Source organism: Streptomyces sp. MUM 203J, from assembly GCF_022414595.1.
In the GTDB taxonomy this organism is placed as follows: Bacteria; Actinomycetota; Actinomycetes; order Streptomycetales; family Streptomycetaceae; genus Streptomyces.
In genome coordinates, this window is record NZ_JADWYO010000019.1 from 1 (window position 1) to 56,588 (window position 56,588).

Consider the following 56,588-nt stretch of genomic DNA (forward strand, 5'->3'; position numbering starts at 1 on the left):
GCCCGGAGCCGGGCACCGCCGAGGCCGACGCGCCGGCGGGCAGCCGCACGGAGACGCCCGCCGCAGCCGGGACCGGCACCCGGACCGCACCCGCCGCGCAGGAGACCGAGACACCCGCCGAAGCCCCGGCGGCCCCCGCCCCGCAGGCAGCCGCTGACGGCGCCCAGGCGGAGCCCGCCCCGCCGGAGGCCGACGCCCCCGGGCCCGCGGCCACCCGGGCCACCGCCGCGGACGACGCCGCCGCCAAGCCCGCCCTCCCCCTCGCCCGTCTCAAGGCGCGGGTCCCCGAAGGCGCTCGGGACAACGTCACCGAGGCGTACAAGGCGGCGGGCGCCGCGCTGCGGAAGCGCGGGCTCACCGGGGCGCGGGCCGACGTGTATCTGGTGCTGGACCGGTCCGGGTCCATGCGGCCGTACTACAAGGACGGCAGCGCTCAGCACCTGGCCGAGCAGGCGCTCGGGCTCGCCGCCCACCTGGACGGGACGGCGACCGTGCGCGTCGTGTTCTTCTCGACCGACGTCGACGGCACCGGCGAGCTCACCCCCGAGGACGTCGAGGGGCGGATCGACGAGCTGCACGACTCCCTCGGCCGGATGGGGCGGACCTTCTACGACCGGGCCATCGCGGAGGTGCTGGCTCAGCACCAGAAGACCGGTCCCGAGCGTCCCGCCCTCGTGCTCTTCCAGACCGACGGCGCTCCCGAGGCCAGGACGGCCGCCACCCGCGCCCTCGCGGACGCCGCCGACCGGCCCGTCTTCTGGCAGTTCGTCGCCTTCGGGGAGGAGGACAACAAGGCGTTCGACTACCTGCGCAGGCTCCGCGCCGACAACGCCGGTTTCTTCCACGCCGGCCCCGCCCCGCGCGACATCCCGCACACCCGCTTCTACCGCGAGATCCTCGCGTCCTGGAACGCCTGAGGCACGCACGCGGGGGTCAGGTCCACCGTCACGACCAGGCCCCCGCCCGCCCCTCCCGGCACCGCCCGCGCCGTCCCGCCGTGCGCCTCCGCCACCGAGCGGACGATCGACAGGCCCAGGCCCGCGCCCTCACCCGTGCGGTCCCGGTCCCTCCCCCGGCGGAACGGCTCCCACAGCGCGGGGATCTCCGCCGCCGACACCCTCGGGCCCGTGTTCGCGACGGTCAGCACCGCGCCCTCCACCCGCACCACGACCGTCCCGTCCGGCACGTTGTACGTCACCGCGTTGACCAGCAGGTTGCGGGCCAGCTGGGCCAGCAGCGCCCGGTTGCCCCGTACGGTCGCGGCACCGTCCGCGCCGCCCGCCTCCACCCCGTACCGGGCACACTCCTCCCGCACGAGCTCCCCCAGCTCCACGTCCTCCCGCTCGTCCAGCCCCCGCTCTCCCCGCGCAAGCACCAGCAGGCCGTCGATCAGCCGCTCACTGCGCCGGTTGCCGTCCAGCAGCACCCGCTTCAGCGCCGCCAGCTGCTCGCCCCGCAGCGGCTCCTCCTCGTCCAGCCCGACCTGGATCGCCGTCCGCTGCGTCGCCAGCGGCGTCCGCAGTTCGTGCGACGCGTTCGCGATGAACCGCCGCTGGCTGTCGAACGCCTTCTCCAGACGGGACAGCAGCCCGTCGATGGTGTCGCCCAGCTCCTTCAGTTCGTCGTCCGGCCCCTGGACGGCGATCCGCTCCCGCAGGTTCCGCTCCGACAGCCGCCGCGCCCTCTCCGTCATCACATGCACCGGGCGCAGCACCCGCCCCGCCGTCCACCAGCCGACGAGGACCGCGCACACCGCCATGACCAGCAGCGCGAACAGCGACCACACCAGCATCTGCCGCGAGGCGATCCGGCTCACCTGGTCCACCAGCTCGGCGCCGCCCGGGTCCGGGGACTCCACCATCCGGAACTCCCACGAGCCGCCGCCCGCCGCGGACCGCAGCCGGACCGTCTCCGCCTCGCCCCGCGTCCCCGCCCCCGCCAGCAGGTTCACCACTGCGAGCAGCACCGCGCCCAGGACCAGGAAGGCCCCGCCGTACACGAGGGCGATCCGTGTCCGGATCGTGGAACCGTTCCCGATGCCGATGCCCGCGGCGGTGCTCACAGCGCGTACCCCACTCCCTGTACCGTCCTGATCAGCGGCGGCTCTCCCAACTTCGACCGCAGCTTGCTCATACACACCCGTACCGCCCCCGTGAACGGGTCCGCGTGCGCGTCCCACGCCCGGTCCAGCAGCGTCTCCGCCGACACCAGCGCCCCGTCCGCCTCCAGCAGGATCTGGAGCACCGCGAACTCCTTCGGGGACAGCCCCAGGTCCCGTCCCTCCCGCTCGGCGGTCCTGCGCACCGTGTCCAGCCGCAGCCCTCCCCGCCCCAGCACCGGCGGTGCGGCAGGCAGCGCGCCCCGCCGCCGCAGCGCCCGCACCCGCGACACCAGCTCGGGGAACTCGAACGGCTTGCCCAGGTAGTCGTCCGCGCCCAGGTCCAGCCCGGCCACCCGGTCGTCCAGCCCGGACGCCGCCGTCAGCATCAGGATCCGCGTCCGCGACCCCTCGGCCACCAGCCGCCGCGCGACGTCGTCGCCGTGCACCTCCGGCAGGTCCCGGTCCAGCACCAGCACCTCGTACGCGTACAGCCCCAGCAGCTCCAGGGCCGCGCCGCCGGTGTGGGCGACGTCCACGGCGAACCCGGCCCGCCGCAGCCCGGTGGCCACGAACGCGGCCAGTGTCTTCTCGTCCTCGACGACCAGTACACGCATGCGGCCTGTCTACCGCACCGGATGTTTCCCGGACCTTTCCGTGCCCCTTCTCGCCCCGCGAAACGCGGATGAGCGGGCCTCCGGCCGCCGGATAGGATTTCGCCCATGGCGGCCACTGGATCCGAGAAGCAGGGGACGAAGGCGTTCTACGCCACGACCCCCATTTACTACGTCAACGACGCTCCTCACCTGGGCCACGCCTATACGACCGTCGCAGGCGACGTGCTCACGCGCTGGCACCGTCAGCGCGGCGAGAAGGTGTGGTACCTCACCGGCACGGACGAGCACGGTCAGAAGATCATGCGCACGGCCGAGGCGAACGACGTCTCGCCCCAGGCCTGGTGCGACAAGCTCGTCGAGGAGGCCTGGAAGCCCCTCTGGGAGCACCTGGACATCGCGAACGACGACTTCATCCGCACCACCCAGAAGCGGCACACGGACCGCGTCCAGGAGTTCGTGCAGGACCTGTACGACAAGGGCGAGATCTACAAGGGCGGCTACGAGGGCCCGTACTGCGTGGGCTGTGAGGAGTACAAGCTCCCCGGGGACCTCGTCGAGGACGAGGACGGCACGAAACTGTGCCCCGTCCACAAGAAGCCGGTGGAGATCCTCAAGGAGGAGAACTACTTCTTCAAGCTGTCCGAGTACGGCCCGAAGCTGCTGGAGTTCTACCAGGCGAACCCGGGCTTCATCCAGCCCGAGTCGGCCCGCAACGAGGTCGTGAACTTCGTGAAGCAGGGCCTGGAGGACCTCTCCATCTCCCGCTCGACGTTCGACTGGGGCATCCCGATCCCGTGGGACGAGAAGCACGTCATCTACGTGTGGGTGGACGCGCTCCTGAACTACGCGACGGCCGTCGGCTACGGCGCCGACCAGGAGAAGTTCGACTCGACCTTCCCGGCGAACGTCCACCTCATCGGCAAGGACATCCTGCGCTTCCACGCGGTGATCTGGCCCGCGATGCTGATGGCGCAGGGCCTGCCCGTGCCCGGCAGGGTCGCGGCGAACGGCTGGCTGATGGTCGGCGGCGAGAAGATGTCCAAGTCCAACCTGACCGGCATCAAGCCGCAGGACCTGACCTCGCACTTCGGCGTGGACGCCTACCGCTGGTACTTCCTGCGGGCGATCGCCTTCGGCCAGGACGGCTCCTTCTCCTGGGAGGACTTCACCGCCCGCTACACCTCCGAGCTGGCCAACGACTACGGCAACCTCGCCTCGCGCGTGGCCGCGATGGTCGGCAAGTACTTCGGCGGCGCCCTGCCGGAGGCGACGGCCGCGGGTGAGGCCGAACAGGCGGTCCGGGACGGGCTGGCCAGGGCGGTCGCGGAGGCCGACCGGCGGATCGGCGAGGAGCTGGACTTCCAGGGCGGAATCCTGGCGGTCTTCGACTTCGTGAAGCAGGTCAACGGCTACATCACGGAGCAGGAGCCGTGGAAGGTCGCGAAGGACACCTCTGAGGAGGGACAGGCCCGGCTGGCCACCATCCTCTACACCGCCGCCGAGTCCCTGCGCGCCGTCGCCGTCCTGCTGAACCCGGTCATGCCCGAGACCTCCGGGAAGCTCTGGGACTCCCTGGGCGCCGAGGCCTCGCTGGGCGCCCTCGCGGACCAGCGCGTCCAGGACGCCGCCGACTGGGGCCGGCTCCCGGCCGGGTCCACGGTCACCAAGGGCGCGGTGCTGTTCCCCCGGCTGGAGGAGCCCAAGAAGGACTGACGGCACGGGTCCCCTACGGCTCCGGGAACCGCCGCTCCCGCGACGGGAGCGGCGGTTCCCGCATGCGGGCCCCTCACCGCGACGGGTCTTGTACGCCGCCCCTCACCGCGCCAGGCTCCGTGCGTCGCCCATCACCACCACCGGGTTCGCCTCCGGGTCCAGCCAGCGCAGGAGTTCGCGCATGCGTGGCCGCCGGAGCGAGACGCAGCCCTGGGTGGGGCCCTCGTGGTCGACGTGGATCCAGATGCCGCCGCCGCGCTCCGGGCCCAGGGGGCGGGTCCAGTCGAGCGGGGAGGTGCCGGGCTCGCGGTTGTAGTTGACGGCGACGACATAGTCGAAGGAGCCCTCCAGCGGCTCGCCCAGGCTGCCGGTGCCGGTGACGTGGAAGGCGGGGCCCCGGTCGTACGGGAGCCTCGTGCCCGGGTCCGGGAGCAGACCGCCCGCGTCCGTCAGGCCGTACACGCCGACGGGCGAGCGCAGGTCGTCCCGCATGTGGTGGTGGGTCCAGCCCCTGGTGCCGTTGTGCGAGGGCCACGGGCCGTGGACCCGCCGCCAGCCGTGCGCGGGGTGGCGGGCGTACAGGGTGGTCGTGGAGGTGTGGGAGTCCTCGTCACCGCCGCGGACGACGACCGCCTGGTGGGCGTCCCCGGGGACGGCGGCGCGGGTCTCGGGGCCGAGGCCGGGGATCTCGGCGGGGGCGGGCCCGGCCGACGGGGACGGCGGTGCCGCCGGGCGGTTGTCGGGGGCACCGGCGGCGGACGGGGCCGCGTCCCGGACGGGGGGTGCCTCGCCTACGGGGGCAGGGGCCGCGCAGGCCGTGAGCGGCAGGACCAGTGCCAGGGCGGCGACCAGCAGGGGGCGGCGGGGTGCGGGGTTGTGCGTCACGCCCTGTCAACGGGCGGGCGGCCGTCCGGGGTTGCGGGTGGCGGTTCTTTCCCCGCCGCGCCCGACGGCCGCTGCCCGGCGCCGCGCCCCTTCCCGGCCGCGCCGGTCCGCGGCTCCGCCGCCGTGGAGGGCGTTCCGCCTCCGCCCCCTCGTGCCTGGGAGGTGCCGCTTGCCCGAAGAGCCCGGGGACGCTCGTCCTCAGGCTCCGCACGTACGGGAAACGCGCCTGACGGCGCTCCTCCCTCGGGCTCCGGGGGGCTGGTCTCAGCCCGCCCGGGGCCTTCGGGGCGAGCGCCGTCAGGCGCGGCAGCGGGGTCCGGGGGCGCGGCCCCGGGAGAGCGGGGCCTACTTGTCGGCCACCGGCTTCCGCAGCGTGATGTTCAGCTCCCGCAGCCGCGTCTCCTCCAGCTCCGTCGGCGCGCCCATCATCAGGTCCTGGGCGTTGCCGTTCAGGGGGAAGGCGATGGTCTCGCGGATGTTGGGCTCGTCGGCCAGGAGCATGACGATGCGGTCGACGCCCGGGGCGATGCCGCCGTGCGGCGGGGCGCCGAAGCGGAACGCGCGGAGCATTCCGGCGAACTCGCGCTCGGTGGTCTCGGGGTCGTAGCCCGCGATCTCGAAGGCCTTCAGCATGATCTCGGGCTCGTGGTTCCGGATCGCGCCGGAGGACAGCTCGACGCCGTTGCAGACGATGTCGTACTGCCAGGCCAGGATGTCCAGCGGGTCCTTCTCCTCCAGGTCCTGCATGCCGCCCTGGGGCATGGAGAACGGGTTGTGGGAGAAGTCGATCCGCCCGGTCTCCTCGTCCTTCTCGTACATCGGGAAGTCGACGATCCAGCAGAAGCGGAAGACGTCCTCCTCGAAGTGGCCGGACCGGCGCGCGGCCTCCACCCGCACCGCGCCCATGATCTTCGAGACCTCGTCGAAGTCGCCCGCGCCGAAGAAGACGGCGTGGCCGGGCTGCAGGCCCAGGCGGTCGACCAGGGTCTTGACGTTCTCCTCGGTGAGGAACTTGGCGATCGGGCCGGTGAAGGCCATGTCCTCGCCCACGCGGATCCAGGCGAGGCCCTTCGCGCCGTGCTCGACGGCGTAGTCACCGAGCGAGTCGAAGAACTTGCGGGGCTGGCCGGAGACGTCCGGCACCGGGAGGGCCCGCACGTGCTTGCCGGCGAACGCCTTGAACCCGGAGTCCGCGAACACGTCCGTGATGTCGACGAGTTCCAGCTGGGCGCGCAGGTCGGGCTTGTCGGAGCCGTACTTCAGCATCGCCTCGCGGAAGGGGATCCGCGGGAACGGCGAGGTGACGTGCCGGCCGCCGCCGAACTCCTCGAACAGCTCGGTCATGAGCTTCTCGATCGGCTGGAAGACGTCCTCCTGCTCGGCGAAGCTCATCTCGACGTCGAGCTGGTAGAACTCGCCGGGTGAGCGGTCGGCGCGGGCGTCCTCGTCGCGGAAGCAGGGCGCGATCTGGAAGTAGCGGTCGAAGCCGGAGACCATCAGCAGCTGCTTGAACTGCTGCGGCGCCTGGGGGAGGGCGTAGAACTTGCCCGGGTTCAGGCGGGACGGGACGACGAAGTCGCGCGCGCCCTCGGGGGAGGTCGCGGTGAGGATCGGGGTCGCCATCTCGTTGAAGCCGAGGGCGGTCATCTTGTGCCGGATCGCGGAGATCACGGCGGTGCGCAGCATGATGTTGCGGTGCATGCGCTCACGGCGCAGGTCGAGGAAGCGGTACTCCAGGCGCCGCTCCTCGTTGACGCCGTCGTCCGTGTTGATGGTGAACGGCAGCGGGCCGGCCTGGCTGAGCACCTCGACCTCGGAGACCTCGACCTCGATCTCGCCGGTGGGCAGGTCCGGGTTGATGTTCTCGGCGCCGCGGGACACGACCCGGCCGTCGATCCGCAGGACCGACTCCTTGGTCTGCTTGTCCAGCGCCTCGTACGCAGCGGTGCCGGGGCGGGCGACGAGCTGCGTGACGCCGTGGTGGTCGCGCAGATCGATGAAGAGGATGCCGCCCAGGTCGCGACGGTTGTGCAGCCAGCCGCTCAGCCGGACGTCGGTGCCGACGTCAGAGGCGCGGAGCTGGCCGCAGGTGTGGGACCTGTACCGATGCATCGTCGTTCATCCAGTCTTCGGAAAGGGGGTGGGCATGGCTCGACCCGTCAAGGTTACCGTCCGCTCCAAGCCGACGGTCCTGGGTGACGAACCCGCAGTTCAGCCGGGCGGGGAGTGAGCCGCAGGTCACATCCTCCGCACAGTGGCGGTTCGTCGCCCCATCTTCTTAAAGTGGGGCAATGCACACCGAGGACGTCCTGGCCGCGATCCTGACCGGCCTGTGGCGCTGGGACGACGCCACACGGACCGTCTCGCTGGACGCGGAGGCCGCCCGGCTGCTGGGGCTGCCCGCCCGGCCGGCGGAGCTGACCGAGGGCGCGGCGCGGGCCCGTTTCCATCCGGTGGACTGGAACGAGATCGACGGCATCGTGAGCCTGGCCGTCGCGGAGGGCACCCTGGCCGAGGCCCGGCTGCGGGTGATGGACGGGCACGGGCGCGTGATCCGGACGGTACGCACCCGGGCCAAGCCGATCGTGGACGGCACCCCGCCCGCCCGCGACGACGGCCGCCGAGGCAGCGGTTTCCGGCTGGTCGGCACGTTCCAGGAGGTGCCCGAGCAGCGCCCGGGGACGGCCGCGCGGACGCCCGTGACGGGCGACTGGCGGCGCTCCCGCGAGGCGTTCCTGCTGGACGCGGGGCGGGCGCTGGCGGAGGCCCGGTCGACGGAGGAGGTGCTGCGGGTCGCGGCCTCGCTGTCGATGCCGGGCTTCTCGCCGGACGGTCTCGCCGTCTTCGGCGTCGCGGGCGACCGGCTGACGATCATCGGGCACCACGGGCACAGCCTGGGCGACGAGGGCCCGTTCGCGGACATGCCGCTGGACACCGACTACCCCGCGGCCGAGGTGGTCAGATCGGGCCGGGCGATCTATCTGCCGACCCCGGACGACTACCGGGACCGCTATCCGACGGCCTGGCCGCTGGCGAAGCGGTTCGGCCGGGAGTCCTGGGCGTTTCTGCCGCTGATCGTGGCGGGACGCACGATGGGCGCGTGGATGGCGGCGTTCACCCACCGGGTGGCGTTCACCCCGGACGAGCGGTCGGTGCTGACCACGGTGGCCAGGATGCTGGCGCAGGCGCTGGCCAGGGCGGGGGTCGCGGAGTCGGAGCGGGAGCTGTCGCTGGGGCTCCAGCGGTCGATGATGCCGGTGCTGGGGCCCGCGGTGCCGGGCATGGAGGTGGCCGCGCGGTATGTGCCGACGGGCGGCGGGCTCCAGGTGGGCGGCGACTGGTACGACATGATCCAGCTCCCCGGGGGCCGGGTGGCCTTCGTCATCGGGGACGTACAGGGGCATGACGTGCGGGCCGCCGGACTGATGGGGCAGCTGCGGATCGCGCTGCGGGCGTACGCGTCGGAGGGGCACCGGCCGGACGCGGTGCTGTCGCGGGCGTCGCGGTTCCTGTACGGGATGACGGAGGGCACCGGGCCCTGGGACGGGAGCCCGGACGGCGGGGGGCCGGGCGGGGACACCTCCGCGGACGGGCGGTTCGCGACCTGCCTGTATCTGGAGGTGGACCCGGCGAAGGGCACGGTCGACATCGCGCGGGCCGGGCACCCGGACCCGGCGATCCGCATGGCCGACGGCACGGTGCTGCTCAGGCCCACCGACGGCGGGCTGCCGCTGGGCATCGTCCCGGACACCGACTACCCGACGACCCGGTTCGTGCTGGAGCCCGGCGAGACCCTGATGATCTGCACGGACGGCCTGCTGGAGACCGGCGGGCACGACATGGAGACGGGCTGGCTGCGGGTCCGCAAGCTGCTGGAGGAGTACGACCCGGGCGCGGAGTCGCTGGACGTGCTGGCCGACGCGCTGGTGCAGGCGGTGCACGGGCCGGGCTCACACCACACGACGGGCCCGTTCGCGGACCGCCGGGAGGACGACATAGCGGTGCTGCTGCTGTCCCGGACCGGTGAGCCCGCCACGCGGCGCACGGCCCCGCGCCGTACGGTCCTGAGCGTCGCCCAGGCGGAGCCCGAGCGGATCGCGGCGGCCCGGCACCAGCTGCGGGAGCTGCTGCACGACTGGGCGGACGAGGACCAGGTCGACGCGGCGGTCCTGATGGTGTCCGAGATGGTCACGAACGTACTGGTGCACACCGACGGGGACGCCCTGCTGGTGGCGGAGGCGGCGGGGGAGCACGGGGCACGGCTGCTGCGCGTGGAGGTCGCGGACGGCAGTGACGAGCTGCCGCACCGGCGGCGCCCCGGCGAGATGGCGTCCTCGGGGCGCGGCCTGGTGCTGATGGAGATGCTGGCGCACGCGTGGGGCGTGGACCCGCGCGGCGAGGGCAAGTCGATCTGGTTCGAGCTCTACGAGTCGGGCGCGGAACCACCGGACGCGGAGACCTGCCTGGCGCCGCCCGAGCCGTAGTGGGCGCGCAGCTCGCCCAGGATCCCGAACGCCGCCGCGGTCAGCGGCACGGCCAGCAGCATGCCGAGGATCCCGGCGACGGACGCCCCGGCGGTGATGGCCAGCATGACGGCGGCGGGGTGCATCTGCACCGTACGGCTCTGGATCAGCGGCTGCAGGACGTGCCCCTCCACGACCTGCACCAGCAGGACGATGCCGAGCGCCCACAGCGCGATGGCGAAGCCCCGGTCGGCCAGGGTGACGAGGACGGCGACGGCGCCGGACAGGAAGGCCCCGAGGTACGGGATGTAGGCGCCGACGAAGACCAGCGCGCCCAGCCCGACCGCGCCCGGCACCCGCAGGATCAGCAGCCCGACGCCGATCAGGGTGGCGTCGATCAGGGCGATCAGGGTGGTGCCCCGCATGAAACCCTCGACGGCCCGGAAGGCGCGCCGGGCCATGGCCTCGGTCATGTCACCGGTGGAGGGGGGCGCGAAGGCCCGCAGGGCGGCGAGGGCCCGCCCGGAGTCGCGCAGGAAGAAGAACACCAGGAACAGCGCCAGAACCGCCATGGCGATGGCCTGCGCGACCACGCTCACCCCGCTGATCACCCCGGCGGCGGCCGTCCCGCCGAACCGCCCGAGCAGTGACCGCGCGTTGCCGGCGACATCGTCCAGGGAGGTCCCGGCCGCCCCCAGGTACTCCGCGAGGTCGCGCCCGGCCCGCCGCAGGGAGGCGACGATCTGGTCGCCGGTGTCGATGAGCGCGGCCACGATGACGTACGTGGCTCCGCCGACGACGGCGACCACGGCGGCGCAGGTCAGCCCCGCGGCGAGCGACCGCCGCACCCGCAGCCGGAGGAGCCGCCGGTAGAAGGGCCCGAGCAGGGCGGTGCCGAGCAGCGCGAGCAGCAGCGGGGTGACCGCCGTCTTGAAGGTGACGCACAGCCAGACGGCCACGGCCACCACACCCGTGACGAGCAGCACGACCACGCACCAGGCGGCGAGCCGCCGGACGGGCTCGGGCAGCGAGGAGAGGGGCACGCCTCCACCGCACCACGGCGAGCCGCGCCCCGCGCGCGGGGCGCCACCGTGAGGGTGACGCCCCATCAGGTCCCCGTGCTACGTCAGGGGCGTCCCGTCCATCCCGTGCACGGCGGGGATGGTTCCCAGTCTTCCGGCCTGGAAGTCCTCGAAGGCCTGGACGAGTTCCTCACGGGTGTTCATGACGAACGGCCCGTAGTGGGCCATGGGCTCCCGGATGGGCTGCCCGCCGAGGAGGACGACCTCCAGCTCGGGGGCGTTGCCGTCCTGGATGGCGGCGGCCTTCAGGGTGAGCGCGCCCCCGTCCCCGAACACGGCCGCCTGCCCCATGTGCACGGGCCGCTGCTCGGCACCCACGGAGCCGCGCCCGGCCAGCACGTAGGCGAGCCCGTTGAAGTCGGCGCGCCAGGGCAGGGTGACCTCGGCTCCTGGCTGGAGGGTGGCGTGGACCATGGTGATGGGCGTGTGGGTGATGCCCGGGCCCGCGTGGCCGTCCAGCTCCCCGGCGATGACCCGGATCAGCGCGCCGCCGTCGGCGGAGGTCAGCAGCTTCACGGACCCGCCGCGGATGTCCTGGTAGCGCGGGTCCTTCATCTTGTCCGCGGCCGGCAGGTTCACCCAGAGCTGGAGCCCGTGGAACAGCCCGCCCGAGGTGACCAGCGACTCCGGGGGCGCCTCGATGTGCAGCAGCCCGGACCCGGCGGTCATCCACTGGGTGTCGCCGTTGGTGATGGTGCCGCCGCCGTTGGAGTCCTGGTGGACGAAGGTCCCGTCGATCAGGTAGGTGACGGTCTCGAAGCCTCGGTGCGGGTGCCAGGGGGTCCCTTTGAGTTACATCAGTTGGGGGACTAAACAAACGCTAGAGTCCTCCCATGAAGAGACCAGGGGTGGTGACCGGCATGGACATCCATGCGGGGGTCTATGGGCGTCAGTCCGTGGGGCGAGCCAACAAGTCCGAGGTCAGCACGGTCACGCAGCGCGCGGCGGGCGTCGCCGAGGCGGAGCGGCGCGGGGCCGTCAGCATCACCGAGTACGAGGACCTCGGCATATCCGCGTTCACGGGCGACGAACGTCCGGACTTCGACCGGCTGCTCAAGGACTGCCACGAGGGCCGGGTCAACCTGATCATCGTCTACTACATCAGCCGCCTGTCCCGGATGGATCCGCTGGACGCCATCCCCATCGTCACCGAGCTGCTCAACCTCGGCGTGACGATCGTCAGCCTCACCGAGGGCGAGTTCCGCAAGGGCAATCTGATGGACCTGATCCATCTGATCCTGCGGCTCGACGCGGCCCACAGCGAGAGCAAGAACAAGAGCGACGCCGTCCACGCGGCGAAGAAGGCTGCGGCAGCACTCGGCGGGTACACCGGCGGGAAGCCCCCGTACGGGTTCCGCATGGTCCCGGTGACACGGATGACGCCCGAGGGCAGGCCGGTCGTGATCCAGGTCCTGGAGCACGAGCCCGACGAGGTGCAGGTCATCCAGGACGTCTGGGCGCGGATCAAGAAGCACAAGGACGAGGCGTACTTCCCCGGAGGTCGCCGTCGGCACCCCGGGTCACTCACCGGCATCAGCGCCCAACTGACTACCGAAGGCGTACCCACCAAGGGCCAGAAGACCGGCAAGAAGACCAAGGACAGCGTCTGGGACCCGAAGACGCTCATGCGCATCCTGCGTGATCCGCGTATCGCCGGTTACGCGGCGACGCCGATCTACAAGCGCCGCGAAGACGGCACGCTCACCAGCCAGATCGAGAGCTACCGCGTCCAACGAGACCCCGAGACGATGGAACCGGTCAGGGCGTATCCGCCGGTCATCACGCCGGACGACTGGCATGAGCTGCAGAAGTGGCTCGACGGCCGGGGGCAGGGCAAGGGACTGTCGCGCGGGCAGGCCCTCCTGACCGCCATGGACATCCTGTTCTGCGACTGCGGTGCGGTGATGACGTCCCACCGAGCAGCCGTCGCCATGAAAGCCGCGTACCGCTGCCGCCGCCGGAAGGTGCTGCCGGGACAGCACGAGGGCGATTGCACCGTCAGCATGAAGGCCCTGGACCTGTACGTGGCCAAGCGGATCTTCGCGCTCATCCAGACCGCCGAGGACGACCCCGAGACGGCAGTCATCCTTGCCGAGGCCGCCCGGCGGTACACCGCACAGACAGAACAACCGGAGATCTCGGGTGAACGCCGCAGCCTCCTCACCGAACGCGCCGATGCCAAGCAGGCCCTGGAGGAGCTGTACGACCGGGAGGAGGCCGGCGACTACGACGACCCCGTCGGGCGGCGCCGGTTCCGAGAGCGCAAGGAGCGGCTCCTCGGCCGCATGGAAGGAGCAGAGGCCCGCCTCGCCGAGTTGGAGGAGGCGTCGACACCGACGCTCCCCATCCACCTGTGGCTGCCCATGGGTGCGGGAGACGTCGACCCCGTGGGCGAGGGCTCGTGGTGGGCCGCAGCGACGATCCAGGAGCGGCGAGACTTCGTAAAGCTGTTCGTCGCCCGGATCACGGTCACCAAGGCGACCGGCGCCGGGAAGTCCACGCCGGTCGAGCGACGCGCGACGGTCGAGTTCGTACAGCCTGAACAGAGCGCCGACGAAGCGGAGGATCCGGACCGACCGGAACCACTGCCGGTAGCAGTCTGATCCGCTGCTCAGGCGGTGCGGGGGCGGAAACATACACCGACATCCCGGTTAGCCTAACCGGCGATTCTCCGGATCCTTGGAGGTCCCTTCGGGGCGCAGGGGCAGCCCAGTCGCTGCCCCTGTGCCGCCGCACCTCCAAGTAACCAGGAGCCGCTCCTTGCACAGCCCCGACCTCGGAACCGGCCGGGCCGCATCTCCGATGGCCCACACATGCGCTGGTCAGCACCAGCGCCGCACCACCCCCGCGCACGGCGCTCGTCGCCAGCACCGCGTCCTTCCGCGCACATGTTCCATCTCCGGACCAGCCGAAACGGTCAAGGGAGACATCGACTTCGGCCGCGTAGTCGGCAGCAAACTGCTCTCCCAGCCGGTCTGGCGCCTCCTCACTCCCTCGAAGCGAGTGGCCCAGAACGTCTCACGTGTGCTCGACGCGCCGCTTCGGAGCGCGCTCGTGCACGAAACGGAGCAGTTCGAGGTCGTTTCGCAGGAGCCCCGCATCCGTATCACCGTCGAGGAGCCGGAGAGCATGACAATGCAGATGAAGGATGGCGTCCCGCGGAGTGGTGTAACGGATCTTGGCTGGGAAGTGCGCCGTTTCCGTGCCCTGGCGTGCATCGGCTGCCGGTGAACACTCCCTGAGAACAGGGCAGGCCACCGTGCAACTGTCCTTGGTGAACTGCCAGTTCGTTCCAAGGAGGTGCCCGGTGGCCTTGTCCCAGCATGACCTACTTCGCCTGCTTGAGTCACTACGTTCGGCAGATGGTCTTGAACTCGTCCGCGAGGTCGCCGAGCGGCTGCTGCAGGAACTGATCGAGGCCGAGGCCACAGCCCGGATCGGTGCGGAGTGGGGCGAGAGAACCGACACACGCACCACCTGGCGCAACGGGCACCGGGAGAAGACCGTGACCACGCAGGCCGGCGACCTGGAGCTCGCGATCCCGAAACTTCGGGCCGGAAGCTTCTTCCCAAGCCTGCTCGAGCGCCGACGCCGGATCGACCAGGCCCTTTACGCGGTCGTCATGGAGGCGTACGTCCACGGCGTCTCCACCCGCTCAGTCGACGACCTGGTCAAAGCCCTCGGCTCGGACACCGGCATATCCAAGAGCGAGGTCTCCCGGATCTGCGCGGACCTCGACGAACAGCTCGACGCCTTCCGCACCCGGCTGCTGGATCACACCCGCTTCCCCTACGTCTATCTCGACGCCACCTACGTCAAGGCCCGCGTGAACCACCAGATCGTCTCCCAGGCCGTCGTCATCGCCACCGGCGTCACCGAGGACGGCGGTCGCGAGGTCCTGGGCGTCATGGTCGGTGACAGCGAAACCGAAGCGTTCTGGACCGCGTTCCTGCGCTCGTTACGGGAACGCGGTCTGACTGGTGTCCGGCTCGTCATCTCCGACAGCCACAGCGGCCTGGTCAAAGCCATCCGCAAGGTCATGCTCGGTGCTGCCTGGCAGCGCTGTCGTGTCCACTTCGTCCGCAACGTCTTCTCGGTGATCCCGAAGGGAGCCGCGGAAATGGTCGCCGCAACGATCCGCACGCTCTTCGCCCAGCCCACCGCCGAAGCGGTCCGGGCCCACCTGGACACCGTCGCGGACATGCTCGGCGAGCAGTTTCCCAAGGTCAAAGAGATGCTGCGGGAGGCGAAGGAGGACCTGACCGCGTTCGCGGACTTCCCCCACCAGCACTGGAAGAAGATCCAGTCGACGAACCCGCTCGAGCGGCTGAACCGGGAGATCAAGCGCCGTTCCGACGTCGTCCAGGTCTTCCCGAACACCGGCGCCGTCGACCGGCTCGCCACCGCCGTCCTCGTCGAGCTCCACGACGAGTGGATCGCCTTCCCCCGCCGCTACCTCTCCATCGAGAGCATGGACAGCCTCTATCCGGACAACACCACCTGTCTGCCCGGCACCGCTGTGTGATCCGCTACACCACTACAAGGGACACGACCCAGATGAAGTTGTGGGACTCCCGCGGCCTCGTACACCACTGCGACGGTCGTGTCTTCCTGTCCCCCGCATCCAGGGTGGGGCACTCCTGCGGGTGTCCTCCGGCCATGGCCGAGCGCAAGGAGCGGGCGAGGCTCGGTCAAGGGCCACACCGATTACGACGCTCCTGTTCCGCCTTGCTGACAGCCCTTGCGCCGACTTGTTCCGTTTCAGGTCCTCCTCGTGGCGCTTCGCCGAGGCGGTGGAAGAGGTTCATGCCCAGCTGACCCCGCCGAGTACAAGATCACGGATCCGGCCCAGGGCGAGCGGATCCTGCGGGACGCGGCCAAGGCCCTCGGCCTTCCCCACGAGATCTGGGCCAGCCGGGACAAGCTCGGCTTCGCCTCCCCCATCCCCACCTGGCTCAACGGCCAGCTCGCCGCATGGGCCAACGCCCAGATCACCACCGCCCTCGCCGACGCCCCCAACGCCTTCCGCCCCCTCCTCGAAGGCGGCCTGAAACCCGGCGGCCGGTTCGACCGCACCCGCATGCAGGCCCTCATGGCAGCCGCCTGGTTCTCGAACGAAGCGAGCAGGGCCACCGCATGATCCCCAACCGCCCCACTAGCGTGTCGGAATGCACTCCGACACCACCCCGGCCGAGGAGCCGCCCACCGCCCGCGGCGCCGTCGCGATCATCACCAACCGCCGCGGCGAACTCCTCCTCCACCTCCGCGACGACCTGCCCCACATCGCCTGGCCCGCCCACTGGAGCCTGCTGGGCGGAGGCTGCGACCCCGGGGAGGCGCCCGCCGAGGCGATCGTCCGCGAACTCGACGAAGAAGCAAGCCTCTCCGCCGCCCCCCTGACAGAGCTGTTCGCCATCCGCGACGAGCACGGCTCGGGCCAGGTCATCACCTTCTTCGCCAACACCTGGGACGGCGACGAGACCGCCCTGCCCCTCACCGAGGGGGTCAAGCTCCAGTTCTTCGCCCCCGAGCACCTCGACATCCTCACGATCCCGCCGTTCATCCGGGACGGGATCAACCGCTACCTGGCCGCCAGGCCCTCCTGAGCACCCCGCCGCAGCGAGGCGGGGGAACAGGTGGGGCCGCTGTGGGCGGCCCCACCCGAAGGGACAAGACCCGCCATGAAGATGACCGTCATCGGCTGCGGTTACCTCGGCGCCACCCACGCCGCTTGCATGGCCGAGCTCGGCCACGAGGTCCTGGGCATGAACTCCGACATCGACAAGGTCCACACCCTCAACACCGGCCAGGCCCCCTTCTTCGAACGCGACCTGGACGACCTCCTCGCCAAGCACACCGCCACCGGCCGCCTGCGCTTCACCGCCTCGTACGCCGAAGCCGCCGAGTTCGCCGAACTCCATTTCATCGGCGTCGGCACCCCGCAGCAGCCCGGCACGCACGCCTACGACCTGAGCCACCTCTTCGACGCGGCCCACCGGCTTGCCCCGCACCTGAACCGCCCGGCCGTCGTCGCGGTCAAGTCCACCGTCCCCGTCGGGACCGCCCCCCGGGTCGCCAAGACCTTCCACGAGCACGCACCCGCAGGCGACGCGATCGAGGTCGCCTGGAACCCCGAGTTCCTCCGCGAGTCGTTCGCCATCGAGGACACACTGCGGCCGGACCGCCTCGTCCTGGGCTTCAACACCGCCAACACCTGGGCAGAGGCCCTGCTGCGGCAGGCGTTCGCGCAGCTCATCGACGCGGGTACGCCCACGATCGTCACCGACTGGGCCACCGCCGAACTCGCCAAGGGCGCCGCGAACTCCTTCCTCGCCACCAAGATCTCCTTCATCAACGCGATGGCCGAGGTCTGCGAGAAGTCCGGCGCCAACGTCGCCGAGCTCGCCGACATCCTCGGGCACGACACCCGCATCGGCCGCCGCGGAATGCGCCCCGGCCTCGGGTACGGCGGCGGCTGCCTGCCCAAGGACATCCGCGGCTTCATCACCCGCGCCGACGAACTTGACGCCGGGCAGGCCGTCGGCATCCTCCGCGAAGCCGACACCGTCAACACCCGCCGCCGCCAGCGCGTCATCGACCTCGCCCGTGAGGAACTCGGCTCGGACCTGCGCGGCAAGCGCATCGCCGTCTGGGGCGCCGCCTTCAAGCCCGAGACCGACGACATCCGCGACTCCCCCGCCCTCGCCGTCGCCCAGGCCCTCCACGACCTCGGCGCGACCGTCACCGTCACCGACCCCAAGGCCCTCGACAACGCCCGCAAGCTCCACCCCGAACTCGACTACACCGACGACGCCATCGCCGCCGCCGAAGACGCCGACCTCCTCCTCCACCTCACCGAGTGGCCCCAGTACACCCACATCACCCCCCACCGCCTCGCCCCCCGCGCCACCACCCCCAAGCTCATCGACGCCCGAGGCACCCTCAACACCAACGAATGGCACCAGGCCGACTGGCTCACCCGCACCCTCGGCCGCGCCTGAAACGATGCTGCCCCGGGCAGGGCCAACCCGGATACCGAGGTGGCCCGCCCTCCGGCCTCTCGGGCCTATCGCTGAACAGCCGATGTGCGGGCAGAGAGAGCTCAACTGGGTCGTCAAGGGCGCTTGACCAACACGGTAATACCGATTTAACATCTCACGTATGGAGCTCGCTTCTGAAAACAGGATCTACCGAGTTCAGGCGACCCTAACGGGTCGAGGTTGGCGACTGGACATCCCGGAATCGGGAGAGGTGTGGGTGCGTCGATTGACACAGGCAATGAGCACTGCGCGAGACTTCATCGCCGAGAGGACAGAATCCGACCCTAGCTCTGTAAATGTGCAGCTGGACATTGATCTAGGAACACCACTACAGGGCGACAAAAAGAACGTCGTTGAGGCAGCCCTGGAGGCGCGGCGAGCTCAGGAAAAGTCTTCACAGGCGCACAAGAAGCTGGTTAGGGATCTAAAGAAGTCGGGCATCTCAGGGGCAGAGATTGCCTTGATCCTTGGCATTTCACGACAGCGCATTTCGCAAATTATGGCGGAGCGCTAGCTGGAGGGCGTAAACGAAGGAGCGCCGGGCAGGCAAGAAAGGAACGCCTGCCCGGCGCATCTGTCACTTCATCTCGACTCGCACGCTGGCCATCTCCCAGGTGCAGTCAGGCGCATACCTGCGCGTGGTCCCGCCACTCTGTGTCCCCCAAGTTCCGTACCTGTCTTGCTCGAAGCTGCATATAGAGAGCACGCGCCAGGTTCCCGAGCCGGTGCATTCGGCCCAGCCGCCGGTGTTTCCTACGCTGGTCTTGCACGACAGGGCCTGCTCGCCGGCGCTCGCATTCGGGACGGAAAGCCCGAGCAGCGCAGTGGCACCGACCACTGCGGCGGCGATCCTTCTCTTGTTCATTTCTTCCTCCCCAGAAATAGCCGCAAAATGCGGCATGTACGCAGCATGCATCGACTCCTCCCCACGATCAACCTAAATAACGGCGATGACTTAAAACAAGCCTTTGAGCACTGATCGCAGCCGACAGGGATCGAGGGCTCACCCTCACAGATCAAGACACTCATGTGACTGATTTACACATGGACACGGCAGGGGCAAAACAGACTTAAGGCGACGTAATGACGCGCAGGCAATCCCCGGACCTCACGAAGCGATAATCCGGACATGCTTGAGCATCGCGTTCCGAGTCCTGCATGCTTTCAGTCAACATTCGATCTGCGGTAGATCTTGAGTAGGCGAATGGTGCAGGATCCGTACGTGCCACGCCCTGTGGCCGTCTCTGGGGAGGATGAATGAACAGGCGAAGGATCGCCGCCGCAGTGGTCGGTGCCACTGTTCTGCTAGGGCTTTCCGTCCCGAATGCGAGCGCCGGCGAGCAGGCCCTGTCGTGTACGACCAGCATGGGGGACACCGGCGGCTGGGCCGAATGCACCGGCTCGGGAACCTGGCGGGTTAGGTCCATCTGCAGCTGGGCCGACTACGACCGGTATACCCAGTGGATTACCACCACCAAGAAGACCCGTGTCTACGCTTCGGACTGCACCTTCAAGATTGTCGATGTCGTTGTCCAGGTGAAGTAGAAGCCTCAGTTGAGATGGACATCGCATCTCATCAAGTGCAGGGCTGGGGCAGAGTGAAGACCACTCTGCCCCAGCTTTGTGACCATCGAGTCGCCGCCCATAATCACCCACCCAATTGATGCATGCACAAGGAGATCAACAACACGTGCCAACCGCTTCCCTGGCTCGTTCAGAGAGCACATCCCACGGAGCGGCAAGTGCTCCCACGGCACCATTTCCGAGCTCCCTAGCACACGCTATACCTGCGCTTACGATCTTCATATCGATGAAAATCGTCGGCCTTGCAGCTCTCGGCATTTGGTGTCAGCTGTCCGGAAAGGATGCTCAAGCACTCCTCTCCGAGCGCTGGGATTCACTATGGTACGCCCGGGTGGCCGAGCATGGCTATGACTATGTATTGCAGGCCCCAGATGGCCGCCTGCTCTCCAATATGGCCTTCTTTCCCCTGCTTCCGTGGCTTGAGAAAGGCTTCGCATGGGCCACGCCGCTCAACTACGCCAATGCGGGACTGGCAATCAGCGCTGTGGCATCGATCGCGGCCGCATGGGGAATTTTCAAAGTCGCCTCCCTCTACAGCACGCGCGTCGCCACTATCTCCGTAAGCCTGTGGGGCGCGTTGCCTGTGGGTATCGTCCAGTCCATGGCGTACAGCGAATCCCTGTTCGTCGCGCTTGCGGCCTGGGCAATCTACTGCATCGTCTCCGAGCGGTGGATCACTGCCAGTCTACTCGCCGCCCTAGCCGGCCTCACACGTCCAGTCGGACTGGCCGTGGCATTAGCACTGATCGTCACAGCAGTCATCTCATTCACGCGCTCCTCGCCGCGAGCTCCTCAACGGCTCATATTCCGGCGCATCTTCGCTTGCCTGCTCGCACCTGCGGGAGCCTCCTCTTACATCCTATGGGTCGGCACCCAGAGGAATGAATTACTGGCCTACCTAGAAATTCAGAAGGAGTGGGGAAACGGGTTCGACTTCGGCTGGGCATTTTCGCGTTTCGCGGCAAGAAATCTCAGCGGATCCGTTGTTATATCAATAATCGTGCTCGCCCTCATTTTGGCTCTGGCAGCCTGGCCACATGTAGTCGGGATGAGACAGCTTCCTATTCCCGCGATCTGGGTCTACTCAGCCATCATCACCCTGCTGGCTGTAGGCGCTTCTGGCTATTTCGGATCCAAGCCACGGCTCCTGATGCCAGCCTTCCCTCTCCTCTTCCCAGTCGCCATCACGCTTGCCAGGAGACGTCCGGGTGTTGTTTGGGGATCAATCCTCTTGCTCTCGGTGGCCTCTGCTGCCTACGGCGCCTCCTGGCTCAATGGGTCAGGGCCTCCGTGATGACAGCCAGCAGACCGCCCGCAATCCGCAGGACACCCGGTCGAGACCGTCGCACCCCATCACCGGCCATCGGTAAAAGCCCAGGTCAGCGACCTGCAGCACCCATCGCCGCAGGTCACCCACACGGCCCATTACGAGGAGACCAAGAAAGCTTCCCGGGGCCAACCGCTACGGCGGTTGGCCCCGGGAAGCAGGAGCAGGCGGCTCTCTCGACCAATGGGACTCCTAGAACTCCCCTGTAGGAACCTCCCCCAGCCGCCCCGCCTGGAAGTCCTCAAACGCCTGGACCAGTTCGGCATGGCTGTTCATCACGAACGGCCCGTAGTGCGCCATCGGCTCCCGGATCGGCAGGCCCCCGAGCAGGACCACCTCGAAGTTGGCGCTGCGGGAGTCCTGGCCATCGGCCGCGCGGATGGTCAGCGAATCGCCGTCGCCGAAGACAACCGACTGCCCCATCCCGAAGGGCCTCCGCTCCGCGCCTGCGAAGCCCCGGCCCGCGAGGCCGTACGCCAGGGCGTTGAAGTCGGGCCGCCAGGGCAGCGTGACCTCGGCACCCGGGTTCACCGAGGCGTGGATCATCGTGATCGGGGTGTGTGTGATGCCGGGGCCTTCGTGTCCGTCCAGCTCGCCCGCGATGACCCGCACCAGTGCGCCGCCGTCGCCGGAGGTCAGCAGCTTGACGCTGCCACCGCGAATGTCCTGGTAGCGGGGGTCGGTCATCTTGTCCTTGCCCGGCAGGTTCACCCAGAGCTGCAAGCCATGGAAGAGGCCGCCGGACATGACGAGCTCCTCGGGAGGGGTCTCGATGTGCAGGAGGCCCGAGCCCGCCGTCATCCACTGCGTGTCCCCGTTGGTGATGGTGCCGCCACCGCCATGGGAGTCCCGGTGCACGAAGGTCCCGTCGATGATGTACGTGACGGTCTCGAAGCCCCGGTGCGGATGCCAAGGGGTCCCTTTCGGCTCGCCGGCTTCATAGTCGACCTCGCCCATCTGGTCCATCATGATGAACGGGTCCAGGTAGCGGTAGTCGATCCCGGCGAAGGCCCGGCGCACGGGAAAGCCCTCCCCTTCGAACCCGCTGGGCGCGATGGTCACCGCGCGCACCTTCCGGGCCGGTACGCCGAGGGGCGCGGAGACGCGCGGCAGGGTGAGCGGGTTCTCGACGGTGACGGCAGGCATGGAGACCTCCAGGGCTGGTGTGTCCTGAGCCCAGATTAGTTGAAACCTGAACTTCCTGTCATGGGGAACGTATGTGCTGCGTTCAGCATTCCGGGGGAGACAGGGCCGCCGGTCACTACCCGCGTCACCACCCTCCGGGTACGGGCAGGGCAGAGGCATACGAGCGCTCGGGTGAGAGCTACGCCCAGAAGGTCGGCACGGTGTCGTGCTGCTCGACGGCGAGGGGCTGAGCAGGCTCGTGCACAGGGATCCGGAGGTGCCGGGCCTGGTCCGCACGGCTCAGGCCAGGGACGGCCCGGTGGCGATCAGCAGTCCGACGCCCACCTAGGCGTGCCACGCACGGGGGGAGGCGGCGCGCTTCCGCCACGTCGCATCCCGTCCGGAGGCTCTCCCCGTGACCGACACGATCACAGGGGACGCCATCGGTCTGCTCAGAGACGCCGGCCTGCGCGGCCACAAGTGCGCGGTCGTCGCGGCCACAGCCCTGAACCGTCCGAAGCCGCGCGTCATCGTCACATCCGACATCGACGACATGAGCAGGCGCTGCGGCACCATGGTGCGTACCGTGCGCGTGCAGGCCCCCCGGCAGAGCGGCGGGTCCCCGCCCGAGAACCCCGAGGCGCGCCGCCCGCCCACGGGCACCGGGCCCGGACACGGGCCCCGGCGTCCCTACCCGTACATCCTCCGCATCGCGAAGTCGACCATCTCCTCGACCGCCTTCGCGTCGAAGACGATCCGGTGGTCGCCCTCCATGTCCAGGACGAAGCCGTAGCCCGTGGGCAGCAGGTCCAGCACCTCCGCGCCGGTGATCACGAAGTACTTGGACTCCTTGCCGGCGTACCGCCGCAGCTGCTTGAGCGTGGAGAACATCGGGATGACCGGCTGCTGGGTGTTGTGCAGCGCCAGGAACCCGGGGTTGTCACCACGCGGGCAGTAGATCTTGGACGTCGCGAAGATCTGCTGGAAGTCCTCGGACGACAGCGACCCGGTCGTGAACGCGCGCACCGCGTCCGCGAGCGACGGCGGCGACGGCTCCGGGTACAGCGGGGGCTGCTGCCCGTATCCCTGCTGCGGCGGGGCGTACTGCTGCTGGGCACCCGGGGTCTGCTCGTAGCCGTACATGTACGCAAGCGTACTGAGTGGCCCCGGCCCGTCGTGACCACGTCCGGCTGACGCGGGCTGACGGGCCGGGCCCTCGGCCCGCGTCAGCCGAACAACGGGTGTCCCGGTGTCACGACCGCCGCCACGCGGGACGCGACCGTCTGGGCGGTGTTCGTGTCCGGCGACGACGGGCCGATCGTCGTGGCCACCGCGATCGCCACGTCCTTCTCCGGCAGGTACGCCATCACCTCCCCGTACCCGGAGAACAGCGGGTTCTGGAACACCCAGCCCTCCCGGACCACCACGCCGAGCCCGTAGTGGGACGCCTCGGTCTGGGCGCGGCACACCGTGGCGGGACAGGTGGCGGTCGGGCCGCCGATGCCCACCGTCCCTGGGTTCAGCAGGGTCGCGTACGCCTCCCGGGAGATCAGCTCACCGGACCCGAGACCCCGCGCCGCCCGCGCCATGTCGCAGACGTCAGAGGTCAGCACGGCCCCGGCGCGGATCGTCCAGGACGGGTTCCAGTAGGTGGACTCCTCGTGGATGTCCCGCTCGTTGGTGAAGGCGTGCAGCACCGGCGGCGGCATCTCCGGGGTGAAGCTGTTGCGGGTCTCGCGCAGGCCCAGGGGGCGCGAGACCCGGTGCCAGAGCAGCTTGTCCAGCCGGGTGCCGGTGATCTTCTCCAGAGCGGCGCCGAGCAGCTGGAAGTTGGCGTGCGAATAGCTCCAGTTGGTGCCGGGCTCGTACCAGAGCGGCTGCCCGGTCGAGATCCCGACGACCTCCCTGGTCGTCCACTGGCGGAACGGATCCTCGTACAGGGCCGCCAGGAAGCCGGGGTCGGTCACGTAGTCGTACAGCCCCGACGTGGAGCTGGCGAGCATCCGCAGCGTGATCCTGTCGCCGTGCGGAAGGTGCGGGAGCCAGCGGGACACGGGCGCGTCCAGGCCGACGCGGCCCTCGTCCACGAGCTGGAGCAGCACGGTGCTGAGGAAGGGGATGGCGACGCCACCCGCGCGGAAGTGCCGGTCGGGGGTGGCGGGGACGCCGGCCAGCGCCTCTCCGTCGGCGGTGGTGACGATCTCCCGGCCGTGCACGGTCACCTTCACCAGGGCGGACTTCAGGCCCAGCTCCTCGCGGGTCGCCCGCACGATCTCGGCGATCTCGCGGGCCTTCCCGTGCGGCCTCGGGGTGGCCACGCAGGCGGGACCGGGGTGGGTGGCCCGCGGCGCCGCCGGTGACGTGACGGAGGGTGCGGACAGGGCGGGAGTACCGGGCAGGGTGAGCGCCAGCAGCACCGCGGCGCTCAGCCAGGCCCTTCGGATACGCGTCATGACAGGCACTCTGCGGGCCCGCGCGCACCGGCGCACCGTACCGCCGCCGGATGGCCGAACCTTCCGCCCCTGAACGGCGGTCGTCCTCCGCCCCGTCCCCCCACGGCTGTGTGGATCTGCGGCTCCGCCGCGCGAAGGGGTGCGGACCCGGGCCCCGCTCCCGCGAGCGGCGGCGCCCGTGCCCGGACGCCGGACGGGCCGGGGCCCGGACCCCGGAGGTCTCCTGGTCGGCGGAGCCCGGGTGGCCGGGGCCGAGCTCCGGTTCCGGAGAGGGGCGGGGCGGGGCATTCGCTACGATCCCGCCATGGGGGAGCGGGTCACCGCGGCGGCCGGGCTGCTGGTCCATCTGGACCGGGACAGCCCCGTACCGCTGCAGCAGCAGCTGTGCGACCAGGTCACCGGACTGGTCCGGGAGGGCCGCCTGCGCCCCGGGGACGGGGTCCCCGCCACCCGGGAGCTGGCCCGCCAGCTGAGCGTGTCCCGGACGGTCGTCCTCAGGGCGTACGAGCTGCTGCGAGCCCGCGGCGTCCTCACCGCGAGGCGCGGCTCGGGCACGGTCGTCGCCGGGCAGGCCCCCGCCGCGGACCCGCCGCCCGTCTCCCGGGCCCCGCTCGCGCCCCGCCCGCCGCGCCCCACCGACGACGGGCACCCCCTCTGGCAGCCCTGGGAGCCCCCGCCCATGCATCACCGCGGCGGCGCGCTCGACTTCCGGCACGGTACGCCCGCGCTGGCCGCGTTCCCGGTGGCCCGCTGGCGGCAGTCGCTGGCCGCCGCCTACGCCCGGGCCGACGCCACCGCCCTCGGCTACGGGCACGCGGAGGGCGCGCCCGCGCTGCGCGCCGAGATCGCCGCGCTCGTCCGGCAGAGCCGCGCGCTGGACGCCCCGCCCGACCGGATCGTCGTCACCACGGGCGCCACCCAGGCCATGGACATCCTCGTCCGGCTGCTGGTCCGCCCCGGGGACGTCGTGGTGATCGAGGACCCCAGCCACACCGTGCTGCGGCAGGTCTTCGGCTTCTCGGAGGCCGCCGTCGTGCCCGTGCCGGTGGACGAACAGGGGCTGCGGGTCGAGGACATCGACGCGTGCGTACGGGCCCGGGGGCACGACCCGGGCCGGGTGAGGCTGGTGTACGTGACGCCGTCGCACCAGTTCCCGACCGGCTGCGTCATGTCCGAGGCGCGCCGGTCGGCACTGGTGGACTGGGCGCACCGGCGGGGCGCGACGGTCCTGGAGGACGACTACCACAACGAGTTCACGTTCTCCGGGGAGCGTCTGCCCGCGCTGGCCTCCGGCCGCCACCGGGACGTCGTCGCGTACGTCGGCAGCTTCAGCAAGACCCTGTTCCCGGCCCTGCGCATCGGCTACGCGGTCCTGCCGCCGCACCTGGTCCACCCGTTCCTCGGCATCAAGTGGATCACCGACCGGCTGACCCCGACGATCGGCCAGGAGGCGCTCGCGGACTTCATCGCGTCCGGCGCGTACACCCGGCACATCAGCAGGATGACCCGCCTGTACCGGCAGCGCCGACGCCGCCTGCTGGAGGCGCTGTACGAGCACTTCGGCGCCGGGGTGCGGGTCTCGGGCGAGGCGGCGGGCCTGCACGTGCTGGTCACCCTGACCGGCGCCCGGCGCGCGCCCGAGCCGGAGATCGCCCGCCGCGCGGCGGCCCACGGAGTGCGGGTCTACCCCGCGTCCGGGTACTACGTGCAGGACCCGCCGCGCGAGCCGGCGTTCCTGATGGGCTACGCGGCGCTGCCGGTCGCCCGGATCACCGAGGGAGTGGCGCTGCTGGCGGCGGCGGTACGGGAGACGGAACGGAGTCCCGGACCGAACCGCCGTCGCCCGTGAACTCGACCCGCCGGAACCGCTCCCGCTGGGCGAACGGCACCGTGCAGTCGAACACCGCCTTCGCGGTGCGCCCGTCGGCCGAGACCGTCTTGGTGTACGCGGGGGTCTGCGTCGGGTCCAGGGGGAAGCCGTACCGGTCCGGCAGCACCACCACGTCCACGTCCGCCTGGAGCCGGGTCGTCATCGCCCACCACAGGTCCGTGTCCGACTCCAGGTCCACGTCCTCGTCCACCGCGACGACCAGCTTCGCCATCCGGAACTCCTCCAGGACCGTCTCGCACGCGTCCCGCACCAACGCGTCGTCCGCGGCGCAGCGTTTGGCGTGCCACTGGATCACCAGCATCAGCTGGCCGCCGCCCGCCGTGTGGCTGAGCGCCGCCTTCACCGGGGCGCCGAGCTGCCGCAGCCGGTCGATGACTGCGGCCTCCATGCCGAAGCCCAGCAGCACGGACTGCTCGTGACCGGGCCCGGAGACGGCCTGGAGGATCGCGCCCTCGCGGGCGGTGATCCCGGTGACCCTGATGACCGGCAGCCCGGGGTGTGCCCGGCCCTGGTAGCCGAGGAACTCGGGGGTCGACGCGGGCCCGTCCGGGTTCTCCGGGAGGATGTCGGCCAGCAGCTCGCCCTCCAGCACGTACTCGGCCTGCGGGACGCACTCCGCCTCGACCGTCCGGCACGGCGTCACTTCCACGGGCGCCCCGCCCAGAGCCCCTGCCACCGCCAGCTCGTCCAGCTCCGGCGGCACCAGCGAGGCCGGGCACGTCGAGGCGAGCAGCACGGCGGGCGGCAGGCCCAGGTGCACGGCGACCGGCAGCGGTTCGCCCCGCCGCCGCGCCGCCTGGTGTGCGCGCTCCAGGTCGCGGCCGGGCACCATCCAGATCGTCAGAAGGTCGGGCCCGCGCACGCACATGCGGTGCACGGACAGGTTCCGCACGCCGGTGTCCGGGTCGGTGGCCAGGACCGCGCCGAGCGTCAGATACGGCCCGGCGTCCTCGTCCGTGAGCACCGGGACCGGCAGCCTGGTCAGGTCCGGCGGGTACGAGGTGCGCGGCCATCTGGACGGGTCCGCCGCCGGCACCGGGGCCACCGGCGAGGCCACCGCGTCCAGCAGCCGCCAGGGCAGCTCCGCCGGGGTGAGCCCGAGCAGCGCGGCGGCCCGCTCTCGGGTGCCGTACAGGCCCATCAGCACCGCCCCCGCCTCGCCGGACTCGGTGGTGACCTGCTCGAACAGGACGGCGGGCCCGGGCCCGGTGGGCGGCGGGGCAGGTACCCCGGCCCACCGGGCGTACCGGGAGGAGACCCCGTACCGGGCGGGGACCTCCTCCCGCACCCGCACCAGGCCGCCGGGCATCGAGTCGAGCGCGGCGAGCGCGGTACGCAGGTCGGCGAGGTTCCGCCGGGTCACGCGCGTCCCCCGGGGGCGGCGCCCTCCCGGCGCTCCGCGAGCCGGTCCAGCTGGAGGCCGGTCAGCTCGTCGATGAGGGTGCGGTAGGTGGCCTCCGCGATGCCCGGCGGCATCCCGCGCTCCTCCGCGAGCGCGCGCACCCGGGCCACGACCTCCTCGACGCGGCCCTTGGAGCGGACGGCGACCTCGTCGTTCTTGTGCTCCGTCAGAGTGCGTACCACGTCGGTGCGTTCGGCGAGCAGGCTGACGATCCGGCCGTCCAGTACGTCGATGGAGCGCCGCAGCTCGCTGATCGCCGCGTCGCCGGTGGACGTGACGGGTGCGGGTACCCGGTCGACGACGTACACGACGGTGGGCTCGCCGTCGGCACCCTGCGAGCGGTGCCGCTCGTCGTCGGGGATGACGAAGCCCATGCCCGGACGGCAGGGCACCGACCGGTCGTCGAAGTGGATGGTGAACTCGCCCTGCAGCACGTAGCCCTGGTGGCCGCGCAGGCACCACTCGTGCTCGTCGAAGCCGGCGGGCAGCTCCATCAGCCGGACCCGCAGATCACCGGCGTAGGCGATCTTCACCCGCCCGTCGGCGCCGGGCTTGTGCCAGGCCTCCCACGGGATGCTGTCGAAGTCGATGCCCACGAGGACGGGCAGGGCCTGCTCCGGGGCGGCGGCGGGCTGGGCGGTCGTGGTCATGGGGTGTCTTACCTCCGGGAGGTTTCGGGGTCGCGAGAGGTTCACGAGGGGGTGGACGTGATCGGGGACTGCGCCGCGGGCATCCCGCGGCGGCGCCGGATCCGTTCGTTGAGGTCGAGCCGGGGCAGCGGCGGGCGGCCGGTGACCTCCTGGTGTGCCCTGAGCATCTCGGCCATGTCGACCATCCGGTGGACCATGCGCTCCAGCGCGTCCAGGCCCTCCGTGTCGTGCAGGCCCGGCTCCGGCGAGGTGTTGCGCATCAGGACCGGGAAGCCGCTGCCGACCAGGATCATGCGGTTGAGCAGCAGGTTGTTGACGAGCTGGTCGTGCACGGCCGAGTCGCTGTAGCGGCGGCCGGTGACGATGATCCCGCCGACCTTGTCGGCCAGCGGGCGCTCGAAGCGCAGATAGCCCACACCCGCGCGCTCGATGAAGATCTGCATCAGGTGGGCCAGGCCGAAGCCGTGCACGGGCACCGCGTAGATGATCCCGTCGGCCTGTTTCATCTTCTCGACGATGCCGGGCATGTCGTCCGGCAGCGCGCACGGGTTCAGGCGGTTGTTGCAGTCGCCGCAGGGGCTGCACGGCGAGATGCGGTGCTCACGCAGCCGGACGGCGTGGAACTCGGCGCCCCGTGACCGCACCAGCTCACCCGCGTGGTCGAGGGCCAGGTCGGTGTTGCCCCCGGCCCGTTCGGAACCGGATATACCGAGAATGACGGCACGTTCTTTTCGCACTGTGTCTCTCCCCCGTGATGGCACGGGCGGCGGGCGAGAACCGGGACGCCCGCCGCCCGTGGTCCCGATCGGTTCGGTCCAGGTCGGTTCGGTCCAGAACGGTCGGTCCCTGCGGGATCAGTCCTGGAGCTTGCCTGCGAAGTAGTCGATGTACGCCTGCATGTCGAAGTGGCCGTGTCCGGACAGGGTGAAGAGCACGGTCCGCTCCTCGCCCGCCTCCCGGGCCGCCAGCGCCTCGTCGATGGCGGCCCGCACCGCGTGCGTGGACTCGGGCGCCGGGACGATGCCCTCGTTGCGCGCGAAGGTCACGCCCGCCTCGAAGCACGCGGTCTGCGGTACGGCCCGCGCCTCCAGCAGGTCCGCCTCCTTCAGGGCGCTGACGATCGGCGCCATGCCGTGGTAGCGCAGCCCGCCCGCGTGGATGCTGGGCGGCCGGAAGTCGTGGCCGAGGGTGTGCATCTTGGTGAGCGGGGTGAGGCCCGCGGTGTCCCCGAAGTCATAGTCGTAGCTGCCCTTGGTCATGGACGGGCAGGACGACGGCTCAACGGCCACCGCCCGCACCGGCCGGCCGCCGCCCAGCTGCTCCCGCAGGAACGGGAGGGCCAGGCCGCCGAAGTTGGAGCCGCCGCCCGCGGCGCCGATCACCACGTCCGGGTAGTCCTCGGCCATCTCCATCTGGAGCAGGGCCTCCTGGCCGATGATCGTCTGGTGCATCAGCACATGGTTGAGGACCGACCCCAGGGCGTACTTCGCGGTGCCGCCGCTCTTCAGCGCCGCCTCCACCGCCTCCGAGATGGCCAGTCCCAGGCTGCCGGTGGAGTCCGGGTCCTCGGCCAGCGCGGCCCGGCCCGCCTCGGTCAGCTCGCTAGGGCTGGCGGTGACGCTGGCGCCGAAGGTCTCCATCAGGCCGCGCCGGTAGGGCTTCTGCTGGTAGCTGACCTTGACCATGTAGACCTCGCACTCGAGGCCGAAGTAGGAGCAGGCCAGGGCGAGGGAGCTGCCCCACTGCCCGGCGCCCGTCTCCGTGGTGAGCTTCCCGACGCCTGCCCGCTGGTTGTAGTAGGCCTGCGGGACGGCCGTGTTGGGCTTGTGGCTGCCGGCCGGGCTGACGCCCTCGTACTTGAAGTAGATCCGCGCCGGGGTGTCCAGCGCCTTCTCCAGCCGCCGCGCCCTGATCAGCGGGGCGGGCCGCCACTGCCGGTACACGTCCAGGACGGCACCGGGTATGTCGACGTCCGGGGCGGTGCTGAACTCCTGGGCGATCAGCTCGGCCGGGAACAGCGGCTCCAGGTCCGCTTCGGTGAGCGGCTCCTTGGTGCCGGGGTGCAGCATGGGCGGCAGCCCGGCGGGAAGGTCGGGGACCACGTTGTACCAGGTGGTGGGGATGCGGTCCTCGGGGAGCAGGAACTTCGTGTGCGTCATGTCTGCTTTCCGGTGGGTGATGCGGTGGTTGATGCCGTGTCCGACGGGTGCGTCGGCTCGGTGGCGGGCGCGGCGGCGGGGGAGTTCCTGACCCGCAGCAGCGCGAAGGCGGCGATGCCCACGAGGGGGCAGGCCAGCAGGGTGAAGAAGACCGGCCCGTGGCCCTGGAACTGCCAGAGGGTGCCGAGTCCCACGGGGACGACCAGGCGGGCGACGCCCAGCACGAACCCGTTGAGCGCCATGAGACTGCCGACGCGGCGCTTGTCGGCGTGGTCCGCGATGTAGGTGGGCACGACGACGGAGGCGATGATCTCTCCGAGCGTCCATACGACGGTGGACAGCAGGATCGCGGGCAGCGAGAAGAAGAACGCGATGGCCGCCATGCCGGCCGCCCAGAGCAGACCGGACACGACGAGCAGGGACTTCGTCCCGTACCGGGGGATCCGCTTCTCGGCGACGAGACCGAGGCCGACCACGACGACGCTGTTGATGGTGTAGACGACGCCGACGAGGCTCGCGGACTCGTCGAGGACGGTGGTGATGGCCAGCGGCAGGGTGTACTCGATGCCGATGAGGGGGGCGACGTAGAAGAAGGAGATCAGCACGAGCGCCAGCACATGCCCGTGCCCGGTCCACGCCTTCCCGGCCCCGGCCTCGGCGGGGCTCCGCGCCTGCCGCCCCGCGCCCTCGTCCTCACTCCCGCCCCGGCCCTCGCCCCGCGCTCGGTCCGCCGGGACCCACACCGCGATGAGCGCCGCGCACAGCAGCCCGGCGACGATGTTCCCGGCGAACATGACGTGGTACGAGTAGGCCGCGGCCACCCCGCCGAGCAGCGGCCCGATGCCCATGCCCAGGTTGTTGCCGATGTAGCTGACGGTGTACGCGAAGGGGCGCTGCTCGGGCGTCGTGAGGTCCGCGATCAGGGTGTTGGACGCCGGGCCGAACATGCCCATGCCGACCAGGGCGGCGAACAGCAGCGCCGTGTACGTCCACGGCGGCCCGTCCAGGGTGGCCAGGCCGAGATACCCGGCCGCGTTCAGCAGGAGCGCGGTCAGCAGCGCCGGGCGGCGGCCCCGCAGGTCGCACAGCGGGCCGCTGAGGAGACTGCCGACGAGCAGTCCCGTGCTGCCGACCGAGATCATCAGCCCAGCCTGGCCCGGGCTGAGGTCCTTGCCCCGCACCAGGTAGACGGTGAGCAGCGGGAAGACGAACATCCCGGCCCGGTTGACGAAGGCGGCGAGGAACAGCACCCGCAGCGCGAGCGGTAACTCCCTGAATCTCGTCATCCACACGGGCGTTCAGTCCCGCTCGGTCTCGACGCGGAAGGCGTCCCGGACGGTCTTGAACCGGGCCCGGACGTCCTCGAAGTCGGTGCCCTCGCAGACGTACCAGCCCAGGACGTCGTTCGACCGGGTGGGCGGGGCGAGCACGTCCCCGACCGACTTCCAGACGTCCGCGTCGAGCACGGAGTCGAGCGTCATCAGGTCCTCGCGGGTCGAGATCCCGGTGATCCGCCCGTACTTGTCGGAGCCGAGGTACTCGGTGCCGATCTCAGGACCGAGACGGGCGGCGGGCCGGTGGGACGGGTCCAGCTCCAGCCGGCACCACTCGCCCGCCAGGTTGATGCCGCGCCCGGCCTCGACGGCGGGCACGATCGACCCGCCACCGGCCCGCGCCCCGGCCTCCCCGAAGACCACCTCGCCGTCGTCCCGCAGGAAGAACTCCGCGTGCGAGACGCCCGTACGCATCCCGAAGCCGCGCAGCACGACGGCGTTCAGGTCCAGGATCCGCTGCTCGCGCTCCGAGATGCCGTGCTTCCGGGAGATCGTCCCGCCCGGCTCGTCGGCGTACTCCAGGACGGAGTAGGTGTACTGCGAGAGCTGTTCGAAGACGATCTCGCCGTTCTGCATCAGCGCGTCGACGTGGTACTCGGCGCCGCTGACGAACTCCTCGACGCGGTACTCGTGCCGGTCGTCGCCCATCTCCCGCCAGACCGCGTCCAGATGGCCGCGGTCGTCGACCCGGTAGGTGTCGCCGCAGGCCCAGCCCGCGTACGGCTTCACGACGACCGGGTACCCGACCTCCTCCGCGAACTCCGCCACGGCACCGACCGTGTCGGGCCGCACCGACCGGGCGACCCGGATGCCCAGTTCCTCGGCCCTGCGGTGCATGACGTTCTTGTCGCGGAAGTTGAGCGCCTCGTCCGGGGTGAGCCCCGGGATGCCGTGGTCGCGGCGGCAGCGGGCGGCGGGCAGGACGTCGCCTTCGAAGAGCGGGAAGATCCGCTCGATGCGGTGCTCCGCGACGATGTGGCCGACCGCGGCCCGCACGGAGGCCGCGTCCTCCAGGTCGGCGTGGTACCGGGGCAGTTCCGCGGCCTCGGGGGCCTCCCAGCCCTCGGGGAGCAGGACGACGGTGCGGACGCCGAGCCCGGCCGCGGCGTCGACGACGGCGCGGAACTGCGCGGTGTAGCGGCCGGCGGCGGGGCGGTAGACGACGAGGACGGAGCGGTGGTCTTGCGTCTGGTCCATGGGGATCTCCGGATCTCTGCGGGCTGGGGGCGTGGTCAGCGGACGGCCGTGGCCGCCGGCGCGGTGAACAGCTCGCCGGACGGCGCGGCGCGGTCCAGGACGAGGGGCTGCTCCCGCCGCCCGTCCGCCGTCGCACCGGACCCGGTCCCGTCCAGTACGTCCGCGAGCCGCGCCAGCGCCTCCTCCACCCCGGCGCGTCCGCCCTCGTGCACCGCCTCGACGGTCAGGAGCAGCCTGCGGCGCCCGCGGTCGGTCTTGATCACGTCGCTCTGCCGCCAGTTCCACCTCCGCGAGTGAGCCCGCCCCCGGCTGTCGGCGTAGACGACCTCACCGGGTTCCGGGTGCTCGGGGGCCTCGGGCGCGCCGAGCGGCAGATAGACCTCGCCGCCGTCGGCGGGCCGCACCGCCAGGGTGCCGTCGATGTCGCCCACGTCGCAGGAGGCGACGGGCAGCCGGACGGCGAGCGAGACGGCGTTGCAGAGGTCGACGAGGGCGTTGATACGGGGCAGCCGGTCGCCCTTGGCCACCCGCCGCAGCAGCGACTCGGCCGCGCAGGGGTAGCGGTTGGGGTTGACGTCGAAGGCCCGGTAGGTGTCCCGCCAGGCGGCCACCGTCGGCAGCGCGGCCACGTCGGCCTTGCCGAGCGCCCTCGCGTGCAGGGCGTCCTCCGCGTCGGTGAGCAGCGCCTCCACGGCGGGCTCGGCCCCCGCGACGTCGATCGCCGGTACGGCGATGAGGCCGAGGGCGTAGTGGGGGGCGCGCTCGTGGATCCGCGGGTCGACGGTGACCGTCAGGGGCATGGGAAGTCCTCGCGTACGGGGTGTTGGGGACGGGTGACGACCCGTCCGACGCTAGGGCGGCCGGGGCCGCCTGCTTGTGACCACTTCCGGCCGGTCGCGGGGAGCCACTTGGGCCCGTGTCCGGGCTGTGCCCGGCCCCCGCCGTCCCGCCGTGGGAGACCCCCTGCTCGAAGAGACCGGGGGAGCGCGCCCTCAGGCGCCGGGCGGGCTCGTGTTCCAGCCTGTCCGTGCGGTCGCCGCCGTAAGCAGCCCGCCCAGCAGGGCGACGCCCGCACCCACCGGCCCCAGGGCCTGCAGGGCCCCGCCGCCGCCGTGCGTGAGCATCTGGCCGCCTAGGAAGCCGCCCAGCGCGATGCCCGCGAACGTCGCGGACGAGTTCAGCGACAGCAGCAGCGGCCCGGAGCCCGGGTCCACCGAGAACAGCCGGTGCTGCTGCGGCGGCTGCGTGGCCATCGCGGTCACCCCCCACACCGCCATGGCCAGTCCCGCCCCCACCATGCCCTCCCGGGCGTACGGGAGGGACACCAGGACCAGGACCAGTCCGCCCAGCGCCGCCAGCAGCACCGGCACCGCGCCCGCCTTGTCCGTCGCCCGCCCGCCCAGCGCCGTACCGGCGACACCGGTCACGCCGAAGACCAGGAGCAGCAGGGACAGTCGCGTACCGTCCCCGCCCGTCGCGGGGGCGAGCACCGCCCCGATGTAGGTGAGGGCCAGATACCCGCCCGTCATGAACAGTAGGGTCGTCAGGACGGTCACCAGCACCCGCCGGTCCCGTGCCGGGGCGAGCCGCGCGGCAAGCCCGGGCGCGGCCGGCAGCCGCACCTGCGGCAGGCACAGCGCCACGGCTCCCGCACAGACCACGCCGAGTCCCGCCAGCAGCCAGAACGTCGCCTGCCAGCTCACCCCCGCCGCGAGCCAGGTCCCGAACGGCACCCCCGCCACGGTCGACGCCGACAGTCCGCCGAGGACCACCGCGAGCGCCCGCCCGCGCCGCTCGGGCGCGGCCAGGAACCCGGCCGTGGCGGAGGCCGCCGGAATGTACAGGGCGGCACTGGCGGCCGTGGCGACCCGGGCCGCGAGCAGCAGGCCCAGCGAGGGCGCGAGCGCCGATGCCAGGTTGCCGAGGGCGAAGCCGAGCAGCGAGATCAGCAGGACGGTACGGCGTTCGAGCCGCCCGGTGAGCGCCCCCAGCACCGGCGCGAGCACGGCGTAGGTGAGCGCGAAGACGGTGCTGACCCACCCGGCGGCGGCGATGCTCGTGCCCAGGTCACGGGCCACCTCCGGCAGAACCCCCGCGACCACGAAGGTGTCGGTGCCGATCGCGAAGGCCCCGACGGCGAGCACCGGCAGCACCCCGCCCCGCCCCGTGGGAGACGCTCCCGGGGCCGTCCCGGCGGCCGGAGCCGTACCGGCTGCGGTCATCGGACGCTCACCCCCTCGACCACGCCCGCCCGGTACGGCTCCGCGCTCCCCGCGACCGCCTCGCCACCGAGCAGCACCAGTTCGATCCCGCCGGGCCGGCTCAGGACACCGATGTCCTCGGCCGGGTCCCCGTCCGTGACCACGAGGTCCGCGAGCCGCCCCGCCTGCACGGTCCCGGCGTCGTCGCCGCGCCCGGCGAGCCGCGCACCGTTGGCGGTGGCCCAGGTCAGCACGGTCGGCGCCGGAATGCCCGCCATGGTGACGTACAGCTCCAGCTCTCGCGCGTACGTCCCGTGCGGGGTCCACGCGAAGCCGAAGTCGTCGCCCGCGACGACCGGGATCCCCATCTCGGCCATGAGCGGCAGGATCCGCAGCGTGTTGTCGATCTCGGCCTGGAACTCCAGGGTCTCCAGGTACTCCGGCGTCTTGCCGTGCCGGGTCCCGGTGGTCAGCAGCATGTGCGGCTGGTAGAGGCTCGGCACCACGAAGATGCCGCGCTCCGCGACGGCCTCCAGGGCCGCGTCGTCCGCGTAGGTGGCGTGGTCGATGACGTCCACCCCGGCGGCGATCGCGTTCCGGATCCCGCCCAGTCCCCGCGAGTGGGCCCGGATGCGCGCCCCGTGCTCGTGCGCGGTACGCGCGGCGACGACCAGCTCCTCTGCCGTGAAGAGGAGTTCATGGGAGCGCCCGTTGGGGAAGGTGTCGTCCCCCGACGAGAACACCTTGACGATCTCCGCGCCCTGGGCGATCTCCCCGGCGACGTACTCGGCCATCTCCTCGGGGGTGTCGGCCAGCCGCATCAGGTCCGTCGGAATCCGCTTCTTCACCTCCCCGTTCCGCCGCTCGGGCGGCCCCGACACCATCAGGTCGCGGCTGCACGGCGTGATCCTCGGGCCACGCAGCCGCCCCGCGTCGACGGCCTTGCGCAGCGCCATGTCGATGCCGGAGACGGAGCCCGCGCCGACGAAGCCGGTGTAGCCGAGGGACAGCAGCCGGGTCGTGTTCTCGGCGGCGGCCAGGGTGAGTTCGGGGACGGAGTACTTGAACAGCATCTCCCGCCCGTCGAGGACGTCGAGGTACGCGATGTGCGTGTGCCCGAGCGTCATCCCGGGCATGACGGTGCGTCCGCCGAGGTGGAGGACGTCCACCCCGGGGTCGTGCAGCGGGGCGAGGTCGACGGGCAGGACGGCCTCGATCCGCTCCCCGTCGATCAGCACACTGCGGTGCGGCAGCGAGGGCCTGCCCCGTCCTTCCTGGACGGTGGCGTCGTGCAGCAGGGTCTTGCGTGACATGAGGGAGGCTCCCGTGGTGTGTGTCAGGCGTCGGCGTGTCCGAAGAGCGTCCAGACGACCTCCGCGCCCGGGCGTGTGGCCACCCAGCGCAGCCGGTGGGCGCGGACGCCGGGGGCGTTGGTGACGGCCAGGTCGGCGCCGCCGCGCGCGAGGATCGCGGCGGCGTCCTGGGTGGACCCGGCGTCGACCCAGCGCACCGGCCGGTCACCCAGTCCGGCGGGCGCGACCTCGGCGTAGATGCGGCGCACCTCCCACATGGCGGCCACCGAGACGGGCCCGGTCCCCGGGGGCGGGCCGGGCTCGTCGTCCGCCCGGGCGGCGATCCCGTACTCCGGAGTGGCCTGGGCGAAGAACGCCCGCAGCCGCAGGCCGCCGTGCCAGTGGAACCTGGTCAGCCCCTGGTACGCACTGGGCACGAGGGCGAACTCCACCTTCCGCGAAACGAGTTCGCTGAGCACGGCGTCGAAGCTGGGCAGCAGCGCGAGGCGCAGCCCGTACCGCTCCGCGAGGGAGACTGCGGTGAGATGACTCGACGTGCCGGCGGGCCCCAGCGTCCCGAGCGAACACCCGGGCTGCTCGGCCCACTGCCGGGTCAGCTCGGTCCAGCGCGCCCGGTACTCCTCGGCGGGCGCGAGGTCAGCGGGTGTAGCCACGGTTCACCGCCATCTTCTGGGCCACCTTGGTCTCGTGGTCGGGCTCGGTACGCCGGTCGACGATCCGCGCGGCCTTCCAGCTGACGAACGCGCCCGTGCTGACGATCGGGTCGAGCCCGTCGCTCAGCTCGGCCCGCACGGGCACGCCCAGGTCGGCGGCGGCCCGGTCGCACACCCCGTCCGCGACGCCCGCGGGGTCGTCCACCAGGCCCTTGAGCAGTTCGAGCCGGACCGTGAGCCGGTCCTGTCCGTCCGCGTCCCGCTCGATCACGACCTGATACCCGGCGGCACCGGTCACGCCCGTCATCACGGCGGTCTCGATCTGGCCGGCCGTGAACCGACGCCCGCCCAGGTCGAGCCGGTCCAGGGTGCGTCCGACGATCCGCACCAGGTCGCCCGGCATCTCGCAGTCGCAGCCGGACGGCTCCTCGATCGCCACGACGTCGCCGGTGCGGTAGCGGACGAGCGGCTTGACCCCGTCCACCAGCATGGTGACGGTCAGCTCCCCGCTGCCCCGGGCCCCGTGGGACCTCCCGCTCTCCGGTTCCACCACCTCGATCAGGTAGTTGGTCTGGGACAGGTGCATCCGCTTGTTGCGGCAGGAGGTGGCGATCACGAACGCCTCCTGGGAGCCGTACAGGATGTTGTGCACGTCGGCGCCCCAGACTGCCTCCAGGTTCCGCGCCAGGGCCGGGGTGCACATCTCGCCGGTGACGAACAGCAGCCGGACCGCGAAGTCGCGGCGCAGGTCGTAGCCGAAGTGCTCGGCCGCCTTGGCGAGAGTGAGCGCGACGCCCGGGGTGCAGCAGATGACCTCCAGCTCCAGGTCCCGCATCAGCTGGAGGGCCTTCTGGAAGCCGATGACCGGGGAGTACGGCCAGATCTTGGCGTTCATGGAGCCGGTGTTGCGGGCCACGTCCCCCAGGGTGTCCCCGAAGGAGTGCACCTCGGTCGGTCCCATGAGCCCGATCCTCGGGGCGTGGTCCCCGAAGTGGTGCCGGAAGATCGACGCCCAGGACTCGGTGACGTGCGCGTTGCTCGCGACGACCTCCCGGCCGTCGCGCGGGCAGGGGGTGGCGGCGCCGGTGGTCCCGGTCGTCTCGTAGAAGAAGACCGCGTCGGCCAGCGGCCGGCTCAGGACGTCGAGCATCTCCCGGCGGAGGTCGGTCTTGGTGGTGAAGGGCAGCGCGGTCAGGTCGCCGGGCGTGACGGAGGCGAGGTCGACGTCCTTCAAGTGCCTCGCGTAGAAGGGTGATCCGCTGCCGACCTGCTCCAGGACGGTCCGCAGCTGACGCGACCGCCAGCCGTCGAGGGCCTCCGGGGTGATGGTGCGGTCGTAGAAGGCGCGGTGGACGTCCAGGTACCGCGCGGCGAACTCGGCCGCGGGGCCGTGCGTGGGCAGCCACATGGCGTGGCTCCTCTCGAAACTGGAAGGAAAGGGAATGGGGGGGAGACAGAGGGAGACAGGGGCGACAGGGGCGGGCCGGAACGGACGCGGGATCAGGCAGGGCGACGAAGCCCTTCCGGGCAGCCGGAACCCATCCGGCGACGCGGTCGTGCCCCGAGCGTCCGCCGTGGCCGGGGCTGCGCGGTGCGGCCCGGCCGGGGGTACGCCCTGCCCGAAGGGGTCGGAGGAGGGGCGAGAGAGCCTGGGGTGACGGCCCCTCACGCGGCGGAGACGCGGCCCGGCACGGCCGGGAGGGGACGGGACAGGGGAGAGGACGGGCGCGGCCGCACCCTCAGCCCAGCCCCCCGTTCACGTCCAGGACCGTCGCCGTGACATACCCGGCCCCCGGCCCCGCCAGGAACCGCACAGCCGCGGCGACCTCCCCGGCCTCCCCCAGCCGCCCCACGGGAACCCGCGCCGCGTAGTCGGCCCGCCGCTCCCGGGGAATCCGCGCGGCCATGGGCGTGTCGATCACCCCGGGCGCGACCGCGTTGACCCGGATGCCGTGCGCGGCCAGCGACCGCCCCAGTCCCCGCGTCAGCGTGATCACGGCCCCTTTGGACGCCCCGTAGGCGGCATCGGGACTCCCCGACTGCCCGCTGATGGAGGCCACGTTGACGACACTCCCGGGCCGCCCCGCCGCGATCAGGAGACGGGCGAAGGCCTGCGTACAGAAGAACGCGGAGGTCGCGTTGCTGTCGAAGACCCGCCGGTACGACTCCGCGTCGTAGTCGAGGAAGTCCCGCGCCTCGTACACCCCGGCGTTGTTGACGAGAACGTCCGGCACTCCGTACGTCTCCTCGATCCGCCGGAAGAGCCCGGCGACGGCGTCCGGATCACCGACGTCGGCGACCACTTCGCCATGGGCGCCAGGACCGGCGCCACCGCCCCGGATGTCGACGGCGATCACGCGGCACCCGTCCTCCGCGAGAGCAGCGGTGACGGCTCGGCCGATGCCTCCGGCGCCACCGGTCACGACGGCGAGCGCTCCGTTCAGCTCCTTCATGGTTGATCCCCCCGAGTAGTGACGAGCCCAGGTCGGGAGCTAGCCCACGGCCCCGGCCGCGGCCCGGCTCCCCGCCCCCGCGAGAAAGTTCTCGAACAGCCGGAGCCCGTCCTCCGTCATGACGCTCTCCGGATGGAACTGCACCCCCTCGACCGCGAGCGTCCGGTGCCGCAGCCCCATCACGTACGCGTCGTCGAGCGACGTGGCGGTCACCTCCAGCTCCGTCGGCACGGGCTCGGTGACGATCAGCGAGTGGTAGCGGGTCACGGTCAGCGGCTCCGCGGCACCCGCGAACAGCCCCCGCCCGTCGTGCCGTACGGGACTGGTCTTGCCGTGCATCAGGTTCCTGGCCACGGCGATCTCCGCCCCGTACGCCAGGCCGATGGCCTGGTGCCCGAGGCAGACGCCGAGCAACGGCACCCTTCCGGCGAAGGCGTGCACCAGCTCGACGTGCCCGGAGTCGGCGGGATGGCCGGGCCCGGGACCGAGCACCACGGCATCCGGCCGCGTCGCCACCAGCTGCTCGGGCGTCCGGGTACGCGAGCGCACCACCTCGGTCCGCGCCCCCAGGGTCAGCAGGTACTGATCGATGATGTGGCTGAAGCTGTCGTACGCGTCGACCAGCAGCACCTTCGGACCGCTCACGGCAGCAACTCCTCCCCGGTCAGCGCCCAGTAGGCGGCGCTCATCTTGGCCAGCGTCTCCCGCCACTCCCCGGCAGGCTCGGAGTCGGCCACCACACCCGCCGAGGCCTGGGTGGTGAAACGGCCGTGCCCGTCGTGGACGGCGGTGCGGATGCACAGGGCGAGCACGGCGTAGCCGCGTACGTCGACCAGGCCCAGGGCCCCCGCGTAGATGCCCCGGGGGTCGTCCTCGATGTCGTTGATGATCTCCATGGCCCGCACCTTCGGGGCGCCGGTCATGGTCCCGGCGGGGAAGGTCGCACGGATCGAGTCCCAGACGTCCGGCCCGTCGCCGCCGCGCCCGGACACGGTGCCGGACACGGTCGACACCAGATGGTGGACGTACGCGAAGGGCTCGACCTCCATCATCGTGTCGACCGACAGGGTGCCCGGCTCGCACACCCGCCCGATGTCGTTACGGCACAGGTCGACGAGCATCACGTGCTCGGCCTGCTCCTTGGCGCTGGCCCGCAGCTCGGCCACCCGCCGGGCGTCCTCCTCCGGATCGGCGGCGCGGGGCGTGGTCCCCGCGATCGGCCGCATGACGATCCGGCCGTCCTCGATGCGCAGGAACAGTTCGGGGCTGGCCCCGATCACCGTGTGCCCGGCCCAGGGGACCAGGTACATGTACGGGGAGGGGTTGCGGTGCCGCAGCCGGCGGTAGGCCTGGAACGGCGTCAGGTCGGACTCGACGTCGATGCGGTGACCGATCTGGATCTGGTAGCTGTCGCCCACCCCGATGTGGCGCAGGCAGCGCTCCACCCGCTCGGCGAAGGTCGCCTCGTCGACGTTGTCCCGCACGGACCGGGGCGCGGGCGCCGCGGGCGGCTCCGCCGGGCCGGGCTCCCCGGTCACCGCGGCTGCCAGGGCCTCGCCCGGCGGGCGCCCGGTGTCCGGCGGCAGCAGGTCACCGGAGGCGGCGAGATGCCGGACGGCGCCGCTGTCCAGGTCGTACCAGACGGTGTCGCGGAACAGCGCGAGCGTGCAGCGCGGCAGGTCCGACTCCCGCTGGGACTGGGGGAGTTCCTCGATGTCCCAGGCGGCTTCGTAGGCCAGCGTGGTGAGGAAGCCGAAGGCGAAGGTGGAGGCAGGCAGTTCGGTGTCGACACTGAAGGCGCCCTGCACCGTGCGCAGCATCCGCCAGGTGTCACGGACGCGCGGAGCCGCCCACACCCGTACGCCGCCGTCCTCGGCCGCCGGGGCGGAGCCCCCCGCCGCCTCGGTGACGAACCCGGCGAGGGCCTCGCCCAGCGGGCCGGGTGCGGTCAGCTCCACGCGGTCCGCGTAGAGCCGCAGTTCGGCCAGACGGCCCCAGCCGACGGCGGCGGAGTGCCGGTCCTGGGCGGGCCCGTCGAGGCTCTCGAAGAGGTACAGGTCGTCGTCGGCCCGCTCACGGGCGAGGGCTTCGTAGACCCGCACAGGATCGCTGGGCGGCAGTTCGACGGCATCGACCCGCACTCGGATCGAGCCGGGCTCGGCAGGCGGCTCCCCCACAGCCCCGGGCACCCCCGAGACGGAGAACTCCGCCATCACATCCGGCATCAAGGACACGGAACGAACCTTCCCGGCGCACCCGGCTCACGGCCGGGTCCCCCTCCCCCAGTGGGCGGGTCGGTGGCCCGCCGCACAACAGATCCACGTGGGGCCGTGCCGCTCCCTTGCGGCTCCCCCGGCCCTGACCGACCACGACGACCTACCCCCGTCAAGAGGCGCATCTGGTCGAATAGTTACGCGAATGTCCGTACGAAGTGACTTCATCAAACGGGGAAGTTCTTCGTCCATGCCACTTCGCCGGCCGAAAAGGAGACCACTTGTCCTGGCACCTCGCCCTCACTGTGGACCGCACGGCACGGCTGCCGCTGGCCGCGCAGATACGGGGCTCGCTGCGGAAGCTCATCGAGGACGGGACACTGCGTCCCGGCTCGCGCATCCCGTCGAGCAGGCAGCTCGCGAGCGACCTCGGCGTGGCCAGGAGCGTGGTGGTGGAGGCGTACGAACAGCTCGCCGCCGAGGGCTACCTGGTGACCCGGCGCGGCTCGGGAACCCGGGTCGCGCAGGGCACCCAGCCCTCGCCCGGCCCCGCGTCCTCCCTGCTCCCCGCCCCCGTGGACGTCCCCGCGGGCACCTGGGACCTGCGCACCGGCACCTCCGACACCGCGGCGTTCCCCCGGCAGGACTGGATCCGCTCGGTCACCGCTGTGCTGGCGGACGCGGGCCGCGCCGAGCTGGGCTACTCACCGCCCAGCGGGGTACCGCTGGCCCGGCACGTCCTGGTCGGCTATCTGGGCCGGGTGCGCGGGGTGCGCACCCGGCCGGAGAGCCTCATGATCACGGCGGGTTTCGCCCAGGGACTCGCGATGCTGTGCAAGGTGCTGCGGGAGCGCGGCCATGACGCGCTGGCCGTGGAGGACCCCGGGCACCCGGGCGAGTGGGAGTTCATCGCGGGCGCCGGGCTGCGCCCGGTGGGCATCCCGGTGGACGAGGACGGGATGCGGGTGGACCTGCTGCCGGAGAGCGGGGCCCGCGCGGTGCTCACGACGCCCGGCAACCAGTTCCCGACCGGTGTCCGGCTGAGCCCGGAGCGGAGGGAGCGGCTGGTGGCGTGGGCACGGGCCGTGGACGGCTATGTGGTGGAGGACGACTTCGACAGCGCGTACCTGAACCGCGCCGACCGGGTGCCCGCGTTGCAGAGCCTGGCGCCGGACCGGGTCGTGTACGCGGGCAGCGCGAGCAAGGTGCTGGCCCCGGCGCTGCGGCTGGGCTGGCTGGCGGCCCCGTCCGAACTGATGGCGTCGATCGAGTACGCGCGGGTGGGCTGGGACATCGGCTGCTCCGGGATCGAGCAGCTCGCGTTCGCGCACTTCATCTCGACGGGTGCGTACGAACGCCACCAGCGCAGGCTGCGCACGGAGTTCGGCCGCCGCCGGGAGACCGTCCGGGCCGAGGTGCCGGTCCACCTCCCGGGCGCCGAGGTCCTCGGCGGCGACAGCGGCCTCCAGGCGTACGTCCGTCTCCCGCCCGGCACCGACGAGGACGCCCTGGTCCGCAGCGCCCGCGGCCGCTCCGTGCTGGTACGCGGCGGCACCTTCTACACCCTCACCGACGACACCCTGGCCCCCCGGACCCGCCCGCCCGCGATCGTCCTCAGCTACGCGGGCACACCCCCGGACTCCCTCCGCGCGGCCCTGAGCACCCTGGGCGCGTGCTACCGCGAGGAGCAGGGCGGTTGAGCCCGCCGCACGCGAGGCTCCGTGCCGACCGGGCGGCGCACCCGGTCCGCCGTCACCTGCGATGCTTGCGGTCATGACAACCGCGTCCCCACCGCCCTCCGAGCTGCCCTACCACCGCATGGCCCGGGTCACGGACCGCCACAGCTGGTGGCGCCCGCCGCTCGGCACCCTGCTGGTGTTCGGCGGCTGGATCCCGGCCATGCTGGTCCTGGTCGTCGGCGCCGAGATAGCCGGCCTGCTGGCCGGCCTCCCGCAGCTGCCGGACGACGAAGGCACGGACTTCGGCCCGGTGGTGTCGACGGCACTGGACCTGCTGGTCATCGCGATCGCGCTGCCGCTGGTGCTGCTGGCAGTCCGGTGGGTGGGCGCCCGGCCCGCGGGCACGGTGTCGTCGGTCACGGGGCGGCTGCGGGTCGGCTGGCTGGGCCGGTGCCTGATGGCCGCGGCGGCGGTGCAGGCGCTGTCCACGACGGTCATGCTGCTGCTCCCGGCCGGCGAGACAGCCGAGGATGCCCCGGCCGACGTGTGGGTGGGCTGGGGCCCGTACGCGGCCTCGCTCACGATGCTGATCCTCCTGGTCCCGCTCCAGGCCGCGGCGGAGGAGTACGTGTGCCGGGGCTGGCTGTTCCAGGCGGTCGGCCAGTTCCTGCGCTCCCCGTGGCTGGCGACGCTCCCCCAGGCGCTGGTGTTCGCGGCACTGCACGGCTGGGGCACGGTGTGGGGCTTCGTCGACCTGCTGGTCTTCGGCGTGGTCGTCGGCATGCTGTCGGTCCGTACCGGCGGCCTGGAGGCGGCGATCTCGCTGCACGTGGTGAACAACCTGGTCGCGTTCGGCTTCACCGCGGCGTTCGTCGACGGCCTGCTGTCCGAGGAGACGGCGGCGGACATGCCGTGGGAGATGGCCGTCGTGGACATCGTGTCCATCCTGCTCTACGCCGCGCTCATCCTGTGGCTGACCCCGAGGGGCCCCCGCCCTCCGGAGCGCCTCTCCCCTCTGCCGGTCACTCCGGCGGCCCTCCCGACGCCCCCGTACCCGTACGCCCACGCCGCCCCGCCCGCGTACGGCCCCTACGGCGCGGTGCCGCCGCCCCACGGCCCGTACGGCGCGGTGCCGCCACCGCACGGCCCCTACGGCGCGGTGCCGCCACCGCACAGCGCCGTACCGCCCACGCCTGGAGGGACGCTACCGGCGGGGCAGGAGGGGCAGGAGGACGCCAGGTTGACGCGGTGACAGGGGCGTGGCTCCGAGGAGGCGAGAGGTCTCAGCCGTCGCACCTGCCTCCGCTGCCTCCACGCTCCGCAGCTACGGGTGGTAGAGGGCCTCGGCACGTGCCGTGTCGACGGCCCCGTCCTCCGCCGCGAGACGCAGGAAGTACCGCACCTGCCATGCCTGAGTGCTGCCCGCCTGACGACTCGCCGTGGTGACCCACGGCGGGTAGACCCGGAAGCCCCGCTTCCCACCGGAGCCGTTCCGGGACATGACGCCGCGCTCGCACAGCGCCTCCCGCGGGAACACGAACTGCCCGAAGTGCCCGCCGTCCCCGCTGTCGCGGCTGCTGACGACCACGAGGTCGATGCCGTCCCCGGCGTCGAAGGGCCGGATCGGTCCCGCCTCGGACCGCTGCCACACCGTCACGAACTGCCCGGCCTTCGCCGGCGTGGTCCTGGCGACGCGGAACCTGACCGCCAGCCCGTCGAGCGTGAACCCGTGCGCCGCGTACTCGGCGCCCTCCGGTTCGGGCACCGGCCGCGAGCAGGCGAACCCGCCGGGCCCGTACACGAGCGTCCACGCCGCCAGCAGGTCTTCGTGAAGCCCCGCCCAGGGCTGGTCAGCCGCCATGCGCCCCATGGTGCCACCACGCCACGCGGCAGGGCCCGGCTGCCGCTACCGCCGCCCCGTCTTCAGCGCCGCGACGAACGGCGCCCAGGCACGGGCCGTGACCGTGACCACCGAGCCACCCGGAACCTTGCTGTCCCGGACCGGGACAACGCCGGGGACATCGTCGGCAACCTCGACGCAATCGCCGCCGTCGCCGTTGCTGTAGCTGCTCTTACGCCAGCGAGGCGCGCCCGTTGTCACCGCCGCCCCGTCTTCAGCGCCGCGACGAACGGCGCCCAGGCACGGGCCGTGACGGTGACCACCGAGCCACCCGGGACCTTGCTGTCCCGGACCGGGACAACGTCGGGGACATCGTCAGCAACCTCGACGCAGTTGCCGCCGTCGCCGTTGCTGTAGCTGCTCTTACGCCAAAGGGCGCCCTTCAACCCATCGAGGTTGCTTGCCATTTCGGTAGTCCTCAGACGCTTGTTCGATCATGGCGAGGGACGCCTCCGGTGCCAACGCGGCAGCCCTGAGCCGATCGTATGCCCTGCGGTACCGCTTCACGAGGCCCGGGTCGTCCAGGATCTGGCCGTGATACGGGCCCTCCGTATAGACGAAGGGCGGCTCGTCGTCGAACTCCATGAACGTCAGCGACATCGCCGTGAAAGGATGCGTCGCCGCGTTCCACGGGAGGACTTGCAGAACAACCCGTCGCCGCTGCGCCAGGGTCGCGATGTGGTCCAACTGTGCGGCCATGTCCTCTGGAGCCACCAGTGGGTGCCACACCTGGGACTCATGGAAGATCACCCAGTACTCCGGCCTCTTGCAGTCGTCGAAGAGGCGGGCCCGCGCCAGCCGGTCACGGATCTTCGCCCCCACCTCCTCTTCGAGGTTCAGAGGATGCGTGGCGTGGATGATCGCCCGTGCATAGGTCGCGGTCTGGAGGAGTCCTGGGATTAGGGCGCAGGCCCACTCCTCGATCACCCGTGCCCGCGTCTCCGCCTCCGCGATCGGCGCGAAGTACGACGCGTGGGCGCCCTGTCTGGCCTTCCGCACGTCCTCGCAGCAACGCTCGAAGTAGCCGTCCGTCTTGAGGGCCTGGTCCACGTGGCGGGCCAGGTCCACCGGCATGCGGCGGTTGCCGCGTTCGATCTCGCTCAGGTACGTGACCCCGTAGAAGCTGCCCTCCACAAGCTGTGCCAGTGAAAGGCCTGCCTTCTCCCGCTGGAACCTCAACTCCTTTCCGTAGAAGCACGGAACGCTCCGCCACCCGTCGATGTCATACCGCTTCCCCTGCCCCATGGGTGACCGCCTTTCACACCTGGCGCCGTGTCGCCGAAACCCCTTTTCACGGTACGCCCCGTCACGCCACCGTGTGACCGGTTCGTCACTCAACGCACAGAAGGGATGAAGGCCCATGGACAAGGCCAAGGACACGGAACGGGAGCTGGACCGGGAGGCGGGCATCCTCGTCAACCAGCTCCGGATCACCCTCGGTTCGCTCGGTGTCAAGTTGCCTTCGCTCGGGCGGGACTTCGGGATGCCGCCGCTGATCGTGCTCGGGAACTGCAACCTCGCCACCGCCCGCGCACTGCTCGACGTGCTGCGGGAGGTCCCGGAGCGGCGGCCGGCGGGCCTCGGCGCGGTCGCGCGGGCCGCCGAGTAGGGCCGGCGCGTCATTCTGCGGCCGGGCCGGAACAGTCCGGCCGCAGACGCGACTCTGGTTGGATGACGGTCCATGGACGCGATACTGACCAGCGTCATCGCCGTGCTCGGGACCCTGTTGGGCTCGGCCCTGACGCACGTCTTCCAGCAGCGCACCGCTCTGCGCGCCGAGCAGAGCAGCCGTGAGGCGCACCTGCGGCAGGAGCGGCTCGACGTGTACGGCACGTACGCCGCGCAGCTCGTGGAGTTCCGTCAGGCCATGGTCCACCACTGGATCTGCGTGCACGAGGGCCGCGACGCCGACGACGAGGTCTCCCTGCGCAGGCGCTCGTACGAGCTGCGCGCCGGCGCCCAGCAGGCCCTGTTCCAGCTTCAGCTGATCACGGACGCGCCGGAGGTCAACACCGCCGCGGCGGAGGCCTTCAGGGCGATCGGCAAGCTCAACCGCGCGACGGACCGCGCGGACCTCGACACCCGGCGGGAGTCGGCCAGGGACCTGATCGACACCTTCGTCGTGACGGCCCGCCGCCACGTCTGACCGCCGTTCCGGCCGTACGCGTCCGCCGAAGGCCGCAAGGCGCCGCATCCGCACAGGTTCGTGACCGCTCGGTGATCCCGGCTTGTCACGATCCAGGGATGGCGCGAACAACGAGACCGCGGGTGCGGCGACGCCGGATCGTCCGCACAGTGGCTGTGCTGGCGGGCCTGGCCGCCGCGGGATGGTACGGCTACACGCAGCTGACCCTGACCGGCATGTCGCGGAGCTGGGCGGTCGACGCGGCGAGCCGCACGGCGGAGGCGGAGAGCGAACACCGCCTGGAGGAGATCGTCGACGGTCTGCCCGGCGTCTCGCGGCAGCTCGGCGCCTCGGCCACGGACCACTGCCGTCGTCACGTCCCCTTCGAGGGGGAGTCCGCGGGCCCGCTGGGCTGCCAGTGGCGGATGGACCGGTACGTCGTCCTCGACGGGGACACCCGGACGGCCGGTGAGGCATGGGCGAAGGCCCTGGGCGAGGACCGGTGGACCGGCGCACGGGCGCCGTTCCCCGCCGACTACGCCGCCACCTCCGAGCGGTACGAGTACCGCGACCCGAAGACGCGCGACAGCCTTGTCGTCACCATCGTCGAGGACAGCCGTGAGCTTCATGTCATCGACGACCCGCGCTTCATCGAGCCCTGGGAGGAGTACCGGCGCGAGCAGCGGAGCTTCACCGGCCGGAAGGCAGCCGAGCACGTCGTGTCAGAAGGCGGACGCGTCGCGAGGATCTCGTTCGTGCGCGCCTACTACGGGCAGGAGGGCAGCGCCCCCTTCGGACCGAAGCTCTGACGGGCCTCGCCCCCGGCCAGGAGTTCGGCCGGGAGGGCGGCTCGGGCGCCGAGGACCTCGATGCCGAGCAGTTGCCCCGACGCGTCGAAGTCGAGCGTCAGTTCCGCCTCGACGCCCGGGGCGCCGACCGTGACCTGACTCACGGCCGCCCCGTCCTCGATGCCCGGGACAAGGGAGACGTACGCGACGTCGTTCTCCCTGTCGTACTCGATCTGCATGGTCTCACTCCCCTGCGGTCGGCGTACGCCACGGTATCCGCCCCTCGGGGCGGCCCTCGCGGGCGTACACCGTCACCCCGCCCGCCGCGTGCACCCGCCGCCAGTGGCCCGCCCCCTCGGCCGCCCGCCGCACCGCCCCCGCCTGTCCCGCGGGCCACGGGTCGCCGTCCCGTACGACCAGCCACCGCACCCGCGGCAGCGCCCGTTCCGTCGCCAGGTACACGGTCGTACGGTCCACGAGGTGCGGCACGAGGCTGTTGCTCGCCGCCACGGCCGCGCCGTCCGGGACCAGCCGCAACGCCTCACGAGCGGCGGCGGCAGGCGGCGGGTCCCGCCAGAAGTCCGGCGACCACGAGGCGCTCAACGGCCCGGTGCCCACCGACACCGCAGCCGCCAGCGCCACCACGGACACCCACCGCCCCGGCCGCGCACACCGCCGCAGCCCCTCCGCGGCCGCCGCGAACACCACCGGCATCAGCACCGCCGAGTAATGCAGTCCCGGCCCCCAGTACGCCGGGTTCGGGGACAGGAAGCGCCACGCCAGGGTCGGAACCGCCAGCAGCACCAGCGGGCTTCGCAGCGCCAGGCCCGCCGTCACCGCCACCAGCAGCGCGACCGTCACGGCCTTCGTGTCCCAGCCGTCCCCCACCCCGTACCCGTGCGGCTGGTGCACGTACCCGTAGCGGCCGTCCGGCGCCGCCGCCGGGAGCAGCACCGCCACCGTCAGCACCGCCCCCACGCACCCGGCCGCGCACAGCGCGAGCCCCGTCCGGCGGTCGTGCCGCGACAGCAGCAGGCCCAGCACCGCCACCGTCGCCCCCAGGTCCTCCTTCACCAGCAGCAGCGGCGCCGCCCACCACGCGGCCGCGCGCCACCGGCCCTCCGTGTACGCCGCGCAGGCCAGGGCCGACAGCGGTACTGCGAAAGCGACTTCGTGGAAGTCGAAGGCCACCAGGTCCTGGAGCCCGAACGACGCCGCGTACGACAGACCCAGCACCCACCCGGCCGTCCGCGTCACCACGTACACCGACACCGCCACCAGCCCCGCCTGCGCCACCAGCAGCACCTCGACGCGCGGCACCAGCGCGTACACCGGGCCCAACAGCCCCACCAGAGGGTGGAAGTGGTCTCCCAGCAGGGGATACGCCGCGCCCGCGAAGCCCTCGGGTGCCGTCGCCGTGCGGATCTCCGACACCGGCAGGCGGCCCTCGGCGTACGAGCGCACCGCCTGGCCGAAGATCCCCAGGTCGTACGCCGTCGTCTCGAAGCGGGCGTGGCGGCGCAGGGCGTACACGGTGTACGCGAGGAAGGACAGCGCCCCCACCGCCAGTGATCGTTCGTGTCGCATGGTGGCGGAGCCTGGGGGACGGCCCCTGAGCTGCGGCTCAAGGCGGCTGAGGATTTCCTCAGGGACCGTCCCGGCCCCGCCCCCATACTGGCTGCCGTGCGCGTACTGGTGATCGAGGACGAGGAGCGGCTCGCCTGCTCCCTCCAGCGGGGGCTGTCCGCCGTCGGGTACACCGTGGATCTCGCGCGCGACGGCGTGACCGGACTGCACCTCGCGCGCGAGCACCCGTACAACGCCGTGCTGCTCGACCTGATGCTCCCCGGACTGAGCGGCTACCGGGTGTGCGCCCGGCTGCGCGCCGAGGGCAACGACGTGCCGGTGCTGATGCTCACCGCGAAGAACGGCGAGCAGGACGAGGCCGAGGGTCTCGACACCGGCGCCGACGACTACCTGGCCAAGCCGTTCTCGTACGTCGTGCTGGAGGCCCGGCTGCGCGCGCTGATCCGGCGGGGCGGGGCCCGCCATCCGGCCGTGCTGGAGTGCGGCGACCTGTGGCTGGACCCGGCACGCCGGTCCTGCGGCCGGGGCCGTCGGGCGATCGGCCTGACGCCCAAGGAGTTCGCGCTGCTGCACAGCCTGCTCCAGCGTCGGCCCGGGGAGGTCGTGAGCAAGTACGACCTGCTCGACGAGGTGTGGTCCGCCGACTTCACCGGCGACCCGAACATCGTGCAGGTGTACGTCTCCGCCGTGCGCCGCAAGATCGACGGGCCGTTCGGGACGGAGACGATCGAGACCGTCCGGGGGGCGGGGTACCGGGTACGGCCCGGTGCGTGACGCCAGGTGGGCCCCTCCGCCGCTCCCCGTGTGCGCGGCGGCGCTGATGAGCGCGGGAGTCGTGGCCGTGTCGGCGGAGGCGGTCGTTTACGCGGAGCTGGCGGCCGGGGTGCCGCCGCCCCAGGACACCCCGGCCGTGTACACCGACCGCGTCGGACCCGTCGTCGGGCTGCTCGCCTGGCCCGGCTGGCTGCTGGGCGCCCTGGCCGTCACCCTCGTCTGCTGGGCCGCCGGGCACGGGCTGCCCCGGGCGCCCCGGCGCCGGGCCGCGCTCACCGCCGGCGCCTCCTCTGCGCTCCTGTACCTCACGTACGTGGGGTGGCTCGGTGACTTCAACGAGGCGCAGCCCTGGCGGGCCGCGTTCTCCGTCTACCGATGGAGCCTCGGCTTCGTCGGCCCGGCGTCCGGGCTGCTCACCGGGCTCGCCGTCTGGGCGGCGCTACGGGGCGGGAACTCCCGGCTGTCGTTCCGGGGACGGCTGATGCTGGCCGCGTCGCTCGCGGCGGGGCTCCTCTTCCTCGTCGCCCTCCATCTGCTGTGGGCCGCCCAGAACGAATGGCAGGCGATCAGCGATCTGTACTGGGTCCTGTTGTCCACCGCCGTACCGGTAGTGGGCGTGCTGACGGGGCTGCTGGTGCAGCTCGGGGCCGCCCGCGCGCTCCGTCCCGTCGAGGCGATCCGCCGGGAGCTGGAGGACATCACCGGCAGTTCGCTGGACCGGCGGGTTCCGGTGCCGCCCACCGAGGACCTGATCGCGCACTTGGCCCGCACCACGAACGGCACACTGGACCGGCTGGAGGCGGCGTCCGCCCGGCAGCGGGAGTTCGTCGCGGACGCCGCGCATGAGCTGCGGAGCCCGCTGGCCGCGCTGCGGACGCAGCTGGAGGGGGCGCTGCGGCACCCGGAGGGGGCGGACTGGGAGGGCGTCGTGGCGGGCGCCGCCGCCGATGTCGTGCGGCTCCAGGCGCTGGCCGACGACCTGCTGCTGCTCGCCCGGATGGACGGGACGCCGTACGCGGAGGCGGGCGGGGTCGTCGATCTGTCGGGGATCGCGGAGGATCTCGTGCGGGAACATCGGCATCTGCCCACGTCGGAGGGGCTGACACTGGAGCTGGACGCACCGCCGGTACGGGTGCCGGGGGACGCCGGGTCGCTGGAGCGGCTGCTGCGGAACCTGCTCGGCAACGCCTGCCGCCACGCCACCGCCCGGGTCCTCGTGGCCGTACGGGTGGAAGACGGGACCGCGGTCCTGGAGGTGCTGGACGACGGGCCCGGGATCCCGGCGGACGACCGGGAGCGGGTCTTCGCGCGGTTCACCCGGCTGGACGAGGCGCGGGCACGGTCCTCCGGCGGTGCGGGGCTGGGCCTGGCCATCGCGCGGGAGATCGCGGTACGGCACGGGGGCACCCTGCGGGCCGCCGCGAGCCGGTGGGGCGGGGCCCGGCTGGTGGCGCGGCTGCCGGGCGGTGTCAGCCCCGGCGGGGACAGCCCCGGCGGCGGTCAGAGCTGGACCGGATAGAGCACCAGCAGCACCACCGCGCCCGTCAGGGTCAGCACGGTCAGGCCGAACAGCAGCACCCTCGGGCGCCGGGCGTGGGCGCGGCCCGCGACGGAGGCGAAGAACAGGACCAGGGCGAAGAGGACGGCCGTCAGGACGTAGTTGTCCGAGCGCTGGTTGGACTGCCGGGCCTTCGCGGACAGGCGCTCCGCCTCCTTGAGCTCCTTCACCGCCTCCGCCAGGGTCGCCAGCTGGTACTCCGGCATGGAGAAGGGGGTCGACGGCGCATCGGGGTCGGTCAGCGGCCGGGTCTTCAGCCAGGCGTTCACGGCGGGCTTGAACTCGCTGCGGAAGCGGGTGAAGAGCAGGCCCGACACGCTGTCGGGGTCGGGCACGTACTCGCCCTCGGGCCGCTTCGACGGGTCCGCGAGGATCTCCTCGTTCAGCGCGGTGAGCCACTGGGTGAACATGATCACGTCGATGGTGAGGAACTGGCCCGCCTCCGTGGACTGGCGCGTGGACTCGGTGCGGGCGGCGGACGCGGCGGCGAAGGAGTTCGCCTGGACGCCGCCCCACTTCTGGCTCTGGAAACCGGCCCACGCCGTGCCCACGGCCGCCAGCGCGAGGATCACCGCCAGGGTGAACTCGAACCAGCCGCCGCCTTCCATCCAGGAGGCGGACTCCTCGTCGTCACCGGGCTCGGCGGGCATGCGGCCACCGTAGGCACGGGGCGGTGAGCGGCGCCCGCCCGCGTGCGCCGATCGTGGCAGCCCGTGACGGCGGGCCCGGGGGCGGTGGCCTGCCGTGGTTGAGACGCGTCACAGATCCCGGTGAGGGGTTGCCCTTATTACCAGCGGGTAGCATCATCGAAGCTACTAGCTGGTAGATGCACGAGGAACCTGCCTCCCGATCCCTTACGGAGCCGTTCGCCATGGGGCACTACAAGTCGAATCTCCGCGACATCGAGTTCAACCTCTTCGAGGTCCTCGGCCGCGACAAGGTGTACGGCACCGGTCCGTTCGAGGAGATGGACGTCGACACCGCCAAGAGCGTTCTCGACGAGCTCTGCCGGCTCGCCGAGAACGAGTTCGCCGAGTCCTTCGCCGACGCGGACCGCAACCCGCCGGTCTTCGACCCGGAGACGAACACCGCGCCGGTCCCGGCCTCGTTCAAGAAGTCCTACAAGGCCTTCATGGACTCCGAGTACTGGCGCCTCGGCCTGCCCGAGGAGATCGGCGGCACCACCTCGCCCCGCTCCCTCATCTGGGCTTACGCGGAGCTGATCCTCGGCTCCAACCCGGCCGTGTGGATGTACTCCTCGGGCCCCGCCTTCGCCGGCATCCTCTTCGAGGAGGGCAACGAGGCGCAGAAGAAGATCGCCCAGATCGCCGTCGAGAAGCGCTGGGGCTCCACCATGGTCCTGACCGAGCCGGACGCCGGTTCGGACGTCGGCGCCGGCCGCACCAAGGCGATCCAGCAGGAGGACGGCTCCTGGCACATCGAGGGCGTGAAGCGCTTCATCACCTCCGGTGAGCACGACATGGAGGAGAACATCCTCCACTACGTCCTCGCCCGCCCCGAGGGTGCCGGTCCGGGCACCAAGGGCCTGTCGCTCTTCCTCGTCCCGAAGTACGAGTTCGACTGGGAGACCGGCGAGCTGGGCGAGCGCAACGGCGTGTACGCCACCAACGTCGAGCACAAGATGGGCCTCAAGGCCTCCAACACGTGCGAGATGACCTTCGGCGACAAGCACCCCGCCAAGGGCTGGCTCATCGGCGACAAGCACGACGGCATCCGCCAGATGTTCCTCATCATCGAGTTCGCCCGCATGATGGTCGGCACGAAGGCGATCTCCACCCTCTCGACGGGCTACCTCAACGCCCTCGAGTACGCCAAGGAGCGCGTCCAGGGCACCGACCTGGCGAACTTCATGGACAAGACCGCGCCCAAGGTCACCATCACGCACCACCCGGACGTCCGCCGCTCGCTGATGACGCAGAAGGCGTACGCCGAGGGCATGCGCTCCCTCGTCCTCTACACGGCCACCGTCCAGGACGCGATCCAGCTCAAGGAGGCCGCGGGCGAGGACGCGAAGGCCCTGCACGGCCTGAACGACCTGCTGCTCCCCATCGTCAAGGGGTACGGCTCCGAGAAGGGCTACGAGCAGCTCGCCCAGTCGCTCCAGACCTTCGGCGGCTCCGGCTTCCTGCAGGAGTACCCGATCGAGCAGTACATCCGGGACGCCAAGATCGACACCCTCTACGAGGGCACCACCGCGATCCAGGGCCAGGACTTCTTCTTCCGGAAGATCGTCCGCAACCAGGGCGCCTCGCTGAACACGCTGTCCGAGGAGATCAAGAAGTTCCTCGCGGTGGGCCCCGGCGGCGAGGAGCTGGCCGCCGCGCGCGACGCGCTCGCCAAGGCCGCCGTGGACCTGGAGGGGATCGTCGGCGCCATGCTGACGGACCTGACGGCGACCGGCGAGGACGTCAAGAACATCTACAAGGTGGGACTCAACACCACCCGCCTGCTGATGGCCTCCGGCGACGTCGTGGTCGGCTACCTGCTGCTGCGCGGTGCGGCCGTGGCCGCCGAGAAGCTGGCGGAGGGTGCCTCCTCGAAGGACGTCGCCTTCTACCAGGGCAAGATCGCGGCGGCGAAGTTCTTCGCGGCCAACGTCCTCCCGGGCGTCGCGACCGAGCGGCTGCTGGCGGAGGGCGTCGACATGGGCCTGATGGAGCTGGACGAGGCCGCGTTCTGAGCCTCGCGCACGTAACTGCCTGAAGGCCGTGACGGCCTGTTCTCCCGGTGGGGTCGGCCCCGGGAGAGCAGGCCGTCACCCTTTTCCTCCCGAAACCCCGCCTGTCCGGTTCCTTCTATCCTGGGGGCGGGAGGAACCTTCCATGGGGACCATCCGGCTCGGCCTCGAAAAGGCCCGCGATGCTGCCGCGCGCGAGGAGTGGAGCACCGCGTACGCCCTGCTGGACGACCTCCCGCCGGACACGCTCGGCGCCGACGACCTCACGCTGCTGGCCGACGCCGCCTGGTGGACCGGGCGGGTGCGGGAGTCCGTCGACGCCCGGCTGCGGGCCTACACCGCGTACGCCGCCGGGGGCGACGACCGGGCGGCGGGGGGCGCCGCGTGGACGCTGTTCTACGAGTACCGGGACATCGGGCACACCGCCACGGCCACCGGCTGGCTGCACCGGGCACGGGAGCACCTGGACGGGCGGCCGGAGTGCCTGGAACAGGCATATCTGGCCTGGACGGAGGCCGAGGACGCGGCCGGGCGCGGCGAACTGGACGCGGCCGTCACCGCCGCGCGGCGCATGGGCCGGATCGCCCGTGACTGCGGCAGCCGGGACCTGCTGGCGATGAGCCGGCAGGTGCACGGCGCGGCGCTTCTGGCCCACGGCCGCACGGCGGAGGGCATGGCGCTGCTCGACGACGCCATGTGCGCGGTGACGGCGGGAGAGCTGAGTTCACTGTTCACCGGCTGGATCTACTGCCTGGCCCTCACCCGGTGCATGGCCTGTGCGGACCTGCCACGCGCGGCCGAGTGGACGGACGCGGCGATGCGCTGGTGCGCGGCCCACTCGTCCGACAACCCGTTCCGGGGCCTGTGCCGCGTGCACCGGGTGGAGGTCCTGGACCTGCACGGCGACTGGACGCGCGCGGAGGCGGAGGCCGCCCAGGTGTGCGCCGAGGTGGCGGAGGGCGACGCGGCGGTGGCGGGCGAGGCCCAGTACGTCGCCGGGGAGATCCACCGGCGGCGCGGCGACCCGGCGGCGGCCGAGGCCGCCTACGCACGCGCTCACGCGCTGGGCCGCACCCCGCAGCCCGGCCTCGCACTCCTGCGTCTGGCCCAGGGCCACGCGGACCGGGCCGCCGCCGCCCTGCGCCTCGCCCTGGCCGACGCCCCCTTCCACGGCGACCTTCTTCACCACGCCCGCCTGCTGGCCGCCCAGGTGGAGGTCGAACTGTCCCGCGGCGCCCTCACCGAAGCCGCCCGAGCCGCCACCGCCCTCGCCGCCCTCACTGCGGCCACCGCTCCGGAAGCCCCCCTCCTCACCGCCCTCACCACCACGGCGACAGCCGCCACAACCCTGGCGGGGCCGCACGGCGTCCACCGGGCGACCACCTCGGACGGCCCTGCCCCCGAAGGCCCGGACGAGACGGCACCCGGCAGCCGAAGCCCCGGCACCCCCACCCCGGGCGGCCCGCCACCTGCAAGCCCGGACAGGACAGCACCCGCAGGCCCGGACCTCGGCACCCGCGACACGACTGGCACCTCACCCGACGGCCGGAGCCCCGACGCCCCCGCTTCCGGACCCGGCAGCGTGGCACCGGCGTCCGGCCCCGAAACCCACCACCCCCGCGCCGC

Annotated in this window: 52 protein-coding genes and 1 pseudogene (1 of these 53 running past the window's edge); 22 read left to right on the forward strand and 31 right to left on the reverse strand. The window is 71.7% G+C overall.

Translation table 11 applies throughout. The features are described 5' to 3' along the window. On the forward strand, positions 1–917 hold a 917-nt coding region (locus I3F58_RS12560), incomplete at its 5' end, for a VWA domain-containing protein (RefSeq protein WP_240108431.1). On the opposite strand, the gene I3F58_RS12565 is transcribed toward I3F58_RS12560, so the two are convergent. Beyond that, on the reverse strand, positions 884–2,062 hold the full coding sequence (locus I3F58_RS12565; RefSeq protein WP_240108432.1) for a cell wall metabolism sensor histidine kinase WalK: 1,179 nt from the start codon (positions 2,060–2,062) through the stop codon (positions 884–886). The two genes, I3F58_RS12560 and I3F58_RS12565, sit on opposite strands and share 34 nt — an antisense overlap. Next, positions 2,059–2,715 carry a response regulator transcription factor gene (locus I3F58_RS12570; protein WP_240108433.1) on the reverse strand — a complete coding sequence of 219 codons (657 nt, stop codon included), beginning with the start codon at positions 2,713–2,715 and terminating at the stop codon, positions 2,059–2,061. Before I3F58_RS12570 ends, I3F58_RS12565 begins: the two co-directional genes overlap by 4 nt. A 105-nt stretch (positions 2,716–2,820) precedes the next feature. Between I3F58_RS12570 and metG the strand changes: the two genes are divergently transcribed. Further along, positions 2,821–4,428 (forward strand): methionine--tRNA ligase, encoded by a 1,608-nt coding sequence (gene metG / locus I3F58_RS12575; protein WP_240108434.1) that lies wholly within the window; start codon positions 2,821–2,823, stop codon positions 4,426–4,428. 102 nt (positions 4,429–4,530) lie between these two features. Here the strand turns inward: metG and I3F58_RS12580 are convergent, their stop codons facing one another. Both I3F58_RS12580 and aspS read right to left on the reverse strand, forming a co-directional pair. Beyond that, the gene (locus tag I3F58_RS12580) at positions 4,531–5,313 is read right to left on the reverse strand and encodes a L,D-transpeptidase family protein (RefSeq protein ID WP_240108435.1); all 783 of its coding nucleotides are present in this window, start codon (positions 5,311–5,313) and stop codon (positions 4,531–4,533) included. Between the two features lie 345 nt (positions 5,314–5,658). Further along, positions 5,659–7,425, reverse strand: coding sequence for an aspartate--tRNA ligase (gene aspS / locus I3F58_RS12585; protein WP_240108436.1), 1,767 nt, complete (start codon positions 7,423–7,425; stop codon positions 5,659–5,661). Between the two features lie 179 nt (positions 7,426–7,604). Between aspS and I3F58_RS12590 the strand changes: the two genes are divergently transcribed. Beyond that, entirely contained in the window at positions 7,605–9,797 is a 2,193-nt protein-coding gene (locus tag I3F58_RS12590) for a SpoIIE family protein phosphatase (protein ID WP_240108437.1), read from the forward strand. On the opposite strand, the gene I3F58_RS12595 is transcribed toward I3F58_RS12590, so the two are convergent. Both I3F58_RS12595 and I3F58_RS12600 read right to left on the reverse strand, forming a co-directional pair. Beyond that, a complete protein-coding gene (locus I3F58_RS12595) occupies positions 9,737–10,819 on the reverse strand; it encodes an AI-2E family transporter (RefSeq protein ID WP_240108438.1) in 1,083 nt (360 codons plus the stop codon). The genes I3F58_RS12590 and I3F58_RS12595 overlap by 61 nt on opposite strands. 78 nt (positions 10,820–10,897) lie before the next feature. After that, positions 10,898–11,647 (reverse strand): annotated as a pseudogene (locus I3F58_RS12600) (pirin family protein); the annotation flags it as partial. A 44-nt stretch (positions 11,648–11,691) separates the two neighbouring features. On the opposite strand from I3F58_RS12600, the gene I3F58_RS12605 reads away from it, so the two are divergent. From I3F58_RS12605 to I3F58_RS12635, 7 genes are all read left to right on the forward strand, one after another. Beyond that, positions 11,692–13,461 carry a recombinase family protein gene (locus I3F58_RS12605; RefSeq protein ID WP_240108439.1) on the forward strand — a complete coding sequence of 590 codons (1,770 nt, stop codon included), beginning with the start codon at positions 11,692–11,694 and terminating at the stop codon, positions 13,459–13,461. A 421-nt stretch (positions 13,462–13,882) separates the two neighbouring features. After that, positions 13,883–14,089, forward strand: a complete 207-nt coding sequence (locus I3F58_RS12610; RefSeq protein WP_240108440.1) for a hypothetical protein — start codon at positions 13,883–13,885, stop codon at positions 14,087–14,089. 82 nt (positions 14,090–14,171) lie between these two features. Continuing rightward, the gene (locus I3F58_RS12615) at positions 14,172–15,383 is read left to right on the forward strand and encodes an IS256 family transposase (protein ID WP_275678461.1); all 1,212 of its coding nucleotides are present in this window, start codon (positions 14,172–14,174) and stop codon (positions 15,381–15,383) included. A 249-nt stretch (positions 15,384–15,632) separates the two neighbouring features. Next, positions 15,633–15,998 carry an asparagine synthase-related protein gene (locus I3F58_RS12620; protein ID WP_240108442.1) on the forward strand — a complete coding sequence of 122 codons (366 nt, stop codon included), beginning with the start codon at positions 15,633–15,635 and terminating at the stop codon, positions 15,996–15,998. Between the two features lie 28 nt (positions 15,999–16,026). Next, complete coding sequence (locus I3F58_RS12625; protein ID WP_240108443.1) at positions 16,027–16,464, forward strand: NUDIX domain-containing protein; 438 nt, start codon at positions 16,027–16,029, stop codon at positions 16,462–16,464. A 75-nt stretch (positions 16,465–16,539) separates the two neighbouring features. Next, entirely contained in the window at positions 16,540–17,859 is a 1,320-nt protein-coding gene (locus tag I3F58_RS12630; protein WP_240108444.1) for a UDP-glucose/GDP-mannose dehydrogenase family protein, read from the forward strand. A 160-nt stretch (positions 17,860–18,019) separates the two neighbouring features. Next, positions 18,020–18,412, forward strand: a complete 393-nt coding sequence (locus tag I3F58_RS12635; RefSeq protein WP_240108445.1) for a hypothetical protein — start codon at positions 18,020–18,022, stop codon at positions 18,410–18,412. 63 nt (positions 18,413–18,475) lie between these two features. On the opposite strand, the gene I3F58_RS12640 is transcribed toward I3F58_RS12635, so the two are convergent. Next, positions 18,476–18,799, reverse strand: a complete 324-nt coding sequence (locus tag I3F58_RS12640; protein WP_240108446.1) for a hypothetical protein — start codon at positions 18,797–18,799, stop codon at positions 18,476–18,478. A 909-nt stretch (positions 18,800–19,708) separates the two neighbouring features. Here I3F58_RS12640 and I3F58_RS12645 point away from each other — a divergent pair. Then, the gene (locus I3F58_RS12645) at positions 19,709–20,776 is read left to right on the forward strand and encodes a hypothetical protein (RefSeq protein WP_240108447.1); all 1,068 of its coding nucleotides are present in this window, start codon (positions 19,709–19,711) and stop codon (positions 20,774–20,776) included. 225 nt (positions 20,777–21,001) lie between these two features. Here I3F58_RS12645 and I3F58_RS12650 read toward each other — a convergent pair whose 3' ends face one another. Next, positions 21,002–21,955, reverse strand: coding sequence for a pirin family protein (locus tag I3F58_RS12650; protein ID WP_240108448.1), 954 nt, complete (start codon positions 21,953–21,955; stop codon positions 21,002–21,004). 205 nt (positions 21,956–22,160) lie between these two features. Here I3F58_RS12650 and I3F58_RS29375 point away from each other — a divergent pair, with 205 nt between their 5' ends. Further along, on the forward strand, positions 22,161–22,283 hold the full coding sequence (locus tag I3F58_RS29375; protein ID WP_275678455.1) for a hypothetical protein: 123 nt from the start codon (positions 22,161–22,163) through the stop codon (positions 22,281–22,283). A gap of 341 nt (positions 22,284–22,624) precedes the next feature. Here I3F58_RS29375 and I3F58_RS12655 read toward each other — a convergent pair whose 3' ends face one another. Both I3F58_RS12655 and I3F58_RS12660 read right to left on the reverse strand, forming a co-directional pair. Continuing rightward, positions 22,625–23,077 carry an SseB family protein gene (locus I3F58_RS12655; RefSeq protein WP_240108449.1) on the reverse strand — a complete coding sequence of 151 codons (453 nt, stop codon included), beginning with the start codon at positions 23,075–23,077 and terminating at the stop codon, positions 22,625–22,627. An 83-nt stretch (positions 23,078–23,160) separates the two neighbouring features. Then, positions 23,161–24,387, reverse strand: coding sequence for a serine hydrolase (locus tag I3F58_RS12660; protein WP_240108450.1), 1,227 nt, complete (start codon positions 24,385–24,387; stop codon positions 23,161–23,163). 304 nt (positions 24,388–24,691) lie between these two features. Between I3F58_RS12660 and I3F58_RS12665 the strand changes: the two genes are divergently transcribed. Then, positions 24,692–26,236 carry a PLP-dependent aminotransferase family protein gene (locus I3F58_RS12665; protein WP_240108451.1) on the forward strand — a complete coding sequence of 515 codons (1,545 nt, stop codon included), beginning with the start codon at positions 24,692–24,694 and terminating at the stop codon, positions 26,234–26,236. Here the strand turns inward: I3F58_RS12665 and I3F58_RS12670 are convergent. The 14 genes from I3F58_RS12670 to I3F58_RS12735 form a co-directional block, all read right to left on the reverse strand. Continuing rightward, a complete protein-coding gene (locus I3F58_RS12670; protein WP_240108452.1) occupies positions 26,157–27,641 on the reverse strand; it encodes a UbiD family decarboxylase in 1,485 nt (494 codons plus the stop codon). The two genes, I3F58_RS12665 and I3F58_RS12670, sit on opposite strands and share 80 nt — an antisense overlap. After that, positions 27,638–28,330, reverse strand: coding sequence for a chorismate mutase (locus tag I3F58_RS12675; RefSeq protein WP_240108453.1), 693 nt, complete (start codon positions 28,328–28,330; stop codon positions 27,638–27,640). Before I3F58_RS12675 ends, I3F58_RS12670 begins: the two co-directional genes overlap by 4 nt. A 41-nt stretch (positions 28,331–28,371) precedes the next feature. Next, a complete protein-coding gene (locus tag I3F58_RS12680; RefSeq protein ID WP_240108454.1) occupies positions 28,372–29,067 on the reverse strand; it encodes a flavodoxin family protein in 696 nt (231 codons plus the stop codon). A 117-nt stretch (positions 29,068–29,184) separates the two neighbouring features. Further along, the gene (locus I3F58_RS12685; protein ID WP_240108455.1) at positions 29,185–30,489 is read right to left on the reverse strand and encodes a TrpB-like pyridoxal phosphate-dependent enzyme; all 1,305 of its coding nucleotides are present in this window, start codon (positions 30,487–30,489) and stop codon (positions 29,185–29,187) included. Then, on the reverse strand, positions 30,486–31,775 hold the full coding sequence (locus I3F58_RS12690) for an MFS transporter (protein WP_240108456.1): 1,290 nt from the start codon (positions 31,773–31,775) through the stop codon (positions 30,486–30,488). Before I3F58_RS12690 ends, I3F58_RS12685 begins: the two co-directional genes overlap by 4 nt. A gap of 12 nt (positions 31,776–31,787) precedes the next feature. Next, positions 31,788–33,020 (reverse strand): ATP-grasp domain-containing protein, encoded by a 1,233-nt coding sequence (locus tag I3F58_RS12695; RefSeq protein ID WP_240108457.1) that lies wholly within the window; start codon positions 33,018–33,020, stop codon positions 31,788–31,790. A gap of 35 nt (positions 33,021–33,055) precedes the next feature. After that, positions 33,056–33,820: a B3/4 domain-containing protein gene (locus I3F58_RS12700; protein ID WP_240108458.1), complete on the reverse strand. Its 765-nt coding sequence runs from the start codon at positions 33,818–33,820 to the stop codon at positions 33,056–33,058. A 192-nt stretch (positions 33,821–34,012) separates the two neighbouring features. Next, the gene (locus tag I3F58_RS12705) at positions 34,013–35,242 is read right to left on the reverse strand and encodes an MFS transporter (protein ID WP_240108459.1); all 1,230 of its coding nucleotides are present in this window, start codon (positions 35,240–35,242) and stop codon (positions 34,013–34,015) included. Continuing rightward, positions 35,239–36,534: an amidohydrolase family protein gene (locus I3F58_RS12710; RefSeq protein ID WP_240108460.1), complete on the reverse strand. Its 1,296-nt coding sequence runs from the start codon at positions 36,532–36,534 to the stop codon at positions 35,239–35,241. Before I3F58_RS12710 ends, I3F58_RS12705 begins: the two co-directional genes overlap by 4 nt. Before the next feature lie 23 nt (positions 36,535–36,557). Beyond that, the gene (locus tag I3F58_RS12715) at positions 36,558–37,187 is read right to left on the reverse strand and encodes a hypothetical protein (protein ID WP_240108461.1); all 630 of its coding nucleotides are present in this window, start codon (positions 37,185–37,187) and stop codon (positions 36,558–36,560) included. Continuing rightward, on the reverse strand, positions 37,171–38,595 hold the full coding sequence (locus tag I3F58_RS12720; RefSeq protein ID WP_240108462.1) for a phenylacetate--CoA ligase family protein: 1,425 nt from the start codon (positions 38,593–38,595) through the stop codon (positions 37,171–37,173). Before I3F58_RS12720 ends, I3F58_RS12715 begins: the two co-directional genes overlap by 17 nt. 331 nt (positions 38,596–38,926) lie before the next feature. Continuing rightward, positions 38,927–39,640, reverse strand: a complete 714-nt coding sequence (locus I3F58_RS12725; RefSeq protein WP_240108463.1) for an SDR family NAD(P)-dependent oxidoreductase — start codon at positions 39,638–39,640, stop codon at positions 38,927–38,929. Positions 39,641–39,679: 39 nt separating this feature from the next. Beyond that, positions 39,680–40,285: an aminodeoxychorismate/anthranilate synthase component II gene (locus tag I3F58_RS12730; protein ID WP_240108464.1), complete on the reverse strand. Its 606-nt coding sequence runs from the start codon at positions 40,283–40,285 to the stop codon at positions 39,680–39,682. Continuing rightward, positions 40,282–41,865 carry an anthranilate synthase component I family protein gene (locus I3F58_RS12735; RefSeq protein ID WP_240108506.1) on the reverse strand — a complete coding sequence of 528 codons (1,584 nt, stop codon included), beginning with the start codon at positions 41,863–41,865 and terminating at the stop codon, positions 40,282–40,284. Before I3F58_RS12735 ends, I3F58_RS12730 begins: the two co-directional genes overlap by 4 nt. 269 nt (positions 41,866–42,134) lie before the next feature. On the opposite strand from I3F58_RS12735, the gene I3F58_RS12740 reads away from it, so the two are divergent. Continuing rightward, on the forward strand, positions 42,135–43,553 hold the full coding sequence (locus I3F58_RS12740; protein ID WP_240108465.1) for a PLP-dependent aminotransferase family protein: 1,419 nt from the start codon (positions 42,135–42,137) through the stop codon (positions 43,551–43,553). Positions 43,554–43,626: 73 nt separating this feature from the next. Beyond that, positions 43,627–44,784: a type II CAAX prenyl endopeptidase Rce1 family protein gene (locus I3F58_RS12745; protein WP_240108466.1), complete on the forward strand. Its 1,158-nt coding sequence runs from the start codon at positions 43,627–43,629 to the stop codon at positions 44,782–44,784. A gap of 72 nt (positions 44,785–44,856) precedes the next feature. Here the strand turns inward: I3F58_RS12745 and I3F58_RS12750 are convergent, their stop codons facing one another. The 4 genes from I3F58_RS12750 to I3F58_RS12765 are packed head-to-tail and all read right to left on the reverse strand — an operon-like array spanning position 44,857 to position 46,677. Then, positions 44,857–45,393, reverse strand: a complete 537-nt coding sequence (locus tag I3F58_RS12750) for a MepB family protein (RefSeq protein WP_240108467.1) — start codon at positions 45,391–45,393, stop codon at positions 44,857–44,859. 45 nt (positions 45,394–45,438) lie between these two features. Next, positions 45,439–45,633: a DUF397 domain-containing protein gene (locus I3F58_RS12755; protein WP_374207959.1), complete on the reverse strand. Its 195-nt coding sequence runs from the start codon at positions 45,631–45,633 to the stop codon at positions 45,439–45,441. Continuing rightward, the gene (locus I3F58_RS12760) at positions 45,630–45,818 is read right to left on the reverse strand and encodes a DUF397 domain-containing protein (protein ID WP_374207960.1); all 189 of its coding nucleotides are present in this window, start codon (positions 45,816–45,818) and stop codon (positions 45,630–45,632) included. The genes I3F58_RS12755 and I3F58_RS12760 overlap by 4 nt, the downstream gene beginning before the upstream one ends. After that, positions 45,796–46,677, reverse strand: a complete 882-nt coding sequence (locus I3F58_RS12765) for a helix-turn-helix transcriptional regulator (protein ID WP_240108469.1) — start codon at positions 46,675–46,677, stop codon at positions 45,796–45,798. Before I3F58_RS12765 ends, I3F58_RS12760 begins: the two co-directional genes overlap by 23 nt. A 115-nt stretch (positions 46,678–46,792) precedes the next feature. Between I3F58_RS12765 and I3F58_RS12770 the strand changes: the two genes are divergently transcribed. From I3F58_RS12770 to I3F58_RS12780, 3 genes are all read left to right on the forward strand, one after another. Further along, positions 46,793–47,041, forward strand: coding sequence for a hypothetical protein (locus I3F58_RS12770; RefSeq protein ID WP_240108470.1), 249 nt, complete (start codon positions 46,793–46,795; stop codon positions 47,039–47,041). Between the two features lie 72 nt (positions 47,042–47,113). Next, positions 47,114–47,578, forward strand: coding sequence for a hypothetical protein (locus I3F58_RS12775; protein ID WP_240108471.1), 465 nt, complete (start codon positions 47,114–47,116; stop codon positions 47,576–47,578). Between the two features lie 98 nt (positions 47,579–47,676). Continuing rightward, positions 47,677–48,366 carry a hypothetical protein gene (locus I3F58_RS12780; RefSeq protein WP_240108472.1) on the forward strand — a complete coding sequence of 230 codons (690 nt, stop codon included), beginning with the start codon at positions 47,677–47,679 and terminating at the stop codon, positions 48,364–48,366. On the opposite strand, the gene I3F58_RS12785 is transcribed toward I3F58_RS12780, so the two are convergent. Both I3F58_RS12785 and I3F58_RS12790 read right to left on the reverse strand, forming a co-directional pair. Beyond that, positions 48,324–48,584, reverse strand: coding sequence for a DUF2283 domain-containing protein (locus I3F58_RS12785; protein WP_240108473.1), 261 nt, complete (start codon positions 48,582–48,584; stop codon positions 48,324–48,326). The genes I3F58_RS12780 and I3F58_RS12785 overlap by 43 nt on opposite strands. A gap of 4 nt (positions 48,585–48,588) precedes the next feature. Next, entirely contained in the window at positions 48,589–49,932 is a 1,344-nt protein-coding gene (locus I3F58_RS12790) for a DUF2079 domain-containing protein (protein WP_240108474.1), read from the reverse strand. A gap of 96 nt (positions 49,933–50,028) precedes the next feature. Between I3F58_RS12790 and I3F58_RS12795 the strand changes: the two genes are divergently transcribed. Further along, complete coding sequence (locus tag I3F58_RS12795; protein WP_240108475.1) at positions 50,029–50,706, forward strand: response regulator transcription factor; 678 nt, start codon at positions 50,029–50,031, stop codon at positions 50,704–50,706. Between the two features lie 46 nt (positions 50,707–50,752). Further along, positions 50,753–52,225 carry a cell wall metabolism sensor histidine kinase WalK gene (locus I3F58_RS12800; RefSeq protein WP_240108476.1) on the forward strand — a complete coding sequence of 491 codons (1,473 nt, stop codon included), beginning with the start codon at positions 50,753–50,755 and terminating at the stop codon, positions 52,223–52,225. Here the strand turns inward: I3F58_RS12800 and I3F58_RS12805 are convergent. Beyond that, positions 52,207–52,914, reverse strand: a complete 708-nt coding sequence (locus I3F58_RS12805; RefSeq protein WP_240108477.1) for a hypothetical protein — start codon at positions 52,912–52,914, stop codon at positions 52,207–52,209. The genes I3F58_RS12800 and I3F58_RS12805 overlap by 19 nt on opposite strands. Positions 52,915–53,135: 221 nt before the next feature. Here I3F58_RS12805 and I3F58_RS12810 point away from each other — a divergent pair, with 221 nt between their 5' ends. Both I3F58_RS12810 and I3F58_RS12815 read left to right on the forward strand, forming a co-directional pair. Next, positions 53,136–54,965, forward strand: a complete 1,830-nt coding sequence (locus I3F58_RS12810) for an acyl-CoA dehydrogenase (protein WP_240108478.1) — start codon at positions 53,136–53,138, stop codon at positions 54,963–54,965. Between the two features lie 142 nt (positions 54,966–55,107). Further along, positions 55,108–56,588, forward strand: the 5' portion of a protein-coding gene (locus tag I3F58_RS12815) for a response regulator transcription factor (RefSeq protein WP_240108479.1). The gene runs 583 nt beyond the window's last position; 1,481 of the gene's 2,064 nt are visible here — the first part of the coding sequence; the start codon lies at positions 55,108–55,110; its stop codon lies beyond the right edge, outside the window.

Bases quoted from the DNA above. Each gene is read 5' to 3' on its own strand.
- I3F58_RS12570 (WP_240108433.1), bottom strand. From the start codon at position 2,715: ATGCGTGTACTGGTCGTCGAGGACGAGAAGACACTGGCCGCGTTCGTG.
- metG (WP_240108434.1), top strand. From the start codon at position 2,821: ATGGCGGCCACTGGATCCGAGAAGCAGGGGACGAAGGCGTTCTACGCC.
- aspS (WP_240108436.1), bottom strand. From the start codon at position 7,425: ATGCATCGGTACAGGTCCCACACCTGCGGCCAGCTCCGCGCCTCTGAC.
- I3F58_RS12590 (WP_240108437.1), top strand. From the start codon at position 7,605: ATGCACACCGAGGACGTCCTGGCCGCGATCCTGACCGGCCTGTGGCGC.
- I3F58_RS12605 (WP_240108439.1), top strand. From the start codon at position 11,692: ATGAAGAGACCAGGGGTGGTGACCGGCATGGACATCCATGCGGGGGTC.
- I3F58_RS12625 (WP_240108443.1), top strand. From the start codon at position 16,027: ATGCACTCCGACACCACCCCGGCCGAGGAGCCGCCCACCGCCCGCGGC.
- I3F58_RS12630 (WP_240108444.1), top strand. From the start codon at position 16,540: ATGAAGATGACCGTCATCGGCTGCGGTTACCTCGGCGCCACCCACGCC.
- I3F58_RS12635 (WP_240108445.1), top strand. From the start codon at position 18,020: ATGGAGCTCGCTTCTGAAAACAGGATCTACCGAGTTCAGGCGACCCTA.
- I3F58_RS12640 (WP_240108446.1), bottom strand. From the start codon at position 18,799: ATGCCGCATTTTGCGGCTATTTCTGGGGAGGAAGAAATGAACAAGAGA.
- I3F58_RS12645 (WP_240108447.1), top strand. From the start codon at position 19,709: ATGAAAATCGTCGGCCTTGCAGCTCTCGGCATTTGGTGTCAGCTGTCC.
- I3F58_RS12650 (WP_240108448.1), bottom strand. From the start codon at position 21,955: ATGCCTGCCGTCACCGTCGAGAACCCGCTCACCCTGCCGCGCGTCTCC.
- I3F58_RS12655 (WP_240108449.1), bottom strand. From the start codon at position 23,077: ATGTACGGCTACGAGCAGACCCCGGGTGCCCAGCAGCAGTACGCCCCG.
- I3F58_RS12660 (WP_240108450.1), bottom strand. From the start codon at position 24,387: ATGACGCGTATCCGAAGGGCCTGGCTGAGCGCCGCGGTGCTGCTGGCG.
- I3F58_RS12665 (WP_240108451.1), top strand. From the start codon at position 24,692: ATGGGGGAGCGGGTCACCGCGGCGGCCGGGCTGCTGGTCCATCTGGAC.
- I3F58_RS12675 (WP_240108453.1), bottom strand. From the start codon at position 28,330: ATGACCACGACCGCCCAGCCCGCCGCCGCCCCGGAGCAGGCCCTGCCC.
- I3F58_RS12685 (WP_240108455.1), bottom strand. From the start codon at position 30,489: ATGACGCACACGAAGTTCCTGCTCCCCGAGGACCGCATCCCCACCACC.
- I3F58_RS12690 (WP_240108456.1), bottom strand. From the start codon at position 31,775: ATGACGAGATTCAGGGAGTTACCGCTCGCGCTGCGGGTGCTGTTCCTC.
- I3F58_RS12695 (WP_240108457.1), bottom strand. From the start codon at position 33,020: ATGGACCAGACGCAAGACCACCGCTCCGTCCTCGTCGTCTACCGCCCC.
- I3F58_RS12700 (WP_240108458.1), bottom strand. From the start codon at position 33,820: ATGCCCCTGACGGTCACCGTCGACCCGCGGATCCACGAGCGCGCCCCC.
- I3F58_RS12705 (WP_240108459.1), bottom strand. From the start codon at position 35,242: ATGACCGCAGCCGGTACGGCTCCGGCCGCCGGGACGGCCCCGGGAGCG.
- I3F58_RS12710 (WP_240108460.1), bottom strand. From the start codon at position 36,534: ATGTCACGCAAGACCCTGCTGCACGACGCCACCGTCCAGGAAGGACGG.
- I3F58_RS12720 (WP_240108462.1), bottom strand. From the start codon at position 38,595: ATGTGGCTGCCCACGCACGGCCCCGCGGCCGAGTTCGCCGCGCGGTAC.
- I3F58_RS12725 (WP_240108463.1), bottom strand. From the start codon at position 39,640: ATGAAGGAGCTGAACGGAGCGCTCGCCGTCGTGACCGGTGGCGCCGGA.
- I3F58_RS12735 (WP_240108506.1), bottom strand. From the start codon at position 41,865: ATGCCGGATGTGATGGCGGAGTTCTCCGTCTCGGGGGTGCCCGGGGCT.
- I3F58_RS12745 (WP_240108466.1), top strand. From the start codon at position 43,627: ATGACAACCGCGTCCCCACCGCCCTCCGAGCTGCCCTACCACCGCATG.
- I3F58_RS12750 (WP_240108467.1), bottom strand. From the start codon at position 45,393: ATGGCGGCTGACCAGCCCTGGGCGGGGCTTCACGAAGACCTGCTGGCG.
- I3F58_RS12765 (WP_240108469.1), bottom strand. From the start codon at position 46,677: ATGGGGCAGGGGAAGCGGTATGACATCGACGGGTGGCGGAGCGTTCCG.
- I3F58_RS12770 (WP_240108470.1), top strand. From the start codon at position 46,793: ATGGACAAGGCCAAGGACACGGAACGGGAGCTGGACCGGGAGGCGGGC.
- I3F58_RS12775 (WP_240108471.1), top strand. From the start codon at position 47,114: ATGGACGCGATACTGACCAGCGTCATCGCCGTGCTCGGGACCCTGTTG.
- I3F58_RS12780 (WP_240108472.1), top strand. From the start codon at position 47,677: ATGGCGCGAACAACGAGACCGCGGGTGCGGCGACGCCGGATCGTCCGC.
- I3F58_RS12785 (WP_240108473.1), bottom strand. From the start codon at position 48,584: ATGCAGATCGAGTACGACAGGGAGAACGACGTCGCGTACGTCTCCCTT.
- I3F58_RS12790 (WP_240108474.1), bottom strand. From the start codon at position 49,932: ATGCGACACGAACGATCACTGGCGGTGGGGGCGCTGTCCTTCCTCGCG.
- I3F58_RS12800 (WP_240108476.1), top strand. From the start codon at position 50,753: ATGAGCGCGGGAGTCGTGGCCGTGTCGGCGGAGGCGGTCGTTTACGCG.
- I3F58_RS12805 (WP_240108477.1), bottom strand. From the start codon at position 52,914: ATGCCCGCCGAGCCCGGTGACGACGAGGAGTCCGCCTCCTGGATGGAA.
- I3F58_RS12810 (WP_240108478.1), top strand. From the start codon at position 53,136: ATGGGGCACTACAAGTCGAATCTCCGCGACATCGAGTTCAACCTCTTC.